Genomic DNA, 57,671 nt, shown 5'->3' on the forward strand with positions numbered 1-57,671 from the left:
GGAGGGGGTGAAGGAGGCGGTGGTGGTGGACCGGGAAGATGAGCAGGGCAATAAATATTTACAGGGATATGTGGTGATGGAAGAAAGGAATGGTGATGGGCGACGGGATTGGCGGGAACTGTTATCGGGCCGTCTGCCAGCGCAGATGATCCCGCGGGATGTGATGGAGATCGGGCGGATACCGCTGACGGAGAATGGGAAGATCGACAGGTGGCAGCTACCGGAGATAAAGAAAGGCGCCGGGCTGCCTGGAGGCGGGGAACATAGGGAGGCATCGAATGAAGTGGAGGAAGCGTTAGTGGAGATCTGGCGGGAGGTCCTGGGAGTAGATGTGTTTGGAGTGAGGGACAATTTTTTTGAATTGGGAGGGCACTCGCTGAAGGCGACGCAGGTGGCTTCGCGCATCAGGCGGCGGCTGGGGGTCACGCTGGAGATCCAGTCGATCTTCGAGTACCCTACCATTGAAACGCTGGGGTCCCTGATAGAAGACGCGTTGATGGTGATCAAATATAGCAATGAGAAAACCTCCGCCGGCGAATTAAAAGAAATAAGAATCTAGAAACTATTACCATGGAACTATTAGAAAAGATAAAGACTGTAAAAAGCCTCATCGGCAATACCCCCGTTGTGCAGCTTAGGAATGCACCCTGCCGCCTGTTTGCAAAACTGGAGTATATGAGCTTCTGGGGGAGCATTAAAGACAGGGCTGCTTATAATATCCTATACAATGCCATTGCGGAAGACCTGATCAATGAGGACACGGTGATAGTGGAATCTACCTCCGGCAATTTTGGCATTGCCCTGGGTGGAATATGTAAAATGTTATCCTTGAAATTTATTCCCGTGATCGACCCCAACATCGTATCAGAAAAGGAAAGCCTGCTGAGGCTACTGTCCCACGATGTAATAAAGGTTACGGAAAGGGACGCTACAGAGGGTTACCTGTTAACGAGGATTAAGGCTGTAGCAGCCTACAAAGCGGAAAATAAAAATGCTTATAATCCCAATCAATACGAGAACCGGCACAACTACCTGGCTTATTATTATACGCTGGCGGAAGAGATCGTAAATAGTTTTCCGAAACTGGATTACCTCTTCGTCAGCGTTAGTACGGGGGGGACGATAACGGGACTTTCATTGAAGCTAAAAGAGAAGTTCAAAGATATAAAGATCATTGCGGTGGATGTGCAGGGTTCCCTGATATTCAGTGATCAGGCCAAACCCAGGTCGATATCCGGCATTGGGGCGAGCATGCGGTCAGCGATCATTAACAAGGCGCTGATCGATGACGTGATCATATTATCCCAGCATGAAATCGTGAAGGGCTGCACGGACCTGCTGAACGGGCAGGGCATCTTCGTAGGGGCATCGGCCGGAGCGGCCTACTACGCTGCAAACTGTTATTTGCAGGAACGCGGTGAAAAGGATAAGACGGCTTTGTTTGTCTGCCCCGATAAGGGCACTGCCTACCTGGATAATATCTATAATAAGGAATGGGTTAAAAGCAATATCAATTAACGATTATGGAAAAAGCAGCGAGCAGCACGTTGGCGGACGTTCTTCAGAAGATCAGGAGGAAGGGGATTTCCATTGATTGCGATGGTGAGAGCCTGGTGATCAGGACCCCGGATAATGAAGCCATCGATGAAGATGTCCTTGCGGATCTCAGGAGCCATAAGACCGCTATCATTAATTTTTTAAAAGCTAACCGGCCCGTAAGCCCGGGTGCCGGCAATATAATTACCGCCAGGGAGGGAATGGATCAATTGCCGCTGTCATTCGCCCAGGAGCGGTTGTGGGCCATCGATCATTTATTCGGGAGCACGCAATATCACAACCCGGTGGTGCTCAGGTTCGAGGGCGGACTGGATGTTGCCGCGTTGAAATATACGTTCCGGGCACTTCTGCAAAGACATGAAGTGTTACGGACGGTGATAGGAACGGAAGATGACAAACCTCACCAGCAGATCCTGTCGCCGGATACATTACGTGACGAGCAGTATTTCAAGGAGCTTTCGGATCCGGCAGGCTTGCCGGAACCGGTGATCAAAGAATTTATTGCCGCCCCGTTCGATCTTTCGTCCGATGTGCCCTTGAGGGCTATGCTTATAAGAACGGCCGTCGATTCCTATTTACTGACCATTGTCATCCATCATATTGCTTCCGACGGATGGTCCATACCTTTATTGACAGCAGAATTTTTAGAGCTATACGGCAGCAGGTGCGAACAGCGGCCTTCGGGTTTAAAAGACCTTCCTGTGCAATATGCGGATTATGCCATCTGGCAGCGGAATGCGTTAAAGGGCCCATCTGCCGCCGGAGTACTTGAATACTGGCGAAAGAAACTGTCCGGCGCTCAGCGGCTGGATTTACCAACGGACTATCCGCGGCCTTCAACGTTAAGCACCAGCGGGAGCGAGATCCGTTTTGTTATTGATGCGGCAACAGCAGACGGCCTCATGAGGCTGGCACACAGGGAGAATGCCACCTTATACATGACCTTGCTGTCCGCGCTAAATGTGTTATTGCATAGGTACAGCGGCCAAAAAGATATTTCCATCGGAACGCCTGTTGCCGGCCGGACCCATCCTGACGTGGAAGGGTTGATAGGATTTTTTGTCAATACATTGGTCATTAGAACAGATCTGGACGATAACCCTTCATTTACCGTCTTGCTCCAAAGGGTAAAGGACGGCGTTCTGGAAGCTTTCAGCCACCAGGAAGCGCCTTTTGAAAAGGTTGTCGAGTCATTGAATATCGAAAAAACCCTTGATAGCAACCCTCTTTTTGATGTTCTGTTCAGCTTGCAGGATATGCCGCAGCTGCCGGATACCCTTCCCGGAGGTCTAAAGGCCACGCCGGTGGTGATCAAACAGTCAACGGCAAAGTTCGATATTATTTTCAATGTCTTCAGGACTAAGGAGGAGCTGCTGCTGAGCATTGAATATTGCACCGACCTTTTCAATGAAGATACCATCCGGAGGATGGGCGGTCATTTTTGTAATCTGCTCGGAAGCATCGTCGGACAGGATGATCAGCGGATCGGAGATATTTTTATTCTTTCGGAAGAAGAAACCAACAGGCTGTCGGAATTTGCCGGCGCCTCCGTTCCCGGGGGGGATGGCACGATCATAGACCTCATTGCTGCACAGTCTGCGCGGACGCCATCGGCCGAGGCGATGAGATTTGAGGATTTGTCACTGAGCTATGAGGAGCTGGAAGAACGGAGCAACCGATTGGGTCACTATCTGCGGGAACTAGGGGTGGGCCCTGAGCAGCTGGTAGGCATCTGCATAGAGCGATCGATGGAGATGGTGATAGGGATATTGGGGATCATGAAGGCTGGGGGTGCATATGTGCCGATAGACCCGGAATATCCTTTGGAGCGGATAGAATTTATGTTGGAAGATACAGGGGCGGCTGTAGTATTGAGCAGCCGGGAAAGCCGGGGTGCGCTGCCTAAAGGGTATGGCGGGCGCGTGGTGCTGGTGGGGGAAGTGGGGGAAGGATATGCGACGGAGCGTCCCCGGTCGGGACTGCGGCCGGAGCACCTGGCATATGTGATCTATACATCAGGGTCGACGGGCCGGCCGAAAGGAGTGATGGTGGAGCACCGCAACGTGGTGCAGTTGTTCGATGCGGCAAACCTATTGTATGATTTCAATAAAGAAGATGTATGGGCGCTGTTCCATTCTTTTTGTTTTGATTTTTCGGTTTGGGAGATGTATGGAGCGTTGTTGTATGGGGGTAGACTGGTGATCGTGGAGAAGGAGGTAACGCGGGATGCGGAGAGGTTCGGGGCACTACTGGCAAGAGAGGCGGTGACGGTGCTGAACCAGACGCCTTCGGCTTTTTATGCACTGCAGGAGCAGATGGCTTCCCACCCGCAGGCGCTGGCGGTAAGATATGTGATCTTTGGAGGCGAGGCGTTGGACCTGGGCAGGGTAACGCAGTGGAAAGGCTTGTATCCCGGGTGCAAGCTGATCAATATGTATGGCATTACGGAGACGACGGTGCACGTGACGTACCAGGAGATCGGGGAGGAGGAGATGAAAAGGGGCGGAAGTATCATCGGTCGTGCGATACCGACCTTGCGGGTATATCTGTTGGATGACAGCGGCCACCCGGCGCCTCTGGGTTTTGTGGGTGAGTTGTATATAGGCGGAGCGGGTGTGTCAAGAGGATACCTGAAGCGTCCGGAGCTGATGGCGGAGCGTTTTGTGGAGGACCGGTTCGGTGATGCAGGGGGGCGTCTCTACCGGAGCGGCGATCTTGGGAGGTGGTTGCCGGATGGAACTATCGAGTACCTGGGCCGGAAGGACGAGCAGGTAAAGATCCGTGGATTCCGCGTTGAGCTGGGGGAGGTCGAGCGGATGCTGGGTAGCTGCAAGGGGGTGTCGCAGTGTGCGGTGGTGTTGCGGGAGGAAGGCAATGGGAGCCATAAGACGCTGGCAGGCTATGTGGTGATGGAGGAAGACCTCGACAGGGAGGCGATCTCTGTTTATCTACGGAGGCGGTTGCCTGAGTATATGGTTCCCGGCATAGTGGTGCGATTGCCGGAGCTGCCGCTGACGGGCAGCGGGAAGGTGGATCGGAAGGCATTGAGCCGGCTGGAGGTTGGCCGTGTGGCGTCGTCTGAATATGCGGCGGCGGAAGGGGAGCTGGAGCTGTTGTTGTCGGGCGTATGGTCGGAAGTATTGGGCCGGAGCCCAATCGGACGGGAGGATAATTTTTTTGAACTGGGCGGAGACTCGATCATTACGATCCAGGTGGTGAGCCGTTGCCGGCGGCTGGGGTTGGAGCTTCATCCCCGTGACCTTTTCCTATATCAGACGATCCGGTCATTGGCTATGTATCTGCGGGAGCGGAAAGAGGTATACCGGGGGGAAGCAGGTTTGCTGGAAGGGGCCAGCGGTCTGCTGCCTATACAGGAAAGATTTTTCAGGAAGGGATATAAGGACCCGAATCATTATAACCAGGCGATATTGCTGGAGATCGTGAAGGGAGTGAAAGGAGAGTGGGTGGAGGAGAGCCTCCGGCTGCTGGCGATGCACCATGATGCGCTGCGATTCCGGTATGAGCAGCAGGCATCGGGGGGATGGGTGCAGCGATACGGGAAGGAAGCTGTATTCGGATGGAGAGAGGAGGATGTTCCAAAGGGTATGGGGTTACCGGAAGCGGGCGACTGGATCAGCGGGGCGTGTGATGCCTGCCAGCGGGGGCTCTCGCTGGAAGAGGGGCGGCTGTTACAGGGTTTGCTGCTAAGGACGGGTCCTGAGATGAGTCATGACCGGCTGCTGCTGGTGATCCATCACCTTGCCGTGGACGGCGTGTCGTGGCGGATATTGCTGGAGGACCTGGACCGGCTGCTGGAAGGGAGGAGCCGTGGTGAAGTGACGGACCTTGGGAGGAAGAGCAGTTCGTACCGTCAATGGTATAAGATGTTGGAGCAGTACGGTGAGGAGGTGGAAGCAGAGCGTAAATATTGGGAGGAGCAGGCCGCAGGCCCCCGGAGGATGAAGGTGGACAAGGAGGAGGAAGGATCGGTGCAGTCGGACGTACGGGTGGCGGTAATGCGATTGGATCGCAGGCAGACACGGCGGTTGCTGCAGGAGACGAACCAGGCGTATCATACAGAGATCAATGATATTTTATTGAGCGGTTTATGGGAGGCGTTGCAGGAATGGGGAGGAACCGGGGAGTGGCTCATCGGGCTGGAAGGACATGGTCGGGAGGATTGGCGCGGGGAAGTGGACCTGAGCCGGACGGTGGGATGGTTTACAACTTTGTATCCTGTGATACTCGGCGTGGAAGGGAGCGGACCGGGCGATGTCATCCGGTCCGTGAAGGAGCGATTGCGTCGTGTGCCGCACAAAGGATTGGGATATGGGGTGCTCAGGTACCTGCGGGACGGGAATAGGATGAATGCGGATGAATATGACGTGGTATTCAATTACCTGGGCCAGGTGGACAATGCGGTGAGCGGGAGTCGGTGGCTGCGGGGAGCCGGGGAGCATGTGGGTGCTGTGGAAAGAGCAGAAAACCCGTTTGAGGGGAAGTTTTCCATCACGGCGTCGGTGGTGGGGGAGGAACTGGTGGTATGGTGGAACTACAGCAGCCGGCAGTATGAGGAAGAGACGGTGAAGCAGTTGGCGGAGGGGTATATGGAAAAGTTACGGGTTTTGATCGACCATTGCGGACAGCAGCGGGAGACGGTGTATACGCCATCGGACTTTGGGTTGGGTCATGCGGTGGGGAACCACGAACTGAGCAGGTTCCTGGAAGGCCGGACATGGCGGGGAGAACTGCGGCGGGAGGTATTGAGGGAGCAATCGATCTATGGGTTAAGCGGTTTACAGGAAGGAATATTATTCCATGGGATCTACGACAAACATTCCAGCGCCTACGCGCTACAGTTCAGTTGTGCGCTGGGAGAGGTAGATGTGGATCTGTTCCGGCGGAGTTGGGAACTGCTGCTGGCGCGGCACAGCATTCTGCGGAGCGGCTTCCATTATGCGGAGCTGAGCGTTCCGGTGCAATGCGTGTACAGGGATGTGGAGCTGCCGTTCGAGGTGCTGGATTACAGAAAGCTAAGTGCAGCCGAGCAGGCGGCGGCTTTGGAATTGTTTATAAAGGAGGAATACGGACGCGGATTTGATTTTCACCGGCCGCCGCTGATGCGGGTGACGGTGATCCGCCTGGGGGGGAGCCGTCATCAGTTGGTGTGGTCGATCCATCATATCCTGGTAGATGGGTGGTCGATGCCTGTGTTGATGGGGGAACTACTGGATAATTATGAGCGTTTGTGGGAAGGCCGGGAGGTGAAAGGGGGAGCAGAAGACAATTATGGAGATTATATCCGATTTATACGAGGGCGGGACGAACGGGAGGAAAGGAAGTTCTGGCAAGGGTATTTAAAGGGGCTGGAGCAGGGTACGTTGCTGCCGTTTGCAGACGGGCGCGGGGAGCGGAATAAAGGGATAGGTGAGTATGGTTACCAGGAGCTGGTACTGGAGGAGGATCTGACGGACCGGATCAGGGAGTTCGGACAGCGTCACCATGTGACGGTGAACACGATCATGCAAGGCGTGTGGGCCTTCCTGTTAGGAAGGTACAGCGGCGACGAGGCTGTGGTGTATGGGGTGACAGTGTCGGGCCGTCCTGGAGAACTGGCGGGCTCCGAAAACCGTGTAGGGTTGTATATCAATACGATCCCGTTGTATGTGAGGCTGGAAGAAGAGATGACGGTGCTGGCATGGCTGCGCCGGCTGCAGGAAGAACATACTGCGGCACGGGAATACCAGTATACGCCGCTGGCTCGTATCCAGGGTTGGCAGGGGATAACGGGGGACCTGTTCGACAGCGTGCTGCTATTCGAGAACTACCCGATGGGAGAGGTGCTGGCCAGGAAGAACACGCTTGAGATCGAGGACCTGCGCTTAAAAGATCATTCCAACTACTTATTGACGCTGACCATCAGCAAGGATAAGCAATTTCGTATCGGATTCAACTATAACGGCAGCCTCCTGCCGGGAGCATACATCGGGTTGATAAAAGGACATTTTGACCACATCGTACACGCCTTTATCGATCACCCCGATATGCTGCTGGAAAAAATTTCGCTGATGACGGATGAAGAGAGGCTGCAAACGGAAGCTTTAACCAACCGATCCGTCTCCTCGCCTTGTCTGACAAAGACGATCCATGAGCTTTTCGACGAGCAGGCGGCAAGGACGCCCGCGGCGACGGCCATCGTCCATGAAACCTTTGCCATGTCCTATGAAAGGATGCATGCGAAGAGCCATTCTCTGGCCGGTTATCTAATGGACAGCTGCCAGGTGAGGAAAGGAGACATCATTGCGATTGCATTGGAATCGTCTCCGGCCTTACCCATCAGCATCATGGCTGTCCTGAAAGCCGGGGGGATCGTGCTCCCATTGGAGACCTCCTTGCCCGCCGGCCGTATATCCGCCCTGATTAGAGACAGTAAGGCAGGCCTATTGATCACGAACAATAAAGAATTTGCGACACTTACAGACAAGGTGGTCTTCTTCCGCCAGCAGGAGGAAGCTATAGATGAGCACAGGCAGAATGGTTCCTTGCCTGTATGCTCGCCGGCAGATGTGGCATACCTTATCTTCACGTCGGGGAGTACGGGAAAGCCGAAAGCTGTGAAATTGACGCATCTGAACCTGGTGAACCAGCTTCAATGGTTCAAGGAATATTTCAATATGGGGCCAAAGGATGTCTTTCCTCAAAAGACGGTGATCAATTTTGTGGATTCCATCTGCGAACTCCTATTCCCGGTCACGCTGGGTGCGTCTTCCATTTATTTAAGACCTTATAATGAAATAATAAATGACTCCCGGGCTTTGTCGGCCTGGCTCACCGGCATCGGAGCGACCATCCTTCAATTCGTCCCTTCGGTGTTTGAACATTTTGCAGAGACAACAGCTATTGATGCGCTTACGTCCTTGCGGTGTTTGATCCTGAGCGGTGAAGAGCTGAAACGCCATTATAAATACGATTTTGAGATCCATAATATCTACGGCTGCTCGGAATGCAGCGCTTCTTCAACTGTTTACCGGCTGGATCACCGTGACGATGGAAAGATACCCATCGGCAGGCCCATCGATCATACAAGCATCTATATCTACAACGAAAAAATGGAGCAGGTGCCTCCCTATATGAAAGGGGATATCTACATAGGGGGCCTGGGCGTATGTGCGGGTTACCTGAATGATGACGATCTTACACGACAAAAGCTGGTCCCCAGGAAAGACGGGAATGGAGAGCTGATCTACAAGACGGGGGACATCGGAAGCTGGCTTCCGGATGGAGCGGTATTATACTGGGGAAGGAAGGACCATATGGTGAAGATCAGGGGAGTCAGGGTCGAGCTCCAGGAGATCGAGGCATCTCTCACCCGTATCGAAGGCATCGATAAAGCCGTTGTGACCGGGCTTTACGGATCGGATACGCTTGCGTCCCAGGTGGAGATCCTTGCGGCGTTCACTGGCCCATCCTCCATTCCGTCAAAGGAGATATATGAAAAGTTGAAAACGACCTTACCTCCTTACATGATCCCCAACAGGCTGTTATATCTTGAGAAGATCCCCTTGAACAGTTCGGGGAAAGTGGATAAGAAAAAGATACTTGAGCTGGCTGCTGCTGCAGGCAATGACGCTGCCGGTATGGACCAGGGTCCTCAGAATCTCTTGCAGCAAAGGTTGGCGGAGATATGGAAAGCCATATTGAAGAAAAGCGAGATCGGCATTAACACCAATTTCTTTGAGGCGGGGGGGCATAGCCTTACGGCGACCAGGATGGTGCTGCGCCTGCAAAAAGACATGCAGGTGGAAGTGGAGCTGCAGGAGCTGTTTAACAACCCTACCATACGGGAATTGAGCGACCTGATAGAAAAGAAAGGAATGTCGGGGTTTGAGGGGATCCCCGTTGCGGAAAAACAGGAGGCTTATGCCTTATCACATGCCCAAAGGCGGCTGTGGATTATGGATCAACTGAGTGGGAATAATGCTGCTTATAACATGGCGGGCGGATACCGCCTGACAGGCCGTCTTGATAGCAAGGCTTTTGCGGCCGCTTATATGGAGCTGATAAGAAGACATGAGATACTCCGGACGAGCTTTTTGTACATGGACAATGGTCCCATGCAAAAGATACATCATCCCGACGACGCACTTTTTGCGCTGCGTTCCATCGATCTGCGGCAGGCCGAAGATGTCACATCGGCCGCGCGGACTGTTGCGGAGCAGGAGTTCAATTTCGTTTTCGATCTGCAGAAGGTACCCTTGATTAGGGCAACGCTGTTACATACCCGCGAGGATGAATATGTTTTTCTGTTTGTCACGCACCATATTATTTCGGACCGCTGGTCCCTCGATCTGCTGACACGCGAGATCGCAGCAATCTATGGCGCATTCGTTTCGGGCCGGCCTCACACGTTGCCGGAGCTGCGGATCCATTATAAGGATTTTAGCTTTTGGCAAAACGAAGAGCTCAGGAAGTCCAGGTATGATGATCACCGGGCATATTGGTTAGGTATGTTCCAGGGGCCCATACCCGAGTTGGACCTGCCGGTGGCGCGACAAAGGCCGGATAAAAAGAATTACAACGGTGACAGCGTAGGTTTCATTGTTGGAGGAGCGACGGGATACAGACTGGCCGAGGTCGGGAAACAACAGCAGGCGAGCCTTTTCATGACCTTGCTGGCTTCCGTCAATGCCTTTATCTATTGCTATACAGGGGAAAGAGATATTGTCATAGGTACGCCCGTTTCAGGCCGGACAGTAAAAGACCTGGAAGACCAGGTAGGGTTTTATGTCAATACCCTGGCCTTGCGGAATAAGTTCAATGGAGAGGACTCTTTTGAAAAATTATTGCAAACGGTGCGGCATACTACCCTGCTGGCTTACGAGCACCAGGATTATCCATACGATAAATTGGTAGAAGAGCTTAACTTAACCAGGAATCCCAGCCGGCAGGCCCTTTTTGATGTGCAGGTGACGTTGCAAAATGCAGGCTCCCTGTATGATATTCCGGAAATGCCGGGTGTCAGGCTCGATCGTTTCGGTGATCCTGCAAAGACCAGCAGATTTGACCTGGTGTTCAACTTCATTGAAACAATGGAAGGATTAAACCTTTCCATCGACTATGACTCGGACCTGTTCTTAAAGAAGGATGTGGAAAGGATGGGACTGCATTTGATCAGAATGCTGGAGATCATAGCGGGTGACAGCAACGTTGTTTTGAAAGATATAGAATATATACGCCCGGAAGAGAAGCTGTCTTTACTGGGATTGAACAAGGTCCGTCACTTTGGGCAGGGGGCTACGGTGCTGGACCTTTTCGCGGCCCAGGTGGCGCGTGATCCCGGTGCGGCGGCGGCGCGGTTTGAAGGCAAGGCGCTGAGCTATGGCGCTCTGGAGGAACAGAGCAACCGGCTGGGTCATTACCTGGTGGGTCGCGGTGTGCAGAAGGGCGAACTGGTGGGCTTGTGCGTGGAGCGGGGATTTGAGATGATCATCGGGATCCTGGGGATCATGAAGGCGGGAGGCGCGTATGTGCCGGTGGACCCATCGTACCCCGCGGAGCGTATCCGGTATATGTTGTCGGACAGTGGAGCACGGTATGTCCTGAGCCAGGGCATGCTTTGGTATGTACTGGATGGGATCAATTTTGCGGAGGTGATCTGGCTGAATGACACGGCGGACATGGAGGCATGTTCCGGTGCGCATGTACCCGTAGAGGTGAATGGAAGCGACCTGGCCTACGTGATCTATACGTCAGGCTCGACGGGCCATCCCAAGGGTGTGATGATAGAGCATGGGGGGCTGGTAAACCTGGTCCATAACCAGGTGGAGGATTTTCATCTGCGGCCCGGAACGAGGATGCTGCAGTTCGCATCGCCTTCCTTTGACGCTTCCTGTTCCGAGATCTTTACTGCTCTATCCAGCGGGAGCTGCCTGATCTTACCTGCAGCAGGGGACATCCTGTCCGCGGAGTCATTGAAGGCATGCATAGCGGAATATGGTATCGGGATAGCGACGCTTCCTCCTTCTTACCAGCAGGTGTTCAAAGAGGATACCCTCGCGCTTACCACTATTGTTTCCGCAGGCGAACCATTGAATGTCAAAATAGCAAACAATTTTCAGTCGAGGGGTATACATGTTATCAATGCCTACGGGCCAACTGAAAATACGGTGTGCATAAGTCTGTCGAAGACGCCTGTGTTACAGGACGGAACTGTGACGATCGGCAGGCCGTTGAACAATGTCAGCGTATATATTTTGGACCAGCGTGGTCAGCTGGCGCCGGAGGGAGTGGTTGGGGAATTGTGTGTGGGCGGGGTGCAGGTGGCGCGGGGATATTGGAATCGTCCGGACCTGACGGCGGCGCAGTTTGTGCCGGACCCATTTAGGGGTGGACGCATGTACCGGACGGGGGACCAGGCGCGATGGCTGGCAGGCGGGAACCTGGAATACCTGGGCCGTCGTGATGAGCAGGTGAAGATCCGTGGTCACCGGGTGGAGCTGGGAGAGATCGAGCGGGCGCTGGCGAACTGTGCGGGTGTGCTGCAGTGCGCGGTGGTGACGCGGGAGGACGAGGCGATGAACCATAAGGTGCTGGTGGGGTATGTGGTGTTGGAGGTGGAGCTGGAAGTGGAGGGGCTGCAGGAGATCCTGCGGCGCGAGCTGCCGGAGTACATGGTGCCGGGCATCCTGGTGCGGTTGGCGGAGCTGCCGTTGACAGGCAGCGGTAAGGTGGACCGGAAGGCGTTGAGCAGCCAGGATCTCGTGCGTTCGGAGAGAAAGGCATATGTGGGAGCGCAGGATGAACTGGAGGAGCTGCTGGTCGGCGTATGGGAGGAAATATTGGGAAGGAGCCCCATCGGACGCGAGGATAATTTTTTTGAACTGGGGGGAGATTCGATCATAACGATCCAGGTGGTGAGCCGTTGCCGGAGGGAGGGGATCGCGTTTCATCCGCAGGATATCTTCCGGTGGCAGACCATCGGAGCGTTGAGCGCCTACCTGCGTGAGCGGAAAGGAATGGAAGAAGGGGAGACGGGGCAGCTGGAGGGGATCAGTGGCTTGTTGCCGATCCAGGCGCGTTTTTTTAGGAAAGAGTATAAGTACCGGGGACATTATAACCAGGCGGTATTGCTGGACGTAGAAAAGGGGATAAGAGGAGAGTGGATAAGGGAGAGCCTGCTGGAGCTGGTGCTGCATCATGATGCGCTGCGATTCCGGTATGTGCAGGGTGCGTCGGGGGCATGGGAACAGCATTATGGCCGGGAAGCGGTGTTCGGATGGTGTGAGCAGGCTATTCCCGAAGGCATGGGGTCACGGGAGACGGGCGACTGGATCAGCGGGACGTGCGACGCCTATCAGCGGGAGTTGTCGCTGGAAGAGGGCCGGCTGTTGCAGGGCTTGCTGCTAAGAACGGGGCCGGGGATGAGCCATGACCGGCTGCTGCTGGTGATCCATCACCTGGCGGTGGATGGGGTGTCTTGGCGGATATTGTTGGAGGACCTGGACCGGCTGCTGGATGGGCGGAGCCGGGGAGAGAAAGTGGCGTTGGGGAAGAAGGGCAGTTCATACCGGCAATGGTATAATGTATTGGAAGAATATAAAGCTGAGGTGGAAATGGAGCGCGGATATTGGCAGGAGCAGGAGCGGGGCCGGCGTCAGCTGCAGGTGGACCAGGAGTGGGAGGGTTCGACGCTGGGGGATACGAAGGTGGTGACGCGCCATCTTGACCGGGAGCAGACGCGGCTGCTGCTCCAGGAGACGAACCAGGCATATCATACGGAGATCAATGATATATTGCTGAGCGGCTTGTGGGGTGCCTTGCGGACATGGGGAGGAGAGGAGGAGTGGCTGGTGGGGTTGGAAGGACATGGCCGTGAAGATTGGGGAGGTCAGGCGGACATCAGCCGGACGGTGGGATGGTTTACCAGCTTGTATCCTGTTCTGCTGGGCGTGGAGGGGAGTGGCGCGGGGGATGTGATACAGTCGGTGAAGGAGCGATTGCGGCGGGTGCCGCGCAAGGGGTTGGGATATGGCGTGCTGCGATATATGCTGGATGAGGGCAGGCAGGGGGTCGATGAATATGAGATCGTGTTCAACTACCTGGGTCAGCTGGACAATGCGGTGCGTGGCAGCCGGTGGTTTCGGGGAGCCTCGGAGTGGGCCGGGCGGCCACAGCGCGAGGAGGAGGGATATGAAGGAAAGCTCTCGATCACGGCATCAGTGGTAGGCGAAGAACTGGTGGTGTGGTGGAACTACAGCGGCCGCCAGTATGAGCAGCGGACGATCGAGGGATTGGCAGAGCTGTACATGGATCAGCTGCGGATGCTGATCGATCATTGTTGCCGCCGGAAGGGGGGCGTGCATACGCCGTCGGACTACGGGTTGGGTCATGCAGTGAGCCACCGGGAGCTCAGCCGGTTCCTGGAAGGAGAAGAGGAGGATATGGACGATATTTTAATTATATAGAGCCTGATCAGAAAGTTTAAACTATGAGATATTTAAATGAAGAAGATGTATTAAAGATCGGAATTGACTGGCCCTCGCTTTTTGAAGTTATAGAAAGCGCCACGGCTGTCATCAATGATCATGCGTTCAGCCAGCCCGTGAAACCGTATTTAAGATACAAGGACCCAAGGAACAGGATCATTGCCATGCCGGCCTATGTAGGAGGGGGATTCGATACGGCTGGAATAAAATGGATCGCCAGCTTTCCCGGAAACATTAAAAAAGGGATACCCAGGGCACATTCGGTGATGATATTAAATGAATCCGACACCGGCAAACCCTATTGTATATTCAACACCGGCTTGCTCAGCGGGATCAGGACGGCATCGGTCACCGGATCTGTGATAAACAAGTACCTGGCCGGCTCAGTACGGGGGAAGATCAATTTTGGCATGATCGGGTATGGTTTCATCGGCCGGCTGCATTTGTCCATGATCATGGAATGTTTTGAGCCCTTTATTGATAAGATCTACTTGTACGATCTAACAAAGATAAATGAGGAAGAAGTTCCTTCGGGATGGAAGGAGCGGGTAGTTCTCTGTCCGGGCTGGGAAGATGTATTCGATGCCGCAGATGTTTTCATTACTTGTACGGTATCTGAATCGCGGTACATCGATAGACCTCCGATCCGGCCTTCTTTACATTTGAATGTTTCTTTAAGGGATTATACTACGGCATTTATGCGAAAGGCAGACCTGATCATAGTGGATAACTGGGAAGAAGTTTGCAGGGAAAATACCGATATCGAGTGTATGCATAGGGAGGGGACTCTGGATGAAGGGCAAGTGCATACTATCATAGATGTATTTCAGGGCAATATACTGACAGGCGTGGAGGATAAAGTGGTTATGTTCAATCCTATGGGAATGGCGGTATACGATATGGCGATTGCAAGGCATTACTGGAATCTGGCAGACAAGAGCAACATAGGAGTTCAGTTGGCATAAGGAAATTCAGGTCGGGTTGCTTACTCGACCTTTAAATTCTTAGTAGGCTTCTCCCGGGAGGCTTTATAGGTTTGTGATATGATCGTGACCAGGCCTATGCCCAGCAATAGCACAAAGCATAACAAGGAGAAAGGAAACAAGAACCGGACGCGTGCCACAAAATTCTGCTGGAACAGGTAGCTCAGGGTGTATCCTATGGGCAGGCCGATGGCCCCGGCTATAACCAGCAGCTTAATAAATTTTGCAGACAGCAATGTAACCAGTTGTTTGTTGCTGGCGCCGATGACCTTGCGGATACTGATCTCTTTCCTTTTTACTTCCACGCTATAGATTACCAGGCCAAGCAACCCAAGTGTGGCAATGCTGATTGTCATAAAGGCCAGGTAACCCAGCAGGGAGAGAACAGCCCGTTGCGAATCCTTTCTTTCCAGGTCGTCGTCCAGCCAGGAGTAAGAAAAAGGACGGGATGCCGCAAATGTACTCCAGGTCTGGGAAATACGACGGACGACAGAGGTCTTATCACCCTTGTCAACGCTGATGAACAGGTAATTACTGGCGCCTTTTTTATTGCGGAAGGCCATTGGATCCACCGGCTTGCCTGCATTTTCGTAGGCGAAATCCTGCACGACGCCTATCACCTCCAATGCGGTGGAGTCATTAACCCAGAGTTTTTTTCCAAGGGCGTTCTCATAGTTTGCGTATCCCAGGCTCCTGGCGGCTTTGGTGTTTATGATGATATTCCGTTCTATTGCCGTGTCAACTCTTTCGCTGAAATTCCTTCCGGCGAGCAGCCTGATTTGCATGGCAGGTATGAACGTGGCGTCCGTAAAAAAATAATTGAGTGTCAATGAGCCTTTCTGAGCGTTGTCAATCCATCCAGGTCCCCGCATTCCGTTGTAATGCGGCCTGAAAGTCGTGGACAGGCTGGAAACGACCTGTACGCCTCCCGTACCGGAGATCGCATTGGAAGCGATCTTTTCATCCACGCCGTCGAGGGGTACCACCAATACATTATCCCGCTTGAATCCGGGATCTGCCGCCGCCATAAATGTGAATTGCCTGTAAAAGGAGAAGAGAAAAATAAAAATGATAAGGGATAAGCTGTATTGAAAAACGATCAGCACTTTTTGCAAACCTATTTTGCCGAAGACCTTTGCCGTGACAAGGTTTTTCAGGACCCTTAATGGATCAAAGGAAGACAGTATCCATGCTGGCGCAATACCTGCCAGGAAGCCTGTTAAAAGGGCGTAACCCAGGGTAAACAGGACGAAAGAAAGGCTGTACTTGAAGGCCGAAGGGATCATTTCATAATCATCGTTGAAGGGAGCCCAGTGTATAATGGCGATCAGCAGCATCCACGCGAATAACAAAGCCAGGAACGAATTCAGGCACGCTTCGATAATGTATTGCATGAATATCTGATAGCGTTTGGCGCCGGCTATTTTTCTAACTCCTACTTCCCGGGCCCTGGTAAGGGCTCTGGCTACACAAAGGTTTGTATAATTGAAACAGGCTGCCAGCAGGATAAGCAATGCGATCTCTATTTCTACCCATAATTTCGACCAGGAGGTACCTCCTCCGATGTCGTTGAACATAGCGCCTGTGGACGGTTTTATTTTTTCTATGGGCTGTGTGGCAAAAGACAATTTTCCTTGTTTGTCCTCTTTGTTGATCCTTTCGGCAACAGAGTTGAGCTGACCGTGGAGCGTGTTGGTTCCCGCGTCCTTTTTCATAAGCACATAGGTGTAGGCCGCCATACAATCTCCCCAATCCCCTGATTTGTCAGGCAACTGATTGTTTTGCACCAGCTGCGATATGGCCGAAGCGGGGGCATAGGCATCAAAATCGATATGGGACTTTCCCTGGTCTTTCGCCAATATTCCTGTAACGACAAAATTGCCCTTATTTTCCCAGCTGATGATCTTTCCCATGGGATCTTCCCTGCCGAAGAATTTTTCAGCCGCATTCGCCGTCAGGACGATGTCATTGGGCTTCATCAGTGCTGTTTCCGGATTGCCGGACGCCAGCTTGAACCCAAACACCGTGAAAAAGGAAGGTTCTGTGAAAGCTCCGTTCAGATCCAGTTCCTTCGTGCCGAAAGCGACTTTTCCATGGAGCTCAGGGTAAAGGTTGACGACGTCTTCAATTTCAGCAGTATCCTCCTTTAGCAACTGATACAGGGGGAGGGGGGTGCTTGCGACCGACCAGCGGGCGCCGTCATTTTTATGGTAAGTGCTGATGATGCGTGAGGTCCTGTCCGGGTAAGGGTGGAAATGATCATAGCTGAGCTCTGTCTCCAGGATCACCATTACCATCATTCCGACCGACATGCTTAATCCCAATCCGAAAATGTTGATGAATGAGACTAATTTGTTCTTCTTTAAAGTTCTACGGGCGATCTTTATATAGCTGCCGATCATAGGAAGGTTATTTGGCCAAAAGGTACAAAAAATGCATCATTTTTTGGGAAAGGCGGACTCCTCTTTCATTACTTTTTGCCTGAACGCGGAAAAATCGTGCAAATCATTATGGCCGCCTCCATCGATGGCGATGAATTCGTCTCCGGGTTTAAGAAGCGCCTTAAGGCGCGCGGCATTGCTATAGGCCACTACTCCGTCATTTGTGCCATGAAAGATGGTTATGGGCGCAGTGACCGCCGGGAGATACTCGTACGTGGGGAACCGGTAGTGCAGCATACTTCCCACCGGATACAGGAATAAATAGCGCCGGGCCATCGACGTCATGCTGTAATAGGGGCATTCCAGGATCAGCCGGCGGCAATCCCTTATGGATGCCAGCTGCGCGGCTATGCCTGTTCCCAGGCTTTTACCATATAGGATGATCTGGCTCGGAGGCCAGCGGCTGCGGGCCAACTTATATACGATAAGCGCGTGGGCATACAGGGCTTTCTCAGTGAGCTTTCCCGTGCTTTTGCCGAATCCGGGGTAATCGGGCATCCAGACCTCATAGCCCTTAGCCGTAAAGTCGGCGGCATAGGGGGCATAATGGGTTACGTTCTGCTGGTTGCCGTGGAAATACAGCACCACTCCTTTTGGGGTGTCGGCGCCTTCCGGCTTGAATTGAATGATGTTGAGGTTGGTCTCTTTATCATAGGCCAGGTTGACTTCCGAATAAGGCTGTGTGAAATGATAGTTCGTCTTCCTGTCCACCGGCTCGGGGTGAAAGAGGAGCTTGTCCTGGAGATAATAGGCGGCGATGCCGATGATGGAATACAGCAGGATCAGAACTTTTGCCCAGCGGAAGATCTTTTTCTTCGTCATTAGGGGGCAAGATAGCACATAAAACAGCTACAAGCTTCAAGCCACAAGTCGTTTGTTTACGCTCAGAAGGACTTATGCGGTCCAAGCTTGCAGCTTGTAGCTTGTCGCTTGTAGCCCTGAAAGAGTTGCGCAGCTACTCTTTCAGTATGTCCCTGATGAAATTGTGATACTCGGGGAAAGTGTTGAGGTTATTATGCCCGCCGCCATGGATACGGATGAGGGTGATCCTGGTGGGATTAAGCTGTTGGAGGCGCTCGCTATGTCGTATGGGGATGAGCCAGTCTCTGGTGCCGTGGAGGATATAGGTGTGGCACCGAACACGGGGGAGCCAGAGGTCGGTGCGCAGATGATACCTGAGCACATATCGCACGGGCAACAGGGGAATAAACCGTTCCACCACCTTCCTGAAATTGTAGTACGGGCTGTCCAGGATCAGGTAGCGGGGATCATTGTCCGCAGCGATCTTGGCGGCAAATCCGCTGCCTATGCTGCGGCCATAAAGCAGCAGGCAGTCGGCGGGGCATTGTTGCAGGAGGGTGTCGTAAACGAACTGAAGGTCGCCCAGGATGGCGGCCTCGCCCCGGCGGCCCGTGCTCTTGCCAAAGCCGCGGTAGTCCACCAGTACCACATCGTAGTTGAAGCGATAGAAGTCCCGGGCATATTTCGCCCAGCCTTTGATGCTTCTGCTGTTGCCGTGGAGGTAGAGGATCATTCCCGCCGGGCTGGGGCGGTGAAAATGCAGTCCGTTGATGCGTACGCCTTCGGAGACGTCGAAGAACAGTTCTTTAAAAGGGATGTCGTATTTATACACGAAATTGGCCGGCAGCTTTTCCGGCTTAAAGATAAGCTTGTCCTGGATGAAATAGGCGATGACAAGCAGGAGAGCGGCGCCGCCTATTACGTATAGTAGGTCGTGCAACATTTAAATAAGCTTCAAGCTGCAAGCTACAAGCTGCAAGCCGGATCTAATGAAGCCCCCTTGTAGCTAGAAGCTTGTAGCTTGCAGCTTTTTTTCGTGCTCGCAGCTATTCCGTCTCGATCCTCTTCAGGTTGAAATTCGGCACAGGCGATACCACCAGGGGGAATTTCTCGATCGTCACATTGGAGGGGTCCAGGCCGAATCCGCGTTCTTCCGAGAGGCTGATCTCTTTCAGCCAGAAATACAGCTTCATCACTACCCGTTCGAAAAAGGGTAGTTCATTGTCCTGGCTCAGGTACTTTTCCATGACGATGAACTGGAAATCGCCTACGACGTTGTTCCGTTCCAGCGATTCATAACGGCTGGTGATGTTCACTTCCTTGTTGTTCACCAGGTCTTCCACCACTTTGCGGAACATGAGGTTGATCTTAGGCTCTATGCGGAAACCCAGGCGGAACTCCACCCGTATGATGTCATTCGGAATGATATGGTCCACCGAATACTCTGCGGTATATGGATCGTCCAGGGTATCCACGTGGACGAACCAGTAGATGTCGCTGCGTTTGGGTTTCTTATTCAGGATGGAGTAAATGATCTTATGCTCTATTTCCTTGGGGTTGTTGGCGCTGGTCATGTACACGAGGTGTGTCGCGAATTTGGGAATGCTCCGGTCATTGCTCAGCTCCTGGATTTGGGGAATATAGTGTTCCATCCGTACAAACTCGACGTACCTGTTCTTGATCTTACGGGCCCTGAACCAGACATACATGACGGCGAAGAGGGCTCCGCCTACGATGAGCGTTACATAACCTCCGTGCTTGAACTTATCCAGGTTGGCAGCGAGAAAGCTCAGCTCGATGCTGAGGTATACCGCCAGGTAGAGATAGATGAATGGGCTGCTTGTTCGCCGGGAGACCAGGTAATTGGCAAAGAGGATGGAGGTGGCCAGCATACAAAGGGTGATGGCCAGGCCATAAGCGGCGTCCATATTCGAGGTAGTCCGGAAATATAAAGTGATGCCGCAGCACCCGATAAAAAGCATAAAGTTAATGGCGGGAATATAGGACTGCCCCCGTTCTTCCGTGGGATAGTTGATGCGCAGCTTTGGCCAGAGGTTCAGACGCATGCTCTCGCTGATCAGGGTGAAGGACCCCGTGATAAGCGCCTGGCTGGCGATGATGGCAGCAGCGGTGGCGATGATGATGCCCGGTACGACGAACCATCCCGGCATGGTGTTGTAAAAGGGGTTGCTCAGGTTGGTATCGAAGACTCTACCGTGGTAATTGGCCATCAGCCAGGCGCCCTGTCCCAGGTAGTTTAATATCAGACAGGTCTTTACATAGATCCAGGAGATCCGGATATTGCTTTTCCCGCAATGGCCCAGGTCGGAATACAGCGCTTCTGCCCCCGTGGTACAGAGGAAGACGGCGCCCAGGATCCAGAAGCCCTTGGGATAGGTGGTCAGCAATTCTATGGCGTAATAGGGGCTAAGGGCCTTGAAGATGCCCAGGTCATCCAGCAGGTGGCTGCAGCCCAGTACGGCCAGCATGCCGAACCAGATGGTCATGATCGGACCGAACAGCTTGCCGATGGACTCCGTACCAAATTGCTGCAGGAAAAAGAGGATCACCAGGATGCCGAGCACAATGCATACGATGGTCGTCTGTTCTATATACCGGAAAGTTTCCAGCTGCCGCAAACCTTCGATGGAGGCGGTGACGGAAATGGGCGGCGTGATCATCCCATCGGCCAGCAGGGCCGCACCCCCTATCATCGCCGGCAGCACAAGCCACCTTTTCTGACGGCGTACCAGCGCATACAGGGAGAAGATACCTCCTTCCCCATTGTTGTCCGCCTTAAGTGTCAGCCAGACATATTTTACAGTGGTCTGTAATGTAAGGGTCCAGATGATACACGAAAGAGCGCCCAGGATGAGCTTCTCTTCGATGATCCTTCCGTGGATAATAGCATTTAGAACGTAAAGGGGTGAAGTTCCGATGTCGCCGTAAATGATACCTAAAGCAATAACGAGGTTGGGAAAGCTGACTTTGTTAATCTGTTTGCTCACAACTGAGAGAGTCTGTTAATAAATATGGCCGGAATCTTCCGGCACAAGGGCAAAAGTACAGTGAAATAAACAAACCGTGCGTAGCATTTTTATCAGGCTCAGATTTTTATAAAATCTTAATATTTTTAATCCGGAATTAACCTTCCCGAAAGGCTTCGCTCAAGGTTTTAGTATGGTATAACATCTACCAAGCAAACTTTTGGCTATCTTACAAATGGTTTTAACATACCTTTTAAGAATAAGATCCGTATTATTTATCATGCGGAAACCATCAATTATGAACAGAATCCTGGCATCCTTAGTATTGCTTTCGACCCTGCTTGCCCCCCGCCTGACCTCGGCTCAACAGATCATCTATTCCGATCCCGAACGGGAGGACAACCGGCGCACGAACTTCGAGATCATTGGCAAGATCAATGGTAACTACCTGGTTTTCAAGAATAACAATTCAAATAATGCCATTTGCATCTACAACGGCGATATGAAGCTTGTCCAGAGGGTGCCCCTGGCCTTTATGCCGGATAAATATATCAATGTAGACTTTGTAGCCTACCCGGACTACTTTTACATGATCTACGAACACCAGCACAAGAGCATCGTACACTGCATGGCCGTCAAGATGGATGGAATGGCCAAGCCGATGGGGGAGCCCATGGAGCTGGATACTACCCAGATCGGCTTTGCGGCCAATAACAAGATCTACACGACCATTGCCAGCGAGAACAAGCAAAAGATCATGGTGTTCAAGATCAATAGCAAGAACAACAAGAATTTTCTTTTCACCACGCTGCTGTACGACGCCCAGCTGAATGTGCTGGACAAACACAGGATGTATCTGCCCATGGAAGAGCGTAACGAGCTGTTCACCGACTTCCTGCTGGACAATGAAGGCGAGCTGGTCTTCGGAAAATTCCTGCGCAGCGGCAGCAACGACTATATCTCCCGGGTAACGCTCGTCACCAAGGATGTCCAGGCGGACAGCTTTTCAGTGAAGGACATCGGTTCGGCCGACAGGATCCTGGATGAGATCAAGATGAAAGTGGACAATACCAATCGCAGATTTATCCTTACGGGCTTTTACTATAAGCAGAAGAGGGGCAATATCGAGGGGCTTTACACGGTGGTTTGGGACAAGGGGACCAATACCCGCCTGAAAGAGACGGTGGCCATCTTCAATGATGAGCTGCGGGCCCTGGCAAAAAGCTCGGATGCCAACCTGAAAATGGCCTTCAACGACTTTTTCATCAAGAACATCATCGTCAAAAGGGACGGCGGCTTTCTCCTGATCAGCGAATCGCTGTACACCACTTCCCGGGGCAATATGTTCAATCGCTGGGACTATATGTATAATCCGGCCTTTGGCCCCGGCTTTTACTCGCCTTATTATTACAGTCCTTACTATAATCCCTGGAACAGGAATTACGGCAACTATGCCACCCGTTTCCATGCGGAGAACATCATGATCATCGCTTTTGACAAGGATGGCAGCATTCAATGGAGCAATATCATTCCCAAGAGCCAGTTCGACGACGAGTCGGAGAACCTCATCTCCTATGAGATGATGAACACGGGCGGCGAGCTGCATTTCCTCTTCAACCAGTACGAGCGCCGGAATATGCTCTTAAATGACCAAAGTATTTCCCCGGAGGGCAAGATTACGCGTTATCCTACGTTAAAGAACCTGGATAAGGGATATGACTTCATGCCCCGGTATGGCAAACAAGTCAGCAGCTGGGAAACGATCATCCCCTGTCTTTACAGAAATTACCTGTGTTTCGCGAAAGTGAACTTTTAGCCCCTGGAAGGGGCTAGTCCGAAGGACAGACATAAGCGCTTTGTGAGAATTGGTCAATTTTTATTAGAAGACCAATTCGCACACTCTAAAAACGATAGCCGGTGATCGGAATATTCAGACAAAAGAACCCGGGCAATGCCCTGATATTATTGGTGTATGCCCTGGTGCTCAAATTCTCCCTCTTTATCCATCCGGTGGCGCCGGCCTTGCATCCCGAGGACAATTACCTGTACAGGGTTATTCTCCGGGGGTTGGATAAGGTATTCGGCCATACTCCCCTGGTATATTCGATCCTTTCTTTTCTCATCCTCTTCTCGCAGGCTACGTTGTTCAATCGCATATGCAACCACAATAAGCTATTGCCCAAGCCTAATTACCTCCCGGGCATGTCTTATATCATTATTACCTCCCTTTTGCCGGATTGGGGTCATTTTTCGGCTCCCCTGCTGATCAACTCGATCATGATCTGGATCTATTACAGGATGATCGATCTGTATAACAGTCAACGGCCCCTCTCCTCCATTTTTGGGATCGGCATCTGGACAGGCGTGGTATCGCTGTTATACATACCGGCCATGGCCTTTCTCCTGCTGGTGCTGTTCGGGCTGATCACGATGCGTCCTTTTCGTATCAGGGAATGGCTGGTGGGGCTGCTGGGGTTCACCTGTCCTTACTATTTCCTTTTCCTGGTGCTGTACCTCACCAGCCACTGGGAGTGGGATAAGGTGGTGCCCCATATCGTGCTTACCTTACCGGCCATGCCTACTTCCATCTGGACGACCCTGGGCATGTTCTGGCTGGTGCTCCCTTTCATCGCCGGCGGTTATTTCGCCCAGAATAACCTGAGCAAGATGCTGATCCAGATCCGGAAAAGCTGGAGCCTGCTGCTGCTGTACCTGGTGGTGGCTGTCGTCATTATCCTCATCAACCGGGCCGATTCTTACGAGAACTGGATCGTGATGGCTGTACCGTTTGCCGGCTTCCATGCAGCGGCCTATTACTACCCCCAACGCACGACGGGACCGCTGATACTGCATTGGTTGATAGTGGCTTATGTCATCGCTTTCAACTATTTTTTATAGCTACAAGCTTCAAGCTGCAAGCCACAAGTCGTTTGTTTAGACGTACAAGGCTTAAAAAGGGCCAGGCTTGCAGCTTGAGACTTGTAGCTTGAGGCTGTTTTCGTATCTTTGAGGGATCAAAAAATCATCCACTAATGAAGTTTGGCGTAGTCGTTTTCCCGGGTTCCAATTGCGATCGTGACATGCAGGATGCCCTGCAATATGACCTTGGGCAGGAAGTCATTATGCTGTGGCATAAGGACACCGATCTCAGCATGTTCAGCTCCGGGGACTGTATCGTGCTGCCCGGCGGATTCTCCTATGGCGATTACCTGCGCTGCGGGGCGATTGCCAGGTTCAGTCCCATCATGCAGAGCGTGATCCGCTTTGCGGGCGAAGGGGGAAAGGTGCTGGGTGTCTGCAACGGGTTCCAGATCCTCTGCGAGTCCCACCTGCTGCCGGGCGCCCTGCTGCGGAATGCCAACCAGCAATTCATCAGCAAGAATGTTTATCTCCGGGGCGAAGGCGACCAGGGTAAGCCGCTGATGGTCCCCATTGCTCATGGAGAGGGAAGGTACTATGCCGACGAAAAAACCCTGGACGAGCTGGAAGCGAATGGCCAGGTGATCTACCGGTATGCCGATGCCCACGGCGTGGTGAATGAAGCCGGAAACCCCAATGGCTCCCTGCGCAATATTGCTGGTATCCGTAATAAAGAAGGCAATGTGTTCGGAATGATGCCCCATCCTGAAAGAGCCTGCTCCGAGGCTTTGGGGAATACAGACGGCAAGTTGATCCTGCATGCGTTGTTCATTGATAAAAAGCAACCTTCCGTCCGCAAGCAGGCGAGGCTGGTCAATATTTAGCCTTTTTGTAACATTTTCAAACGGAACTTTGGGATATGATTAAAAATATAGCTTTATTCGGCCTGGCCCTTTTGATGGGTACGCTGGCAATGGCCCAATCCAGCAAGCAGGTGAACTGGGTATATTCTGCTAAGAAAATCGCCGATAAGACATATGAGGTCCATATGACTGCGACAGTGGGAGGGAATTATCACATTTACGCACAAAATGCGGGCGACGGACCGATATCCACGACTTTTAAGTTTGCGAAGAACCCGTTGGTTGTTCCGAATGGCAAAGTAAAAGAGGTGGGCAAGGTGGTGAAGAAATTTGAAAGCGCCTGGGGTCATGATGTACTGTATTATGAAAAGACGGTGGATTTCGTCGTGACGGTCAAGGTGAAAAGCAATGTGAAGACCAGCCTGGCAGGCACAGTGGAGTTCATGGTGTGTAATGACCATGAATGTTTGCCCCCGGCGGACGTGGATATAAAAGTTAATATTGGAGGATAGTCGGCTACACGACGAAAAAGATAATTAAAAAACGAGTTCTTTGAACTCGTTTCGTTTTTAAGGCTCTTTTTACCCCTATTTTGAAGATCATGCGATACAGATTTTTACTTTTTGTTCTTTTCAGTGTGGTGCTGCAGGTAGCCCGGGCGCAGGATACGAGCGCCATCGTGAAATGGGAGTTTTCGGCCGTGAAGGATGGAGGCGTCAGTACCCTTGTCCTGCATGGCAAGATAAAAGACGGCTGGCACCTGTATTCCACGACCATGAAGGATGACCTGCCTAATTCGAGGGTAACACTGGATAGCGCTGCCAGGGCGGCCATCGATAAAATTGAAGAGAAAGGGCAGCTGGATGTCAGAAAGGAGCCACTGTTTGAGAATGCGGAGACGCGGAGCTTTGAGAAGGATGTGCAGCTGCTGGTGCATCTCAAGCCGGGTGCATCGGACCTGAAAGGTATGGTGACCTACATGGCCATTTATAAAGATTCTGTGGTAGGGCCTGTAGAAGTGCCTTTCCGGTATGTCGCCACAGCTTCCGGGGAGCTGGTGGCCAAATCCACTGATCTCCAGGAATCAACGGCCGGCGCCAACGATCTGAAGAAAGGCTCTATCAAGCTGGATAATCCCGTGAATAAGTGTGGAGGGACGGAGGCCGATGATAGCAAGTCAAAAAGTCTGCTGGGAATATTTGTAATTGGTTTTTTAGGCGGACTGGTTGGTCTTATTATGCCTTGTACATTCCCGATGATACCTCTGACCGTATCGTTCTTCACTAAAAGATCGGCCAGCCGGAAGAAAGGTGTTGCCAATGCCTTCTTATATGGATTTTTTATATTTATTATTTATGTCCTGATCAGCGTGCCTTTTTATTTCCTGAAGGCGAACAATGCTAATATCTTAAACGATATTTCGACTAATATCTGGCTCAATATCATTTTTGCTGTTATATTCCTGGCCTTCGCTCTTTCTTTCTTTGGGCTTTTTGAGATCACCTTGCCCAGCAGTATCTCGAATTCAGTCGATTCGAAATCGAATATGAGCAGTCTGGGAGGTATTTTCTTTATGGCCCTGACACTGGCTATTGTTTCCTTCTCCTGTACGGGACCTATTCTCGGTACTTTACTGGTGGGGGCTTTGGGACAGCAGGGGGGGGCCGTGCAGCTGACTTTTGCCATGGCAGGTTTTGGCCTGGCGCTTGGGTTGCCTTTTGCTCTTTTTGCGCTTTTCCCCAACTGGCTGCAGTCATTGCCCCGCTCCGGAGGCTGGATGAATACAGTGAAGATCGTTTTTGGATTTGTCGAGCTGGCGCTGGCCCTGAAATATTTGTCCAACGCCGACCTGGTGTCTCACTGGGGACTCGTTAGAAGAGAGACTTTTTTCGGTATCTGGATCGTCATCGACTTTGCCCTGGTGCTGTATCTGCTGGGAGTTATCAAATTCAAGCATGATCCGCCGCCGGCGCAGCTGAGCAAGAGCAGGATAGGCATCGCGATCCTGTTCCTGGCGTTTGGCCTCTATCTGGTGCCGGGCCTTACCAATACCCGTTATGCCAATCTTTCGCTGGTGAGCGGCTTTCCTCCGCCATTGTCTTATAGTTTGTATAAACATAATCCATCCGATGGTAAGGGCGTGGAAGCATTAGTGATCAACGATTACGACAAAGCCCTTGAAATGGCCAAAGCGCAGCATAAACCTATATTGATCGATTTCACCGGCTGGGCCTGCGTGAATTGCCGGCGCATGGAAGAGAATGTATGGCCACAGACAGGCGTAAAAGACCTGATAAAGAATGATTATATTCTGGTATCCCTGTATGTTGACGATAAGAAGCAGCTGCCGGAAGATCAGCAATTTTTATTCACTACCAGTGACGGCAGCAAGAAAAAGATCGTCACCATCGGTGACAAATTTGCCACGTTGCAGTCCGAGAATTTCAGAAAGTCATCCCAGCCATTATATGTTGTCATCAGCCCTGATGAAAAATTATTAAATGTTCCTGTCGGGTACACGCCCAGCGTAAAAGAATATGCGGAATGGCTTCAGTGCGGACTGGATGCTTTTCATAAGAACTAGAAGATCTGTTTCAAAATAAAAGAGGCCCGTCATTCGACGGGCCTCTTCGTAATTAGGCGTCATTCTGTCCCAGCCTTCCGACAGGTACTAAGGGCAAGTGCTCATCTTCGTCAGATGGAGAGCCAGAATGACAATATCTTTTGCTGTGCTCTGCTACAAAAAAAGAGTCCCTGCTCTAACGAGCAGGAACTCAAATTATTTTTTTTAATTGATCTTTGCACACATTAAAGTTAGCGGTTCTTTCCGTTCCCCGTTGTCTTAAGTAGTTAAAGATTATTAAAAAATCGTCATCTCAAAATTATCCCGCACCGGAGGGAGATACTAACTTTTCCCGATGTTCCTCCTGATGCTGAATTCGTACATTTCCGAAATGACTACCATCTTTTTCATTCCAAATATACTTTTTAGTAAAATTGGATTTTATAATGCGATTTTTTTCTCAGTCATCATCTTGCGCAGGTTGATAAGACCATAACGCATGCGCCCAAGGGCGGTGTTGATGCTGCAGTTAGTGAGGGCGGCGATCTCCTTAAAGCTAAGGTCCGCATAGTGACGGAGGATAATAACCTCCCGTTGATCCTCGGGCAACAGATCCAGCATCTGCCTTACCCGGTCATGACTTTGGCGTTTCATCATCTTGGTGTCAGCACCTTCTTCCGTGAAGTGCAGCACCTCAAAGATATCACGGTCATCGCTGGTCTTGATGGCGGGCGTACGCTTTACCTTGCGGAAGTGATCCACGCAGAGGTTGTGCGCAATGCGCATTGCCCAGGGAAGGAACTTGCCTTCTTCTGTGTAGCGGCCACCACGAATTGTGTCGATGATCTTGATAAGAACGTCCTGGAAAATATCCTCGGCAAGATATTTGTCTTTAACCAGGAAAAGAATGGAAGTGTACAGCTTATCCTTATGCCTGACGATTAACGCCTCTAATGCATACAGGTCGCCATCACGAAATTGATGGATAAGCTCATGGTCGGTTTTTTTGCGTAGCAATGTCATAAACTTCTACGGGTTTTTGAAGGTGATAGGATATATATTTGGATTTTAAAGATGGTTCGGTTTTTCTATGTAGAAGTCTTCAATCTATAGGCGAGCGTTTTTTTAAAATTTAACTTAAACTATTTTTAAAGTAATTCACATTTTTTGTCCCGATGTGCACAAATTCTTATTGTGTGAATCGGGTTTAAAGATATACATTTTTTGGAAAAAACAACATTCCGGGAAATATTTTGTTAATTAATTCATTGTAACGCCCACAAAACAATAAGGTAAGTACCTATTTTGTCCTATAGGCCAGCGCGATTTCGGAAAATCGTTATTTTTTCCATCTTTTTTTTGGTTTTCGGTCGGATCGAAGCCTTCCCGGCGGAGGGACCGGCTGCAAACCCTTGCCTGCAGCGGGTGGCTCACCGTTGACAAATTTGGGGCCAGAGAAAATTTTTGGAGAAAGGATGGAATAAGTCGGACGGCGGAGAGTTGGACACTGGCTTTAAGGGATGGTGGTGATACGTCGCAAGGAGATCTTTGGCTCAAATTTTTAGTAACATTGATGTTTGTGCACAAAATTGTAGTAGGTTTGTTATTATAGTATATATGGGTATCACGGGTAAAGTACAACAACAGAAAAAAGAGAAATTGAGACATCAGCCTCCTCAGCCGTCGCAATCTGACGCAATATTTATAAAAGGGGCGAGGGTCCACAATCTTAAAAATATAGACGTTTCCATTCCCAGGGGTAAGCTGGTGGTAGTCACGGGTGTGTCCGGCTCGGGTAAATCTTCCCTCACCATCGACACTTTATTCGCGGAAGGGCAGCGTCGCTACGCGGAAAGCCTTAGCGCGTATGCCCGGCAGTTCATGGCCCGCATGAATAAGCCGGATGTGGACTATATTAAAGGACTATGCCCGGCCATCGCCATCGAACAAAAGGTGATCACCCGCACTCCCCGGTCCACGGTGGGCAGCATGACGGAAATATATGACTATCTCCGACTGCTCTTTGCCCGCGCAGGCAAGACCTATTCCCCTGTTTCCGGCGCCCTGGTGAAAAAAGATGACACGGCCGACGTGGTGGAAGCCATTGCTGCCTTGCCCCATAACGACAGGGTGCTGATCCTTACACCATTCCGGCAGAATAAGAATCGTAATTCCCGGGAAGAGCTGAATATCCTGCTGCAAAAAGGATTTTCCAGGATCTATCTTTCCTCCCTGCCTGTTCCCACCCTTTCGGATTCCACGGTGATCGCGGGCAGCGATCTGCCGCCTGGTGAGACCCTGCGGATCGAAGACCTGCTGGAACTGGATGAGAAGGCATTGAAGAACAGGCTTACTACCTTAAATACGGAGACCGTGCCCGCGGTGCCGGCCGCGCCGGTTGCCAAAGGCAAGGGGACGAAAGCCAAGCCTAAAAGCAAAGTGCCCGCCTCTGGAGGACCTGCTGCGCCGGGCATCTATGTGCTCATCGACCGGCTGGTGGTCAAAGATTTCGACGAGGACGACCGCCACCGGATTGCCGACTCCGTCGGAACGGCCTTTTACGAAGGAGAAGGCGAAATGCAGCTGGAGATCAATGGGCAGCGGAGAATGCTTTTTTCCAATCGCTTTGAAATGGATGGCATCCAGTTCGAAGAGCCTGTGCCTAATTTATTTTCCTTCAATAACCCGTTTGGCGCCTGCCCCACCTGTGAAGGATTCAGCCAGGTGCTGGGGATCGATGCCGACCTGGTCATCCCTGATCGACGGCTCAGCGTCTATGAAGGCGCCGTGGCGCCCTGGAAAGGGGAGAAACTTGTCTGGTGGAAGGACCAGTTTGTCAAAGCCGCCAAAAAATTCGATTTCCCCATTCATAAGCCTGTCATCGACCTGACCAAGGCGCAGTATAAGACATTGTGGGAAGGGAATGAGCATGTGCAAGGCATCAACGATTTCTTCGACGAAGTAGAGAAGAACTTATATAAGGTGCAGTACCGTGTACTGCTCTCCCGCTACCGCGGACGGACACTGTGTCCGGACTGCAACGGTTATCGCCTGCGCAAAGAGGCGCTGTACATAAAGGTCGGGGGCAAACATCTGGGTGAACTATGCGAGATGCCTGTGAAGGACCTGATCCAATGGTTCGATCAGCTGCAACTGGATATCCATGACCAGCAGATAGCCAAAAGAGTGCTGATCGAAATACGTCACAGACTGGATACCTTGCTGGACGTGGGTTTGGGCTATCTCACCCTGGACCGGCTGGCCAATTCCCTCAGCGGCGGCGAAAGCCAGCGCATACAGCTGACCCGCAGCCTGGGCAGCAACCTGACCAATTCCCTTTATATACTGGACGAGCCCTCCATCGGACTTCATTCCAGGGATACCCAGAAGCTCATACGCGTGCTGAAGGAGCTGCGCGACCTGGGTAATACGGTGGTAGTGGTGGAGCACGATGAGATGATGATGCGCGAAGCGGACTATATCATCGACATGGGGCCTCTGGCCAGTCACCTGGGCGGGGAAGTAGTGGCTTCCGGAAATTATGAGGAGCTGATCGCCGATGAAGACAGCCTGACCGGCAAATACCTGAAAGGGGAGCTGACCATCGCGCCTCCGGCAGATCTGCGGAAATGGAAAAGGTCCATCACCGTGGAAGGCGCCCGCCAGCATAATCTCCAGGACATCACCGTGGAATTCCCACTGGACACCCTGTGTGTCGTCAGCGGCGTCAGCGGCAGCGGCAAGACCACCCTGGTAAAGCAGATCCTGTATCCTGCCCTCCAGAAGATTAAGGGCGAGCCAGCCGACAAGGTAGGGCTGCACAAGGCGGTGAAGGGCGATATCGACTACCTGTCCCAGATAGAGCTGGTGGATCAGAACCCCATCGGCAAATCATCCCGGAGCAATCCTGTCACTTATATCAAGGCATATGACGAGATCCGCGACCTGTACGCCAGGCAACCCCTGAGTAAATTGCGGGGTTTCCAACCCAAACATTTTTCCTTCAACGTGGATGGCGGACGCTGCGACACCTGTAAAGGAGAAGGGGAGCAGATCGTAGAAATGCAGTTCCTGGCGGATGTGCACCTCACCTGCGAAGTATGCGGGGGCAAACGATTCAAGGAAGAAGTCCTGGAAGTCACTTATAAGGAAAAGAGTATCTACCAGGTGCTGGAGCTGAGCGTCGACGAGTCGCTGGAGTTTTTTAAAGATGAGAAGGATATCCTGCAGAAAATAAAACCCCTTAGCGATGTGGGGCTGGGCTATGTGAAATTAGGTCAGTCCTCCGATACCCTCTCCGGCGGGGAGGCGCAACGGGTGAAGCTGGCTTCCTTCCTCGGCAAGGGCCGGGCACAGGGGCATATCCTGTTCATTTTCGATGAGCCGACCACCGGCCTTCATTTTCATGACATCAAAAAATTACTGGCTTCTTTTAATGCGCTGATCGACCAGGGGCATTCCATCCTGGTGATCGAGCATAATACGGATGTGATCCGCAGCGCCGATTGGATCATCGACCTGGGACCTGAAGCCGGCGACGGCGGGGGGAGCCTTGTCTATGCAGGCGTGCCTGCGGGGTTGAAGAAAGTGAAGGAAAGCTATACGGGCAGATTCCTGTAAGGTACTCCAGGAAAAGCCTCGTCAATGCAATGGCCTTTTTTCATTAAAGATGATACGGTTGTAAAACGGATCGATCACCGTCATTTCCAGGGTGCCGGGGTCCCATTCCACGCGCTCCAGTCCGGGGCGGTTGTACGTATATTTTTTTTCCATCAGCTGTCGGTGATATGCTTCGAGCCCTTTGAAGCCCTCGATGGTGAAACGCCCTCCGGGCGAACATTCCCCATGATGTTCCGAAAGGTCGAATACGAGGTCCTGTATGGCCACGCGCATATAGAAGGGAGTATTGTCGGGCCGGTGTTCAAATACGACGGTGCATCCCAGCCAGTCAACATAGAATTGGATGGTCTTTGCATAGTCGAAGACGCGGAAGACGGGAATTGCCCATGCCATGGTGGTTGTATTTAGAGGATCAAAGGTCCGGGGTTATCGGTAGAAATAATTTTACAATCGTTAAATACGGCCTTTGGTATTGCGTGCCCTGATCCGGCTGAGGGACACCTGCGTGATGCCCAGGTACGAGGCAATATATTGCAGGGGAACGCGGCGGATGATCTCCGGCTTATTTTTCAGCAGGTCTTCATAGCGTTGCCGGGGACTGTCCTTGAGGAAGGTGAAAAAATGCCGCAGGAACTCCGACTGTCTTTCCACCACTTTATCCAGGATGAGATGGTATAAAGGCGCATCCTGCCGGATCTTTTCCAGGTCGGCGGCGCTCATCCAGTAGATCTGGCAGGCTTCCAGGGTTTCCGCGCTGAAGGGGGTGGGCGCTTTTTTCCGGATGCTTTCCGAAGCGTAGATCACGTCTCCCTCGAAGAAGAACTGGAAGCAAATGTCTTTGTCGCCATGGTTGAACCAGGCGCGTGCGGCGCCCTGTTTGATGAAGTATACCTTTTGGGGGATGTCGCCTTCGCGAAAAATAAGACAGCGGGCGGGGAGGTCGGCCCGTTGCCAGAGGTGCTTGTATTTTGCCCAGAGAGAGACCATGTGTTAATGGCCTTTAAGGTAACAAAAAAAAATCGGTCCGCCGGGCGTTCATTGGGGGAACGATACGCCCGGGGACCGAAAAGGGTAAATGCAAACTGATCCTTTCTTTACTTCAAATCCTTCCCCCTACAATTATATCCTGTCTTTTATTTATTTCCATCCGCCGCCGAGCGACTTATATAGTCCTACGACAGCATCCAACTGGTCTCTTTTCAGGCTGGCCAGCTCCAGCTCACTTTGCAGTACATTGCTTTGCGCAGTGATCACTTCCAGGTAGGTAGCCAGGCCGTTGCGGAAAAGCATGTTGGCATTGCTCGTTGCCTGCTGCAGCGTATTGACGCGGGAAGCGACGATGACCTGCTGCTCTTTCAGCTTCTCTATCCGTCCCAATGCATCGGATACTTCACCGACGGCGGTGAGCACCGACTGGCGGAACTGGATCACCGACTTTTCCCTGTCTATCTTTGCCAGCTCGTATTGGGTACGCAGCTCGCGGCGTTTGAACAGGGGTTGTGTAAGGCCTCCGCCTACAATGCCGAAAAGGCTGGCGGGGATGTTAAACCAGTTGCTGGCTTTGAAGCTGTTGAGGCCTCCCTGGGCCGTGATGGTTAGGGAGGGGTACATGCTGGCCTTGGTGATCCCTACATTCGCATTGGCGATGGTGAGGGCCAGCTCATTGCTCCTTACATCCGGACGGCGGTTGACCATGGCAGTGGGTACGCCCGCAGAGAGCTCATCCCGTACAGGGATCTGCGCCAGTGTCGTATTGCGCGCGATGCGTGCGGGGAGCTGACCGGCGATGATGCTGAGCGCGTTCTCCTGCAGGAGGATCTCCTGTTCCAGCTGGGGGACCAGGGCTGCTGCCACTTTCTCCTGTGCTTCTGCCTGCTGTACGGCAAGGGCTGTCACCTGCCCTGCATCGAATTGCAGGCGGATGATCTGCAGGGTGCTGTCGTTGAGCGACACGTTCCTGTGGGCGATGGCCAGCTGCTCGTCCAGCATCAGCAGGTTGTAATACCCCTGGGATACGCTGGCTACGATGTTGGTCTGTATGGCTTTGCGGGCTTCTTCCGTCTGGAGGTAGCCGGCGAGCGCCCTGGACTTCTGGCTACGGATCTTTCCCCAGATGTCGGCTTCCCAGGAGAGGCCCACATTGGCGGAATAGTCTTCGACATGTTTCGAGCCGATGAATGTGCTCAACGATTTACCGTTGAGACTATTGTCGGAAGGACGGCTGGTACTGGCTGTTACATTCAAGTTCACTTCCGGCAGGTAGCCCAGTTTGGATTGTCTCAATGTCAGTCTCGAAGATTCGATGTTCTTCAGGGCCAGCTGCATGTCGTAGTTCTTTGCGATGGCGCTGTCGATCAGCTGCTGTAAGGTGGCATCCGCAAAGAGGTCCTTCCAGGGCAATGCGGCGATGCCGGCGCTGTCCGCGGTAGCCGTACTGGTCGTACGGGCTGTCTGGCTAAAGTCGGCAGGCACTTCGGGCTGCGGCGTAGCCACGTCCTTCGATACCTTACAGGCACTGAAGGCCAGGGTGAGGATGAGGCCCAGGGCTACCAGCGGCGTGCCCATGCCTAAGGAAGGTATGGCTCCGCCGGAACCGCGTGGCGTCAGGGGAGACGGGGCAATGGGTGCGGCAGGTGCGGCAGGTGCAGTGGGTGCAGTAGGCTTGCGGCGGATCTTCTCCTGCAAATACTGGAAGATGACGAAGAGCACCGGCACGATGAACACGCCCAGGATCACACCTGTAAACATACCTCCGATGGCGCCTGTACCGATGCTACGGTTACCCAGGGCCGAAGCGCCTTTCGCAACCAGCAAGGGTCCCAACCCGGCAATGAAGGCAAAGGAGGTCATCAGGATAGGACGAAGGCGCAGCTTTGCGGCTTCCAGCGCGGAATCTATCAGCGACAATCCGTGACGGCGGCGCTGTACGGCGTATTCCACGATCAGGATACCATTCTTGGCCAGCAGGCCCACCAGCATGATGAGGCTCACCTGTACATATATATTATTATCTACGCCGAGGATCTTCAGGAAGGCAAATACCCCAAACACACCCACCGGGATCGAGAGAACGACGGCCAGTGGCAGGATATAGCTTTCGTATTGGGCGGCGAGCAGGAAGTAGACGAATATCAGGCTGAGGATGAAGATGAAGATCAGCTGACCGCCTGCCGACCGTTCCTCCCGGGTCATCCCCGTCCATTCTATACCATATCCCCTCGGCAGTGCCGTCTTTGCTGTCTCTTCGATGGCGCGGATGGCGTCGCCTGTGCTATAGCCGGGCTTGGGGATGCCGTTGATGGTAACGGCGTTGTATAAGTTGTTACGGGTGACGGTCTCGGGACCGTATACCCTTCTCAGGGTGATGAGCTGGTTAACGGGGACCAGTTGGCCTCCCTTGCTCTTGACATAGATACCGTCGAGCGAATTCTTGTTGGCGCGGTAGGGCACGTCAGCCTGGGCCATGACGCGATAGTATTTGCCAAAGCGGTTGAAGTCGCTGACAAAGCTACTACCGTAATACACCTGCATGGTCTTCATCAGATCGGTGACCGAGACGTCGAACTGTTTGGCCTTGTTATAGTCCACGTCCATCATGAACTGAGGGTTGCCGGAGGCAAAGGTCGTAAAGGCATAGGCGATCTCCGGACGCTGGAACAGCGCGCCGATGAATTCATTGGCGGTAGCGCCCAGCTTGTCCAACGAGCCATTGCGCTGATCCTGCAGCATGAACTCGAAACCGGCCACGTTACCAAAACCTTGTATGGTAGGGAAGGTGAAGAAGAAAGCATGCGCATCCTTCACCTGGGTGGCGATCTTGCCAGACAGGTAGTTGGAGATCTGCGTCGCATCCTTCATCGGGCCACGTTCGTCATAGGGTTTCATCCGGATGAAGCCGGCGCCATAAGGAGAGGCATTGGCATTGGAGATGAAGTTCAAGCCTTCCACGTTGTACCGCCTGTCGGAGAAGACTTCCTGTTTTACCAGGCTGTCGATCTCTTCCATGGCCTTGCGTGTTTTATCGAGAGAAGAACCAGGAGGGGTGTTGACTGCATAGAGTACGAATCCCTGGTCTTCCGTGGGAATAAATCCGGTGGGCGTTTGTTTCGCCATAAAGAAGGTGGCTCCGGCGATGATGATCAGTGCACCGATGGCGATCCATTTCCGACGGAAGAGGAAACGGAGGCTATTCAGGTACCGGTTGGTCATGCCCTGGAAACCTGCGTTGAATGCGTTGTAAAAACGGCCCAGGAAACCCTTTTTCTTTCCGTGTTCGCCTTCTGGGCTCTTCAGGAAGAGGGCGCAAAGCGCGGGGCTCAGCGTAAGGGCGTTGACGGCAGAGATAAGGATGGCGATGGCCAGGGTAAAGGCGAACTGGCGGTAGAACACGCCGGCCGGGCCTTGCATGAAGCCCACCGGAACGAACACCGCGGCCATCACCAGCGTAATGGATACGATGGCGCCGGAGATCTCGCTCATCGCGTTGACCGTGGCCTCGCGGGGGCCTTGCCCCGTCAGCTCCATCTTGGAGTGTACGGCTTCCACGACCACGATGGCGTCATCCACCACGATACCGATGGCCAGCACCAGCGCGAACAGCGTCAGCAGGTTGATGGTATAGCCGAAGAGCTGCAGGAAGAAGAAGGTACCGATGATCGCCACTGGTACGGCGATGGCCGGGATCAGGGTGCTCCGGAAGTCCTGTAAGAAGAGGAATACCACGATAAACACCAGGATAAAGGCTTCGATCAGGGTATGTTTCACCTGGTCGATGCTGCTGTCCAGGAAATCCTTGGAGTTGTACATGATGGTGGACTCAAGGCCCCTGGGCAGATCCTTGTCGAATTCTTTCAGCATCTTCTGTGCCTGGGTAAGGATCTCGTTGGCGTTGGAGCCGGCCGTCTGGAAGATGGCCAGACCGGAAGTAGGGTTGCCGTTGAGCTTGCTGTTGGAAGAGTAAGTATAGGAACCGAATTCTACGCGGGCGACGTCTTTCAACCGCACTACCGACCCATCCGCATTGGATTTGATGATGATGTTCTCATAGTCCTTATTCTGGTTGAGCTTACCCTTGTATTTGAGTACATATTCAAATACTTCCTGGCTGCTCTGCCCGAAGCGGCCGGGGGCTGCTTCCAGGCTCTGGTCCTTGATGGCATCCGTCACTTCCAGGGGGGAGAGGTTATTGGCTACCAGGCGGTCTGGCTTCAGCCATATACGCATGGAATAGTCCTTGGTGCCGAAAGGCTGTGCGTCACCTACGCCGGGGATACGCTGCAATTTTGGGATGAGGTTGATCCTCATGTAATTCTGCAAAAAAGTCTCATCATAAGTGCTGTCTTTGGAATAGAGGCCAATGAACATGATGATACTGTTCTGTTGTTTCTGGGTGGAGATCCCCGCCTGGATAACTTCCTGCGGGATCTGGCTGGTGGCCTTGGCCACACGGTTCTGCACGTTGACCGATGCGATGTCCGGGTTCGTACCCTGCTTGAAGTACACCGTGAGGCTCATACTGCCGTCATTGCTGGAGTTGGAGGTCATGTAGGTCATGTTCTCCACGCCGTTGATGGCTTCTTCCAGGGGAGTGGCTACCGAGCGCGCTACCACTTCCGCGTTAGCGCCCGGATAGGAGGCCGCCACCACCACGCTTGGAGGCGCGATGTCCGGGAAGAGGGTAATAGGCAGACTGAAAAGGGATAATCCGCCCAGTAAAAGTAAGATGATGGAAATAACCGTTGATAACACCGGCCTTTCGATAAATTTCTTAAGCATACAAATTCTCTTTGTTATAGTTAAAGGATGGCCCTACAGACCTCGACAAGTCCGTTTCAAGGGTGTAAAACTTCAATTCTGTGTACGGGTCCGGAAGTCTCTACGGTTCCAGCGGCATAGCGCGGCGCACGCTGTCTGCCGGCAACACCTGCGGCTGGATCACGGCGCCGTCTCTCAGGCGGTCCATACCGGCGAAGACGATCTTCTGTCCGGGCTGTACGCCTTTATTGACGAGATAGTACGAAGTGGTCTGCCCGGTGATGGTGATGGGTTGACTGACTACTTTATTGGAATCTCCCAGGACGAATACATAGACCTTATCCTGCAATTCATAGGTGGCTTGCTGGGGTACGGCCAGGGTATTACCTGTGGCTTTGGGGATTAGGATCTTGCCGGTGCTGCCGGTGCGCAGGAGCCCTTCTGCGTTGGGGAACACGGCGCGGAACTGGATGGTCCCGATGTTCTTGTCGAACTGGCCTTCCATCAACTCGATCCTGCCCTTAGCGGGATAGAGGGACTTATCGGCCAGCTGCAGCCCGACTGCCGGCATTCCTTTTATTTTTTCTGCGATGGTCTTACCCGTGGATTCGCCGGTGAACTGTAAGAAATCCTTTTCGCTCATGGAGAAGTAAGCATATACTTCTTTCACGTCGGAGAGGACGGTCAGTGCCTGCGTCTCACCTTTTCCTACGAGGCTGCCTGTTTTGAAAGGGATCCTGCCGATGAAACCGCTGACGGGCGCCTTCACCAAAGTGTAGCCGAGGTTGATGCCTGCGTTGTTGCCGGCGGCCTCTGCCTGTTTGACGGCGGCTTTGGCGGCTTCGTATTCGGCCTGTGCGGCTTTCAGCTGCACATCCGAGATCACTTTATTGTCTACCAGCGGCTGGAGCCTGCCTACTTCGATGGCTGCCTTTTCCATATTGGCTTTGGCTGCCAGGACATTGGCCTGTGCGTTGTTGACCTGCTCGCCATAGGGCCGGTCATTGATCTTAAACAGAGGCTGACCTGCGGATACGTAGGCGCCTTCTTCTACATAGATCTTGTCCAGGTAGCCGCTGACCTGGGGGCGGATCTCCACGTTGGTCTTCCCTTCCAGCGAAGCGGAAAACTCCGTAAAGGTAGTGGTTGAACTGTTATCCAGCTGCAGAACCGGCAGCGCAGGCGGCGGTGGAGGAGCCTGGTTGCCTTGTGCGGAAGAGCAGCCTGCAATGATGACAGCTGCGGCGACGACAAATGCGGGGAAGAAAATTAAACTTCTCATAACGTTATTAAATTGTTTAATGATGTTAACTTAGAATCATAAAAAAATTGACCGTCTCTAAATAATTTACCACTGTTAAATGGACAGGGTAAAAAAAAGCTCGAATTTTTTTCAAAATGAGCAAGCATTGCTGGTTCCGGCAGCAGGCCGATGGCCGGATCCTCCGGTTGGGTTTGATCTCTCACCGGCGTCAACAGACAAGAGATTGTTTTGTTTGCCGCCCGGGGTATTTTTTCACCGCCTGCGGCTGTGCTATTCTTAGTTTTTCAAGGTTCGGGTGATGCCTGTGATGGCATCTTTCAGGATCTGGCGATTTATCTCGTCCGATGCGCCTTTCCGGACGATGTTGATGGATACCAGGCCGTGAACGATAGACCAGTAGGTGTAGTATTTCGTACATACACGGTCGTCTTCCGCATCGCTGATACCCATCAGCTGCATGATCGGCTTTGTAGCGATGCCATAGGGGGTGGATTCCAGCGGGAGGAGGTCTTCCATTACGCAACAGTTGACCTGTACACCAAACATGAGCTGGTAATATTCTTTCTCTTCGAAGGCAAAGTTCCAGTAAGCGAGCCAGATGGCGTCCAGCTGTTCCTCCGGGGTTTCGTAGCTGTCCCGCGCTTCTTTCATCCGTTCGCCCAGCAGGAGGTAACCTTTTTTAGTCAGCTCCAGGAGAATGCCTTCTTTGTTGGCGTAGTACTCGTAGATCATGGGGGCCGTGTACTCGATCTTCTCAGCGATCTTGCGCATGCTCAGTGCCTGCCAGCCCTCTTCCTTCACGATCTCGTGGGCCGCGTTGATGATATTCACCTTTGTATTTTCTTTCAGCCTGTGTATGCGTTCCTTGCTCCCCATTTAGTGTGATGTTTTACTATCGTAAATAATTTAACACCGTTAGACAAAATTAAAACTAAATTACAATTCACCAAAAGAATTTTTTAGGATCTTGAGAGCACGATCTTTATAAGATTGATTATCAGCGTAATCTGTCGGCGCTTTTCACCAGCTTGTCGTCCTTCATGATACCCCGGACGGCGAGGATAAGGAAGATGGGGATGACGAATGACAGGACGGCTGTCAGGTCGTATTTCCCTTCTGTGAAGCTTTGGGTTTCTTTATTATAGAGAAAGATATTCAGGAGAGCGAGGACGGCGAGCCCGATGTTGATCCAGATCTGTCTCCTCCTGTTCTTATAGTTGAAGATGTTGATGAGGGCGCCGGCCGTGATGATGACGGTGATGAGGAGGATCAGCACACTGGTGGTAGCGGTGACGCTTGCGAATCTGTGGCCTGTGACGTCGACGGCCTTATTGCCGCTGTAAAAGGAAAATTTGAATGTCAGGGCAGCGCAGATGGCAGCCAGCAATATCCAGACCGATTGTATTCTTTGCAGCATAACAGCTTATTTAGCGTGATCTATCCTAACTCAGGGTACAGCGGGAATTGTTTCATAAAGCTGTTGACCTCGCCTTTCAGGCTTGCCAGGACGGCTTCATTGTCCGCATTCATCAGGGCCTTATCGATCATTTCCACTACGGTGGCCATATGGGATTCCTTCATACCGCGGCTGGTGATCGCGGGTACGCCTACACGGATGCCCGAAGTGACAAAGGCGCTCTTATCATCGAAAGGCACCATGTTCTTATTAACGGTGATCTCCGCCTTGCCCAGGGTGATCTCGCCTTTCTTGCCGCTGATGTTCTTGTTGCGCAGGTCGATCAGCAGGAGGTGGTTGTCGGTGCCGCCGCTGACGATGTCATATCCTTTTTCCACGAAGACTTTCGACATGGCCTGGGCGTTAGCGATGATCTGTTTGGCATAAGTGGTAAATCCGTCGGAGAGGATCTCGCCGAAGGCGACGGCCTTGGCAGCGATGACGTGTTCCAGCGGTCCGCCCTGTGTGCCGGGGAAGACTGCCATGTCGAGGAGGTTGCTCATGGGGCGGATATTGCCTTTTACATCCTTTAATCCGAATGGATTGTCGAAATCTTTTTTCATGAGGATGATGCCGCCGCGGGGACCTCTCAGTGTCTTATGAGTGGTGGAAGTAACGAAGTGGCAATGGTCGAAAGGACTGCTGAGCAGGCCTTTCGCGATGAGGCCGGCAGGGTGGGCCATGTCGCACATGACGAAAGCGCCCACTTCGTCGGCGATCTTCCGGATGCGCGCGTAATCCCAGTCACGGCTGTAAGCGGAAGCGCCGCAGATGATGACCTTGGGCTTTTCGGCGCGGGCTACTTTCTCCATTTGATCGTAATCAACGCGGCCATCTTCTTTCTTTACGCCATAGAATACGGGACGATATAATTTGCCGGAAAAATTCACGGGAGAGCCATGCGTGAGGTGACCGCCCATGCTGAGGTCCAGGCCCAGGATGGTGTCGCCGGGCTGCAGGATGGCCAGCAATAACGCGGCATTCGCCTGTGCGCCACTGTGTGGCTGTACATTGGCATATTCGCAATTAAAGATCTTTTTCAGTCTGTCGATCGCCTCCTGTTCCACCATGTCTACGATCTCGCAACCGCCATAGTACCTTCTGCCGGGATACCCCTCTGCATATTTATTGGTAAGCACTGTACCCATAGCCTGCATTACCTGCAGGGAGGTGAAGTTTTCCGAAGCGATCAATTCTATGCCATGACGTTGACGTTCCAGCTCTTTCTGAATGAGGTCGAAAATGAAGGTGTCTTTTTGCATGGCGCAAATTTATGCCAACTAACTGAAAATTCACTATTTTCACACGCGTTTACGAAGGAAATTCCGGCGGGCCGGTGTCGGTACGGCAATTGCTGAGGTTACCAAACGAACAGACAGAAGAAAACACAATTGATGAAAGCGATCATTCCAGTAGCCGGGGCGGGCACTAAATTACGACCGCATACTTATACACAACCTAAGGCGCTGATCCCTCTCGCAGGCAAGACCATCCTGTCCATTATCGTCGATCAGCTCCTGGAAGCGGGCATCAACGAATTCATCTTCATCGTAGGTTACCTGGGAGAGAAGATCCAGGACTATGTGAAGCAGAAATATCCCGATCTCAACGCGCATTTTGTACATCAGAACGAGCGCCATGGGATCGGACATGCTGTATTGCTCACCAGGAACATCGTTGGCGAAGACGAGGTTTTTATCGTACTGGGTGACACCATTTGTGAGTATGATGTAAAGGAGGTGCTGAATAAACCGGGCTCTTTGCTGGGTGTGAAGCGGGTGGACGACCCCCGCAATTTTGGGGTGGCCGAGCTGGAGGATGACGGCAGTATCGAGCGGGTGGTGGAGAAGCCGCAGATCCCCAAGTCCAATATGGCGCTGGTGGGCATTTATCGCATTCGGGAGTCGGCCAGCCTGTTCAACTGCCTGGAGAGCAATATACGCAACCAGCTTACGAGCTATGGGGAATACAATCTCACGGATGCCATCGAATGTATGATCCGCGGCGGTGTGCAGTTCCAGTCGTTTCGGGTGCAGAACTGGTTCGATTGCGGCAAAAAGGAGACGCTGCTGGAATCCAATGCCAAGCTGCTGAAGAAGTTCGGAGGGACCATTGCGCCCGACCACCAGTTTGAAAATACCATTATTATCCAGCCGGTCAGCATTGCTCCCGGCTGCGACATCCGCAACTCCATCGTAGGGCCCAATGTGGCCATCGGGGAGAAGACCCGCGTGAACTATTCCATTATTAAAGACTCCATCATCGGCAGCTTTGCCGACCTGTATGATATCGTGCTCACCCATTCCCTGATCGGCAGTGATACGGAGGTCAAAGGCGAGTCACGCAGCCTGAATATCGGGGATAATACGGAGATAGATCTGGGAGAGAGCTAACCCGGCACATAGCAAAAATAATCCTAATGTACCCGGAAATAGGTATAATCGACCGCGATTTGCTGAAATCCTGAAAATCATTTAAATTTAGGGAGGTCTGCCAAAAACTGATTCACTATGGGAAAACATAAAAAATGGCTGCTGTTGCTACTGCTCTTCCCGGTAGCTTTCTGCGTTAAGGCCAACACCGGTAATGGAAAGGTCGAAGGTGTGCTGCACGGCTATGTGACGGATGCCGTCACGAAGAAGCCATTGCCCGGGGTGATCGTCTCTGCGCTGGTGCCAGGCACCAATAGCTCCCGGGAAGTGACCACAGACGCGGATGGTTATTATCGTTTCGCCCAGTTGCCGGCGGCCCAGGTGACCGTACAGTTCGATAAAAAAGGGTATCAATCCTGCAAGCGCCCGAATATCACCGTAAAAGAAAAGACTTCCGTAAAATTAAGCGTTGAGTTCCTGCCCGAAGTGATGGGCTCCGACACAGATAATTCTGAATATCCGCTGCTACGCCTTATGCAGGCATCTTAGTAAGCCGCAAGCTGTTAGCTACAAGCTGCAAGCCAGACTTAAATATCCCCCTTGTAGCTTGAGGCTTGAAGCTTGCAGCTAAAAATGAAACAGGACTGTGAACAGTCCCGTTTTTTTCTACTACACATGAGGCTTAAGATCTATGTTGATGTTTAGCCTTCGTTTTATGAGCTACAAGCTACTAGCCACAAGCTGCAAGCTCGCATAATTAAGCCTCTTGTAGCTTGAGGCTTGTAGCTCGAAGCTTGCTACTGCCACTGCTTCCCCCCATCCCTGCAGGCCTCCATTGCTTTCTCCACTTCCCTCCGCACTCTGGGGATCTCGCTTTGTACCGCCTCCACTACCCTCCTCACCTCCTCTCTTATGCGGTAATCTTCTATTTTTCCGGAGACGTCTTCGTTGATCTCGTCCCTCAGGTAATCCATTTCTGATTTCAGCTCACGAAGCTCGTTCCATATATCCTCGTCGATGTTCATGTCCTTCAGCTCCTGTAGTGCGTTCTCGTCTATTTCCACGCTGTTGAGCTCCTCCAGCGCATCCGGCTCTTTCAGGAACTCCAGGCTTTTCCAGGCATCCACGTTCTTCAGCACATCGGCCTCTATCCTGGCATTCAGCCCTTTCAGGTCATCGAGGTTGAACCGGACGTCCATGTCGTCCAGGACTTCGGCGCCGGCCATCCATTCGTCCGGCTCTTCCGCATCGATCCGGAGGTCCAGCTCCCTGGCAACCCTGCCTTCTTCTGCCTTGCGGGCAGGCTTCGCCGCCTTTTTATCCTGCTTCGGATGCCTGGCCGGAATGGTGTCCAGGGCGGGGCGGGGCGTGGATGTATGACTGTTGTCACCGGACCAGGCCAGCGTGGAAAAAGCGACGCCGACAATGGCTATTACAAGTATGACGCGATAGGTGCGGGGAAGGTTAACAGACATGGTAATTTAATTTTTGGTGAGCCGTATCATGATTACGACAGTCTTCGTAATAAAAGTACGTAACCATTCGTAAAATGTTGCACCGGCGTCACGGTTTTTTTAACCATTCATCCTTATATCCCTGTGAGGGGCTGTCAGGGCGAGGTGCGCTTCCATGGCCTGTTCTCCTTTTGCCAGCATTTCCTGCATGACGGCCGGGTCGAAGCTGAGACCATCCGGCCCCCCTCCCAGGGGGAGGTCGGGGCGTATGATATGCAGTCTCACCGGGGGTTTGTTATAAAAGGGGTTATCTGTCATGCCTGTATCGAACCAGTCCTCAATCGTGGTAGCGGATACACCCTGGCGGCCCATTTTCTTTTTCACTGCCTCGATGTAGCGTAGTCCTTCATTGTACAGGTGGGGTAAAATGAGGCGATTGTCGGCCGCATCGGCGATAAAGATGTCCAGGGTCTCCTGCAGGATGGAGAAGAGGTCCTGGTATTCCTTATTTTCCTGGTTGGGTGCTTCAGGTGATTGCAGGAGCACATAGACGTCGGTGGCACCGCTGGCGATGGCCATTTCGATACCGGCATATTCGCGGTCGCCGGCATCGATATACTGTCTGATGGGCTCTTCCTGCGGCTGGATCCGGATGGGTGGCAGCAGTACAGGCTGACAGGTGGAAGCCAGCAGGGTCCGAAGGAACTGATCATAGTTCTCGAAGCACCGGTGTGCATAACGGGCAGCCACGGCGGGGTTATGCCGGGGGGAGAACACCGTCAGCGCATGCGTCTGCAGGCACATGGTGTTGAAATAAAGTTCCTTGTCCGTATGGCATAGCCTGTTGTACAGCCCGTGGGTATAATAATGGTCCAGCAGGCCCCACAGGGGACTGGCATCGAGGATGGATGTTTCCAGGATCCTTTCGGACAGGGAATATTTCCTGATGATGTCCTTATTATGCTTGGTTGTAAAGATCTCAACCAGCGGCTGCATGTCCTTCAGCGCGACAAAGGGAATGATCAGGGAGCCGGAACCTCCTCCTGAGAAGATATCGAAATCGAGATCGGGTCTGCATTCAAAGATCTTTTTTATAGCGCCCACTGCAAACGCTCCCCTGGAAATGCCTCCATTAATGACCAGTGCTTGTTTACTCATGTGAATCGTTTTAAAAACAATGCCTTCGGGATATTCCCGCTTACGATGTACATTGATTGCTGATAACTAAGGGCAGGTCAATTTAATGACTATGTTCCGGGGGAAAAATACCATTTTAGTGGTACTGGTCTGAAATAGGCATGGGGGTTGGATTTAAGCCTTGAACGCCCATTTCCACATCGTCTTCCAGGTGGGCTTTTTGCCATACATTAAGATCCCTGTGCGATAGATCTTGCCGGCCATCCAAACCGTGAAGATAAATCCGGCTACCAGCAAGGTCATGGAGAGGGCCAGCTGCCACCAGGGTACTGTGCCTGGTACGCCGAATGGTATACGCGCCATCATGACGATGGGCGAGCTGAAAGGGATAATGCTTGCCCAGACGGCGAGCTTGCCGCCGGGGTCCTGCACGGCAATGGTCATAATGAAAAAAGAGAATATGACGGGCATGGTGATGGGCAGCATCAGGGACTGTGCTTCCTGCACATCCTCATTGACGGCGCTGCCTACGGCGGCAAAGAGGGCGGAGTAAAAAAGGTAGCCGCCGATGAAATAGAAAAGAAAGCAGACGAGGATCAGCCCCCAGTTAGGCGCGCTGAGAAAGCCTGTGATCTGGGAGACTTTTTGTGCGGTCTGGCTCACGGGTGCGGCAGAAATATTGCCCATGGCATTGGCTTGTTGCAGCTGCTGGACCTCCCTCATGACGTCATGGGGTATCAGCAGCTGGGCTACGAGGGTGAGGCCGAAGAGGAAGATCACCCAGAGCAGGAATTGGGTGAGGCCGACGGCGCCGATGCCCATGATCTTTCCCATCATCAGTTGAAATGGCTTTACGGAGCTTACGATGACCTCGGCGATGCGATTGGTCTTTTCTTCCATGACGCCACGCATGACGGCTGCGCCATAAATAAAGGTCAGCATATAAATAAGTATGCCGCTGACATATCCGACAGCGGTAGAGGCGCCCTGGCTGGAGGCCTTTGCCACGGTGCCGCGATCTTCGAAGCTATGCATCTCGGCGATGTCGGCGTTTTTCCGGATGGAATCCAGTCTGCTCCGGCTGATGCTAGTCTTTTCATAGATCTGGTGATCCACGATGGCATTGCCGATCCTTTGTTCCAGATCGCTGGCGGCGGCCAGTCCCAATTGCTTTTTGTATTTCAGGCGATAGATGGTCTTCTGTCCTTCCGGCAGGAGGGGGATGATGAGTACTGCCGTGCATCCTTTGTCTGCATAATTCAGGGTATCGATGCCCGGGGAAAAGTCGAAGGCCAGGGCGCTATCTGTTTTGAGATAGTTCTTAAAATAGCCGTTTGCGTCTATTACGGCGATGCGGTACCGGCTCTTTCCCTGTGACGCGACGATGACGGATCCTGCAATAAAGAGGATGATCATGAGGGGCAGGAGGAAAGTGGAGAGGAGAAAGGTTTTATTGCGTACGCGGGTGAAGTATTCTCTTCTCGTGATCAGCCAGATCTTGTTATTATGGGTGTTCTTGCTCATAGCATTCGGTTAAGCCGTGACGGGTTGGAATTGGCGGGCGAGCGGCGTTCCTTCCACCAGCCGGATGAAAATATCGTTCAATGACGGAAGTATTTCCGTGAAGGCGTCGATATTCCGCCCTTCGTTGATGAAATGCGACAATACATCGTTGGATCTGTAACCTTCACGGATCTTTACGATGAGGTGGCCTTCTTTGCGGCCGACTATTTCGAAGGCGGTCGTCGTTGTGAGCGATGCTGCATCGGGGTCGTCGAGGCCGATGCTGAAAAGATTTTCCTTGAATTGCTGTTTGACGCCGGCTACGCTGCCGTCCAGGATCTTCCGGCCTTTGTTGACAAGGATGATGTGATCGCAGATCTCTTCCACTTGCTCCATGCGATGGGTGCTGAAGATAATGGTGCTGCCTTTGCGTGCCAGCGCGTAGATCTCGTCCTTTATGAGATTGGAGTTGACGGGATCCAGACCGCTGAAGGGCTCGTCCAGGATGATGAGCCGGGGTTCGTGCAATACGGTAGTGACGAACTGGAGCTTTTGTCCCATGCCTTTGCTGAGGTCCTCTACTTTTTTATTCCACCAGCTCTGCATTTCGAATTTGATGAACCACTCCCTGACTTTTTCGGTGGCTTCCTGTTTGCCAAGGCCTTTCAGCCGGGCCAGGTAAACGGCCTGCTCTCCGATCTTCATCTTTTTGTACAGGCCCCTTTCTTCCGGCATATAACCGATATGGACAATGTCCTTTGCGGGGTGGAAGGGTCTTCCTTCGAAGAGGATCTCTCCTTCATCGGGGTAAAAGATGCCGGTGATCATACGGATGAGGGTCGTCTTGCCGGCGCCGTTGGGCCCCAGCAGTCCGAAGATAGATCCCTTTTGCAGGCTGAAGCTGATGGCGTCCACTGCACGCTGCGAGGAGAAATATTTTTTCAGGTCTTTGACTTGCAGGATGTCCATGATGGTAAATTTATCGTTAGTCGCAAAATCTTCCCGGATTATTACAAAAAAATTAATTGGTGTCCCGGAAGTTGCGTGTACGGATGTTTTATTGGAATTTCGGGAAAATTTTATTTATGAGGGTTCGTCGGCAAAAGCTACCATTTTTTTCCGTAATCGCCGGTGCATTATTGATAATATCTTTCAGCAGCTGGGGTTTCCTGGTTCACCGGACAGTGGGGCAATTGGCCATTTACCAGCTGCCGGCGCCCATGAAAGTTTTTTTCTGGAAGAACAGGGATTCCATTGTCAGTCAGTCTGTTCGTCCGGATGTGCGGCGAAATACGGACAGAACGGAATTTCCCCGTCATTTCATCGACCTGGAGGCATATGGTGATTCGGCTGGCTGGAAGATGCCCCTTGACGAGCCGGCAGCTATTCAAAAATATTCGCTGGACACTTTACATAAATACGGCTATGTGCCATATGTGGTGATGGCTGTGCAAAAGCAGCTGACCGAAGCGTTCCGCAAGGGCGACCGGGACAGTATTCTTTTTTATGCCATCGATCTGAGCCACTACATCGGGGATGCCAATGTGCCCTTGCACACATCATGGAATTATGACGGGCAGCTAAGCGGTCAAAAAGGCATACATGCCTTATGGGAGAGCACCGTGCCGGATCAATTGATGGATGGCTATAGGTTGAGGGACGGGCACAAGGCGCAATATCTTTCCGATCCCGCTGCGGCGATCTGGGCGTCCGTGCGGCATGCGCATATGCAATTGCAGCAGCTGTTCGAGCAGGAGCGGGAGGCTTCAAAGGAGACGCCGGACACGGTGAAGTACCGGATGGTGCATCGCTATGGGAAGGATATGAAGGTTTATACGACGGCTTTTGCGAAGGTTTATGGAGCCAGACTGGGGACGATGGTCAACGATCAGCTGTTGCGTTCGGCGGATCAGATAGCGGATTTTTGGTATACGGCCTGGATGGATGCGGGCCGGCCTGACCTGGATGCGCTGTTGGCGGCGTCCTTTAGCAGGAAGGATAAGAAAAACTGCCGGATGGAGTCGAAGGCTTACCGTAAGAACAAACTGATTGAAAAGCAGCTGCTGCTGGCGCGGCGTTATGAGGGGTGGGAGTGAGCTTTAAGCTGCAAGCGACAAGCTTCAAGCTTCAAGCTAGGTCTATTTAGGCGTCAATGCTTATATATATCCGGCTTGTAGCTTGTAGCTATCAGCTTGAGGCTATATCCGGCTTGCAGCTATTATCGCTTGCGCCACGCGCTCACCATCCATCGCTGCGCTGACGATGCCGCCGGCATAACCGGCGCCTTCCCCACAGGGATAGAGGTTGCTTATCTGCGGGTGTTGGAGTGTGTTTGCGTCACGGGGGACCCTGACGGGAGAGGAGGTCCTGGATTCGGTGGCGACCAGGACGGCTTCGTTGGTAAAATAACCTTTCATTTTTTGTCCGAAGAGGGGGAAGGCTTTCCGGAGGCTGTCATATATAAAGGAGGGGAGCACCTGTCTCATGGATGCCGAATGGATACCCGGAACATAGGAGCAATCGGGGAGGCTCGCGGATAATTTTCCTGCCACAAAGTCGGCCATGCGTTGTGCCGGCGCTACGAATTTACCGCCTCCTTGCTGGAAGGCCTTACGTTCCACGCTTTGCTGAAAGTACATACCTGCCAGTGGGCCATGTTGCCGAAAGGGGGCGAGGTCTTTTTCTTCCACGCTGACGACAATACCGGAGTTGGCGTAGGGATTATTCCGTTTGGATGGGGACCACCCATTTACCACCAGTTCTTCTGCCGCTGTTGCGGCGGGCGCGATGATGCCTCCCGGGCACATGCAGAAGGAGAAGACGCCGCCATGATCCACCTGTTGAACGAGGTTGTAGCTGGCGGGCGGAAGGAAGGGGCTTTGGCTGTGGTATTGTATCCGGTCGATCAATTGTTGCGGGTGTTCGATGCGGACACCCAGGGCGAAAGGTTTGGCTTCGATGAGGATCTTCTTTTCATGAAGGAGTAAAAAGATATCCCGGGCCGAATGTCCTGTGGCGAGGATGAAGGCATCTGCGTCGAAGGAAGTGCCGTCGGAAGTAACAACGTGTTTTACACGATCTTTTTGTAGTACAAAATCTACAACTTTTTTTTCGAATAGGAATAGTCCTCCACAGTCGACAATTTGTTGTCGCATGGATTGGATGATCTGTGGAAGTTTATTGGTGCCAATATGGGGGTGTGCGTCGATCAGGATATTTTCTTCTGCGCCGAACTGGACAAGAAGGTTCAGGATGCGGTGAATGTCTCCACGTTTGTTGCTGCGGGTATATAATTTCCCATCGCTGTAGGTGCCAGCGCCGCCTTCGCCAAAACAATAGTTACTTTCAGGGTTGATAATTCCTTCTTTATTTAAAGATGCGAGGTCTCGTCTACGCGATCGGACATCTTTTCCTCTTTCCAGCAGGATGGGCTGGATACCTTTTTCGATGAGCCGGAATGCCGCGAATAATCCGGCGGGACCTGCGCCGATGATGACGACTTTTTTTTCTGCGTTGGATACATCGGGAAAGTGCAGGGGAATAAATGATCTCTTTTGGTAGGGCTCTTCGACAAATACATGGATCGTGAGGATAATATGAGGCTGCTTGCTTCGGGCGTCGATAGATCGTTTCACGAGATGGAAGCCGGAGATGGCCCCGATGGGACAACCGATGGCTTGCGCGGCATAATCCCGGATGGCTTCCTCGTTTGCGGCTTCCGAGGGAAGTAATTTTATCTGGAGGGTTTTTTGCATAGTGAGGCAGTGGCCTAAGTTGACAAAGGTAATGCAATTCACTCTGTCTGTTAGAGATACACAATACCCACTGGCCTCAGCGATAAAAAAGCCATCCCAACCGTTGGAAAAGTTTCGCAGCAAGTTTCGTAAATGCGGTGTAAAATGAGATGTTTATTTTTCAAAAAAAATTCCAGGATTGAAAAAGGCAATCAAATAATTTGTATCTTCAACTACTTCGTTCAAAATAAACTCTACGTATATGAAGAAAGGTTCGTCGCCATCGAAGCTCATTCTATCCTTCTTCATACAAAGTAAGTTTAATCAATTCCGGCAGGGTCTGCTGCTGTACGCTGAATCCCACTACTGTCGCCTGTTGCTTCTTAAACGAGGTATTGTGTCTTGATCCCTGTTGCAGGAGATGTGAATAAGTCTTATAAAGGGGGTGTTGTTAAGATTAAGAGGTTCTCAAAAATGTATGGATATTATCTTTAATCGGAAGTAATCATAGTTAGGCTGGACATGAGTTTTGTTGAAAATCAAACGTAAAGTTCCTGTTAAGTTCAAACTGTATTCGAACCAAAAAAAAGAAGTGAATAAAAAATTTTTTATTTCATGAAAAGTTTTGATATTCGCCGCCCTGCGCAACTTTTTAAAATCCGGTTCCAATAAAATTTTTTCAAATTACAATTCTTAAATCGGCATAAAAATTGGTTACTGTACAAATGGCAAAGTCGTTCGAAAAAGTATGGAGCAATTGCTTGGAGATTATCAAGGACATTGTAGAGTGGCAGCATTATAAAACATGGTTTGAGCCGATCAAGCCCGTGGAGTTGAAGAGCAACATTTTGGTGATCCAGGTGCCGAGTCAGTTTTTTTACGAATATTTAGAAGAACACTATGTAAATTTATTAGCAAAGACTTTACGGCGCATTTTAGGGAAGGACGCGATGTTGGAATATCGGATCATGGTAGACAGTGGAAATCATCAGAACAAACCCCTCACGATGGATGTGCCGGCACATGGCTACAAAACTTTTTCCAACAACGAAATGGATTTTCCTCTTATCATAAATAATCCCGTCAAGAATCCCTTCGTCATCCCCGGGCTGAAGAAGATGCAGATCGATGCACAGTTGAACCCTGTGTATACCTTTGATTCTTTCATCGAAGGAGATTGCAACCGGGTCGCCCGCCGGGCCGGCAAGACAGTGGCGGAAAAACCCGGGGCCAATTCTTTCAATCCCTTGGTTATATATGGTGGGGTTGGTTTGGGTAAGACGCACCTTGCACAGGCCATCGGCAACGAGGTGAAGCGTCTCCACCAGAATAAGGTGGTCCTTTATGTCAGCAGCGAGAAGTTCATCAATCAATTCATGGATCATAGCCGCAACAATGCGATCAATGATTTCATACATTTCTATCAGTTGGTGGATGTCCTTATTATAGATGATGTCCAGTTCTTCAACCGGGCAGAGAAATCGCAGGATGCCTTCTTTGCCATCTTCAATCATTTGCATCAGTCGGGCAAGCAGCTGATCCTTTCTTCGGACAAGCCGCCGAAGGACCTGGACGGCCTGCAGGAGAGACTGCTTAGCCGATTCCGCTGGGGCTTGAGCGCAGATCTGCAGGTGCCTGATTATGAGACGCGTATCGATATCCTGGAAAGGAAGATGAAGAATGACGGCCTGGACATGCCGAAAGAGGTAGTAAAGTACTTAGCATACAATATCAATAGTAATGTACGTGAGCTGGAGGGCGCACTTATATCACTTTTGGCACAATCTTCGCTCAATAAGAGGGAAATCGACCTTGAATTGGCCAAAAAAGTGCTCCGTAATTTCGTGAAAACTAGCAGTAAAGAGATCACTATCGAAACTATACAGCGTATGGTATGCGAATACTTCGATGTGTCGTACGATAAACTGCTGCAGAAGACCCGTAAGCGCGAGATCGTGCAGGCGAGACAGATCACTATGTACCTCGCGAAAGCTTTCACGAAGAACTCCCTCAAGACGATTGGCGAACATTTTGGCGGTCGCGATCACACCACGGTGATCCATTCCTGTCAGACCGTAAAGGATCTGATGGATACCGACAGCCTGTTCCGCGAGAATGTGATGGAGTTGCAGCAGAAGGTGCAGTTAGCTGCCATGTAACCTGTCACGGTTCCACCCCATCTGACCAGTTTTGCCGTAATAATTTATTGTTCTATACCAACATGAGCCCGTCTTGGATTTCCAGGCGGGTTTTTTGCTTTGGGACGTCTTTTGGGAGGGAGTTGTCCGGATATGGGAATGGGGGTGTCCGTCTTCGGGACGCTATGCGGATCGACCGCCGGCCAGATGGCCTGACCGGGCTGCCGGTATGGAGGTGGTTTTGGGCTGGGGCGGCCTGACCGGATGGATATGGGTGATTAACTGGCTTTGAGGGGTTTGTATACGGTGAGGAGCGAGGGGATTATAAAAAAGTGAGTGTCAATTTGGGTGCATAGCGAATTAATCTTTATTTTTGCCTCCCCTTCAAAGGAAGGTGGATAAAGTCCCGGAGAGGTGCCTGAGTGGCCGAAAGGGCCGGTTTGCTAAACCGTTATACGAGCTTAAACTTGTATCGAGGGTTCGAATCCCTCCCTCTCCGCCAGCCCGATATGAATAGTGCCCTCGTCAAAGACGAGGGCATTTTTTATTCCCGGACGCGGGGCGAGCGGACTTTCAGGAATTGTTTATGTCCGAATGAAGTTTGAATGTTTAGAGGGCAAGCTCGTCCAAGCGGGAGGGGATGAAAAATGGCGCACGCAGTGCGGCACTATTCATATCGGGCTGAAGCCCTCCACTTAAGGGATCACCGAGCGGAGCGAGGTAATCCCCCCTGTCTGCACAAATTCACAAAAGCAATCAATTCATTAGTTGAATGAGCTTACCACTGCCCCAAACCTGAATGTCAGCACCCTCCGGATTCTTAAGATTTTCGATATGCCGGATACAATTTTGTTTACTTCAAAAAACCATCCAGGTAACCTAAGATTGTTTTCGTCTGCATCATCAGGCTGACATGCCCCTGCGAAGGAACAATGGCCAATTGCGATTTTGGCATTGCTCCAAAATCAGCGCATACAGCTCCTCCCAATAGTTGATACGTTTTTATCAACTCCACTTTATCCAGGCCGTCATTGTCGCCCGAGATCAGTAATACAGGCGAAGTGATTTTAGCAATATTGGTTTCGCCCATGTTGAAGGGTACCCCGGCAAAAGCAATCATCTGTTCTAAGAACTTCGTCCATTTTGTTTTGTCAGGCGCTACTGCATCGTATGCCGCCTTCATAGGCGTATTCGTTAAAAATTCAGGCTTCAAATTTTTAAACGCATTCGTTACTTCGGGCATCCAACCACTACTTTTGTAAGTAGAAGAAATGATCACTAATTTTGTTACGCGTTTGGGGCTTTTAATGGCCAGCTGGTAAGCCACGGAGCCACCCATGCTATATCCTGCAACATCCGCACTGTCAATTTTTAAATGATCCATTACTCCTTCCACATCACTTGCCAGGGTAGCAAAGTCTAATTTTCTGTCTGATAACGGAGTATGCCCATGCCCCTGCAATTCAATGGCAATTACCTTCCTTGTTTTTGACAGCTCGGGTATTAATTTCCCCCAGTTCATCTCAATGGTGTAAAAAGCCCCATGCAGCAGAACGATGGGCCTTCCCTCACCATATACTTCGTAATAGACTTTAATGCCATTGACAGGTACGTAGCCGCTGCCGGAAGGGTTACTTTGTTGCCCCCTGGACTGAAATACGGCGAAAAAAAGCATGGCAATTATTAACACCGGCTTGGAAACATTAGATCCTTTCAATACTCTTTTCATAAAACGTTATTGAATTATTTTTTAATTTTATCTTCAATACGAAAATAGAGTGCATTTCAGGATTTTACGCGGTGCGAAAACGACAACTTGGGGGTGGATCGCGACAAAATATTGCCATTATATAGACATCGGCTCTTCCCGCTTTATTTTATCTTACCCGCCCGGACGTGCAGGCTGATGTCAACGCCGGGATAGATGTAGAGTGCCTGTGACGGATCAGTATAGATATTCATTCCCCATTTGGTACGGTCCAGTTTAAATACAGCTTCTGTCATTATGCTGTCACCGGTGACAGTGATCATAGCAGGGAAGGATTGCGAATGCGTCTCCCCGATCATGGTGAAATCGCCTGTCACCAGATAATTAGCGCCAGGGATGGCAATGGTGTCGCCACCCGTATAGGGTACAACGGCTGTAATATGAAATTTACTCTGGGGGTACACGACAAGGTTAAAGAAATTCGCGCTTTTAAGATCGTCCAATAATTTTTGCTTTGCAGGCTCTGGAAGATCGTCATCCGCTATTGATGAAATTGGAATGGTAAAGTCCCCACCTGAAACAGTCGTCCCCACGGCTGTCAGATTTCCGGTAAGGTCGAATGACCCCACATGGAAATGGTCCGTGGCCGACCCTTTCCACTGAATACTTGAAGTGGCACTGTTAACTTCGTAATTGTCGGGTTGGGAATGGTTCTTTTTGCAGGCTGACATGGATGCGACCAGCAGAGCGATGGACATTATTTTCTTCATTGTTGGTGTATTGATAGACCAAAATTACAGGCAGTATCCCTCCGGCAACTCCACCAAATGGTGGATTTTAATCGATCAATCCGTATGCCTTTGCTTTCACGATAGCCGCTGTCCGATTACCCACTTCCAACTTATGATAGATATTCAGGGTATGTGTCTTTACGGTGCTGGGAGAAATAAAAAGCCGGTCCGATATGGCCCGGTTAGGCCAACCTTTTGCTAACAAAGCCAGGACTTCAAGCTCCCTGGCCGAAATCGGATCTAACAGATAACGTGCGGGTAGCCTTTGGACGGTTTTATTCGTGCCGCTTCGGGCCCGGACATTTTCTAAGGCCTTGGCGATAAATACGGCAAGCGTTTTCAAAATCTCCAAAGATTGTGGCCCATAGGCATTCTTTCTCCCGGTTCTTACGGAAAGCAGGCCGACTATGTCATTATTGATCAGTAGGGGCACATACATCAACGAAGCCGGGTTGATCCCATGCATTGGCGTAATAGTATGGGGCAGGTACAAGGGATATTCCTTTTCATAGTCGTTGATCAGCAGTTCTGATCTATGAGAAAATACCCAGGACGAAAATCGTTCAGGGCTATGGGCGTAGATAGAAAAGTCGGGCAATTTCCGGTTATCTTCCCGCACACCGGAATATTCGATATGTTCTGTCAGGGGATTGTATATGCCTATTGCAAAAGAGTAAGCATCCATCAGCTTATTCACATGCTCGTAAACAGTATCGATCATTTGTTCAATCGTAAATTCGGAAAGTATCGATGCACCTATTTGGTTAAGTATCCTAAGGCTTACTACCAGGGTATGCTCATTCCGCTCGTTACGCGCCATGGATCAGATTTTGCTATAAGTTACGAATCTATCGCCTGACCTGCCGGGCCGATGGCTCAATAGATCCCGCCAACGGCTCAGTCTTTCATCTTGATCCTGCAAGCCTCTTATTCAGGTCAGGATTTGTCATCGCCGGGATCGAAGATATTTCTTCGCGCAGTTGTTGAAAGCCAGGCTTTTTGATCAGGAAATAAGCGGCTCCCTGCTCTATAATGTACTGTATCTCTGTTTTATTTGAAGTAGTGGAATAGATGATGACGGGAATATGCTGAAAGAAGGGAGATTTTTTTAATGCAGCGAGACATTCCCTGCCGTTCATAAGCGGCATATTCAGGTCTAAAAAGATCACGTCAGGAATGGGGGTAATCGCGGATCTTAAATGAGTAATCGCCTCTTGTCCATCAGAAGCGGTAAAACATCGGCACGATGGATCGTTCTTCACCAGCGCTTCGATCAGAAATTGCTGATCATCGGCGTCATCATCGACAATGAAATATGTTTTGGGATGTATCAAAGGTTAAATCCTTAAGCCAATTAGGCTAAGAGAGGTATGTAAGGTAACCTTTTAAGGCGACTTCGCCGATTTTTGTTTATCTTACGTATCGTCTGGAATAAACAAGGACGTTTTCACTTCTTCACTATCTGGTCTCTTCTACTGATAATTGTTTTTCCATTGGCCTGGTTTGACAGCACTTATTTCCTTACCCGAAGATCTGGATAGTTGTAGTACTAAGAATTTATTGTTATGACCAAATCAAATAAAGACAAGGTAAAGATCCTTTCCTCCAACCTCTTTCCGGTGGTGGGCATCGGCGCTTCAGCCGGCGGGTTGGAAGCCTTCAAAAAATTATTGAAGGCGATCCCGGAAGATTCAGGTATGGCCTACATCCTGGTGCAACATTTGGATCCCGCCCATGAAAGTATTTTAGCCGACCTGCTGCAGAGGGTTACTAAAATACCGGTGCAGGAAATAACGGACAATATACACGTAGTGCCGGACCATATATATATCATTCCATCCAATAAGTTATTGACTGCCACGGACGGGGTTCTCCAGCTTAGCGCCCGCCTTCCGAAAGGCCATAGGAACCTGCCCATCGATGTCTTCTTCACCTCGTTAGCCGAGGTTCACCAAAGCCACGCCATTGGCGTTGTGCTGTCAGGAACCGCAACAGACGGCACCCTGGGGCTTAAAGCAATTAAGGACCACGGGGGCATTACTTTCGCGCAGGAACAGCAATCCGCAGGCTATGACGGAATGCCCCAAAGCGCCATTGACGCAGGAGTAGTAGATTTCATATTGCCGCCTGAAAAGATCCCAGGCCAATTACTACTATTAAATGATAGTTTCAAGGCCAACCCCATTGGCACGGATGGAAAT

The 57,671-nt window shown here is 51.5% G+C and carries 36 protein-coding genes and 1 tRNA gene (1 of these 37 running past the window's edge); 16 read left to right on the forward strand and 21 right to left on the reverse strand.

The window, feature by feature from the left end; genetic code table 11:
* The 4 genes from Q4E93_RS00005 to Q4E93_RS00020 form a co-directional block, all read left to right on the forward strand.
* Positions 1-559 (forward strand): phosphopantetheine-binding protein (locus tag Q4E93_RS00005; RefSeq protein ID WP_303581888.1); only part of this gene is annotated, 559 nt, incomplete at its 5' end.
* 11 nt (positions 560-570) lie between these two features.
* The gene (locus Q4E93_RS00010) at positions 571-1,518 is read left to right on the forward strand and encodes a pyridoxal-phosphate dependent enzyme (protein ID WP_303581890.1); all 948 of its coding nucleotides are present in this window, start codon (positions 571-573) and stop codon (positions 1,516-1,518) included.
* Positions 1,519-1,523: 5 nt separating this feature from the next.
* Positions 1,524-14,021: a non-ribosomal peptide synthetase gene (locus Q4E93_RS00015; RefSeq protein ID WP_303581892.1), complete on the forward strand. Its 12,498-nt coding sequence runs from the start codon at positions 1,524-1,526 to the stop codon at positions 14,019-14,021.
* A 23-nt stretch (positions 14,022-14,044) separates the two neighbouring features.
* Entirely contained in the window at positions 14,045-15,007 is a 963-nt protein-coding gene (locus Q4E93_RS00020; RefSeq protein ID WP_303581894.1) for a 2,3-diaminopropionate biosynthesis protein SbnB, read from the forward strand.
* A gap of 20 nt (positions 15,008-15,027) precedes the next feature.
* Here Q4E93_RS00020 and Q4E93_RS00025 read toward each other — a convergent pair whose 3' ends face one another.
* From Q4E93_RS00025 to Q4E93_RS00040, 4 genes are all read right to left on the reverse strand, one after another.
* Positions 15,028-17,427 carry an ABC transporter permease gene (locus Q4E93_RS00025; RefSeq protein WP_303581896.1) on the reverse strand — a complete coding sequence of 800 codons (2,400 nt, stop codon included), beginning with the start codon at positions 17,425-17,427 and terminating at the stop codon, positions 15,028-15,030.
* A 36-nt stretch (positions 17,428-17,463) separates the two neighbouring features.
* Entirely contained in the window at positions 17,464-18,288 is an 825-nt protein-coding gene (locus tag Q4E93_RS00030) for an alpha/beta hydrolase (protein ID WP_303581899.1), read from the reverse strand.
* 133 nt (positions 18,289-18,421) lie between these two features.
* Positions 18,422-19,210, reverse strand: a complete 789-nt coding sequence (locus Q4E93_RS00035) for an alpha/beta hydrolase (RefSeq protein WP_303581901.1) — start codon at positions 19,208-19,210, stop codon at positions 18,422-18,424.
* A 103-nt stretch (positions 19,211-19,313) separates the two neighbouring features.
* On the reverse strand, positions 19,314-21,275 hold the full coding sequence (locus Q4E93_RS00040) for a KUP/HAK/KT family potassium transporter (protein WP_303581903.1): 1,962 nt from the start codon (positions 21,273-21,275) through the stop codon (positions 19,314-19,316).
* Between the two features lie 277 nt (positions 21,276-21,552).
* On the opposite strand from Q4E93_RS00040, the gene Q4E93_RS00045 reads away from it, so the two are divergent.
* From Q4E93_RS00045 to Q4E93_RS00065, 5 genes are all read left to right on the forward strand, one after another.
* On the forward strand, positions 21,553-23,070 hold the full coding sequence (locus tag Q4E93_RS00045; protein ID WP_303581905.1) for a hypothetical protein: 1,518 nt from the start codon (positions 21,553-21,555) through the stop codon (positions 23,068-23,070).
* Between the two features lie 101 nt (positions 23,071-23,171).
* Complete coding sequence (locus Q4E93_RS00050; protein ID WP_303581907.1) at positions 23,172-24,152, forward strand: DUF6427 family protein; 981 nt, start codon at positions 23,172-23,174, stop codon at positions 24,150-24,152.
* Between the two features lie 134 nt (positions 24,153-24,286).
* Entirely contained in the window at positions 24,287-24,997 is a 711-nt protein-coding gene (gene purQ / locus Q4E93_RS00055; protein WP_303581910.1) for a phosphoribosylformylglycinamidine synthase subunit PurQ, read from the forward strand.
* 35 nt (positions 24,998-25,032) lie between these two features.
* Positions 25,033-25,488, forward strand: a complete 456-nt coding sequence (locus tag Q4E93_RS00060) for a protein-disulfide reductase DsbD domain-containing protein (RefSeq protein WP_303581912.1) — start codon at positions 25,033-25,035, stop codon at positions 25,486-25,488.
* Between the two features lie 89 nt (positions 25,489-25,577).
* A complete protein-coding gene (locus Q4E93_RS00065; RefSeq protein WP_303581914.1) occupies positions 25,578-27,560 on the forward strand; it encodes a protein-disulfide reductase DsbD family protein in 1,983 nt (660 codons plus the stop codon).
* 420 nt (positions 27,561-27,980) lie between these two features.
* On the opposite strand, the gene Q4E93_RS00070 is transcribed toward Q4E93_RS00065, so the two are convergent.
* On the reverse strand, positions 27,981-28,562 hold the full coding sequence (locus tag Q4E93_RS00070; RefSeq protein WP_303581917.1) for an RNA polymerase sigma factor: 582 nt from the start codon (positions 28,560-28,562) through the stop codon (positions 27,981-27,983).
* A gap of 594 nt (positions 28,563-29,156) precedes the next feature.
* Here Q4E93_RS00070 and uvrA point away from each other — a divergent pair.
* Positions 29,157-32,159, forward strand: coding sequence for an excinuclease ABC subunit UvrA (gene uvrA / locus Q4E93_RS00075; protein ID WP_303581918.1), 3,003 nt, complete (start codon positions 29,157-29,159; stop codon positions 32,157-32,159).
* A gap of 21 nt (positions 32,160-32,180) precedes the next feature.
* Here uvrA and Q4E93_RS00080 read toward each other — a convergent pair whose 3' ends face one another.
* From Q4E93_RS00080 to glyA, 7 genes are all read right to left on the reverse strand, one after another.
* The gene (locus Q4E93_RS00080) at positions 32,181-32,552 is read right to left on the reverse strand and encodes a glyoxalase superfamily protein (protein ID WP_303581920.1); all 372 of its coding nucleotides are present in this window, start codon (positions 32,550-32,552) and stop codon (positions 32,181-32,183) included.
* Positions 32,553-32,612: 60 nt separating this feature from the next.
* Positions 32,613-33,146, reverse strand: a complete 534-nt coding sequence (locus tag Q4E93_RS00085; RefSeq protein WP_303581923.1) for a Crp/Fnr family transcriptional regulator — start codon at positions 33,144-33,146, stop codon at positions 32,613-32,615.
* Positions 33,147-33,296: 150 nt separating this feature from the next.
* Positions 33,297-37,934, reverse strand: coding sequence for an efflux RND transporter permease subunit (locus Q4E93_RS00090; protein WP_303581925.1), 4,638 nt, complete (start codon positions 37,932-37,934; stop codon positions 33,297-33,299).
* A 100-nt stretch (positions 37,935-38,034) separates the two neighbouring features.
* Complete coding sequence (locus tag Q4E93_RS00095; RefSeq protein ID WP_303581927.1) at positions 38,035-39,195, reverse strand: efflux RND transporter periplasmic adaptor subunit; 1,161 nt, start codon at positions 39,193-39,195, stop codon at positions 38,035-38,037.
* Between the two features lie 258 nt (positions 39,196-39,453).
* A complete protein-coding gene (locus Q4E93_RS00100; protein ID WP_303581929.1) occupies positions 39,454-40,053 on the reverse strand; it encodes a TetR/AcrR family transcriptional regulator in 600 nt (199 codons plus the stop codon).
* A gap of 121 nt (positions 40,054-40,174) precedes the next feature.
* Positions 40,175-40,594: a DUF4293 domain-containing protein gene (locus Q4E93_RS00105; protein ID WP_303581931.1), complete on the reverse strand. Its 420-nt coding sequence runs from the start codon at positions 40,592-40,594 to the stop codon at positions 40,175-40,177.
* A gap of 20 nt (positions 40,595-40,614) precedes the next feature.
* The gene (gene glyA, locus Q4E93_RS00110; protein ID WP_303581932.1) at positions 40,615-41,895 is read right to left on the reverse strand and encodes a serine hydroxymethyltransferase; all 1,281 of its coding nucleotides are present in this window, start codon (positions 41,893-41,895) and stop codon (positions 40,615-40,617) included.
* Between the two features lie 132 nt (positions 41,896-42,027).
* On the opposite strand from glyA, the gene Q4E93_RS00115 reads away from it, so the two are divergent.
* The gene (locus Q4E93_RS00115) at positions 42,028-43,026 is read left to right on the forward strand and encodes a sugar phosphate nucleotidyltransferase (protein WP_303581934.1); all 999 of its coding nucleotides are present in this window, start codon (positions 42,028-42,030) and stop codon (positions 43,024-43,026) included.
* A gap of 117 nt (positions 43,027-43,143) precedes the next feature.
* Complete coding sequence (locus tag Q4E93_RS00120; RefSeq protein WP_303581936.1) at positions 43,144-43,554, forward strand: carboxypeptidase-like regulatory domain-containing protein; 411 nt, start codon at positions 43,144-43,146, stop codon at positions 43,552-43,554.
* A 248-nt stretch (positions 43,555-43,802) separates the two neighbouring features.
* Here Q4E93_RS00120 and Q4E93_RS00125 read toward each other — a convergent pair whose 3' ends face one another.
* The 4 genes from Q4E93_RS00125 to Q4E93_RS00140 form a co-directional block, all read right to left on the reverse strand.
* Positions 43,803-44,480, reverse strand: a complete 678-nt coding sequence (locus tag Q4E93_RS00125; RefSeq protein WP_303581938.1) for a hypothetical protein — start codon at positions 44,478-44,480, stop codon at positions 43,803-43,805.
* A gap of 99 nt (positions 44,481-44,579) precedes the next feature.
* Complete coding sequence (locus Q4E93_RS00130; RefSeq protein ID WP_303581940.1) at positions 44,580-45,617, reverse strand: patatin-like phospholipase family protein; 1,038 nt, start codon at positions 45,615-45,617, stop codon at positions 44,580-44,582.
* 153 nt (positions 45,618-45,770) lie between these two features.
* On the reverse strand, positions 45,771-47,120 hold the full coding sequence (locus Q4E93_RS00135; protein ID WP_303581942.1) for an ABC transporter permease: 1,350 nt from the start codon (positions 47,118-47,120) through the stop codon (positions 45,771-45,773).
* A 9-nt stretch (positions 47,121-47,129) separates the two neighbouring features.
* Positions 47,130-48,068 (reverse strand): ABC transporter ATP-binding protein, encoded by a 939-nt coding sequence (locus tag Q4E93_RS00140; protein WP_303581944.1) that lies wholly within the window; start codon positions 48,066-48,068, stop codon positions 47,130-47,132.
* Between the two features lie 116 nt (positions 48,069-48,184).
* Here Q4E93_RS00140 and Q4E93_RS00145 point away from each other — a divergent pair, with 116 nt between their 5' ends.
* Positions 48,185-49,195 carry a zinc dependent phospholipase C family protein gene (locus Q4E93_RS00145; RefSeq protein WP_303581946.1) on the forward strand — a complete coding sequence of 337 codons (1,011 nt, stop codon included), beginning with the start codon at positions 48,185-48,187 and terminating at the stop codon, positions 49,193-49,195.
* A 102-nt stretch (positions 49,196-49,297) separates the two neighbouring features.
* Here Q4E93_RS00145 and Q4E93_RS00150 read toward each other — a convergent pair whose 3' ends face one another.
* Positions 49,298-50,854 carry an NAD(P)/FAD-dependent oxidoreductase gene (locus Q4E93_RS00150; RefSeq protein WP_303581947.1) on the reverse strand — a complete coding sequence of 519 codons (1,557 nt, stop codon included), beginning with the start codon at positions 50,852-50,854 and terminating at the stop codon, positions 49,298-49,300.
* Between the two features lie 704 nt (positions 50,855-51,558).
* Here Q4E93_RS00150 and dnaA point away from each other — a divergent pair.
* Both dnaA and Q4E93_RS00160 read left to right on the forward strand, forming a co-directional pair.
* Positions 51,559-52,992 carry a chromosomal replication initiator protein DnaA gene (gene dnaA / locus Q4E93_RS00155; protein ID WP_303581949.1) on the forward strand — a complete coding sequence of 478 codons (1,434 nt, stop codon included), beginning with the start codon at positions 51,559-51,561 and terminating at the stop codon, positions 52,990-52,992.
* A gap of 387 nt (positions 52,993-53,379) precedes the next feature.
* Positions 53,380-53,473 (forward strand) — tRNA-Ser (locus Q4E93_RS00160).
* A gap of 351 nt (positions 53,474-53,824) precedes the next feature.
* On the opposite strand, the gene Q4E93_RS00165 is transcribed toward Q4E93_RS00160, so the two are convergent.
* The 4 genes from Q4E93_RS00165 to Q4E93_RS00180 form a co-directional block, all read right to left on the reverse strand.
* Entirely contained in the window at positions 53,825-54,700 is an 876-nt protein-coding gene (locus Q4E93_RS00165) for an alpha/beta fold hydrolase (protein WP_303581951.1), read from the reverse strand.
* Positions 54,701-54,843: 143 nt separating this feature from the next.
* Entirely contained in the window at positions 54,844-55,449 is a 606-nt protein-coding gene (locus tag Q4E93_RS00170; RefSeq protein WP_303581953.1) for a YceI family protein, read from the reverse strand.
* A gap of 67 nt (positions 55,450-55,516) precedes the next feature.
* Positions 55,517-56,290: a LuxR C-terminal-related transcriptional regulator gene (locus Q4E93_RS00175; protein WP_303581955.1), complete on the reverse strand. Its 774-nt coding sequence runs from the start codon at positions 56,288-56,290 to the stop codon at positions 55,517-55,519.
* Between the two features lie 85 nt (positions 56,291-56,375).
* Positions 56,376-56,804, reverse strand: a complete 429-nt coding sequence (locus Q4E93_RS00180) for a response regulator (RefSeq protein WP_303581957.1) — start codon at positions 56,802-56,804, stop codon at positions 56,376-56,378.
* A 231-nt stretch (positions 56,805-57,035) separates the two neighbouring features.
* Between Q4E93_RS00180 and Q4E93_RS00185 the strand changes: the two genes are divergently transcribed.
* Positions 57,036-57,671 carry the start of a chemotaxis protein CheB gene (locus Q4E93_RS00185; protein ID WP_303581959.1) on the forward strand. The gene runs 2,754 nt beyond the window's last position, so only the first 636 of its 3,390 coding nucleotides appear in the window; it begins with the start codon at positions 57,036-57,038; the stop codon falls past the right edge of the window.

It is taken from the genome of Flavitalea plasmicola (assembly GCF_030546645.1).
Classification (GTDB): domain Bacteria; phylum Bacteroidota; class Bacteroidia; order Chitinophagales; family Chitinophagaceae; genus Puia.

Excerpts from the sequence above, each read along its gene's own strand:
- Q4E93_RS00010 (WP_303581890.1), top strand. The coding sequence starts at position 571 with ATGGAACTATTAGAAAAGATAAAGACTGTAAAAAGCCTCATCGGCAAT.
- Q4E93_RS00015 (WP_303581892.1), top strand. The coding sequence starts at position 1,524 with ATGGAAAAAGCAGCGAGCAGCACGTTGGCGGACGTTCTTCAGAAGATC.
- Q4E93_RS00020 (WP_303581894.1), top strand. The coding sequence starts at position 14,045 with ATGAGATATTTAAATGAAGAAGATGTATTAAAGATCGGAATTGACTGG.
- Q4E93_RS00025 (WP_303581896.1), bottom strand. The coding sequence starts at position 17,427 with ATGATCGGCAGCTATATAAAGATCGCCCGTAGAACTTTAAAGAAGAAC.
- Q4E93_RS00030 (WP_303581899.1), bottom strand. The coding sequence starts at position 18,288 with ATGACGAAGAAAAAGATCTTCCGCTGGGCAAAAGTTCTGATCCTGCTG.
- Q4E93_RS00035 (WP_303581901.1), bottom strand. The coding sequence starts at position 19,210 with ATGTTGCACGACCTACTATACGTAATAGGCGGCGCCGCTCTCCTGCTT.
- Q4E93_RS00045 (WP_303581905.1), top strand. The coding sequence starts at position 21,553 with ATGAACAGAATCCTGGCATCCTTAGTATTGCTTTCGACCCTGCTTGCC.
- purQ (WP_303581910.1), top strand. The coding sequence starts at position 24,287 with ATGAAGTTTGGCGTAGTCGTTTTCCCGGGTTCCAATTGCGATCGTGAC.
- Q4E93_RS00060 (WP_303581912.1), top strand. The coding sequence starts at position 25,033 with ATGATTAAAAATATAGCTTTATTCGGCCTGGCCCTTTTGATGGGTACG.
- Q4E93_RS00065 (WP_303581914.1), top strand. The coding sequence starts at position 25,578 with ATGCGATACAGATTTTTACTTTTTGTTCTTTTCAGTGTGGTGCTGCAG.
- Q4E93_RS00070 (WP_303581917.1), bottom strand. The coding sequence starts at position 28,562 with ATGACATTGCTACGCAAAAAAACCGACCATGAGCTTATCCATCAATTT.
- uvrA (WP_303581918.1), top strand. The coding sequence starts at position 29,157 with ATGGGTATCACGGGTAAAGTACAACAACAGAAAAAAGAGAAATTGAGA.
- Q4E93_RS00080 (WP_303581920.1), bottom strand. The coding sequence starts at position 32,552 with ATGGCATGGGCAATTCCCGTCTTCCGCGTCTTCGACTATGCAAAGACC.
- Q4E93_RS00085 (WP_303581923.1), bottom strand. The coding sequence starts at position 33,146 with ATGGTCTCTCTCTGGGCAAAATACAAGCACCTCTGGCAACGGGCCGAC.
- Q4E93_RS00090 (WP_303581925.1), bottom strand. The coding sequence starts at position 37,934 with ATGCTTAAGAAATTTATCGAAAGGCCGGTGTTATCAACGGTTATTTCC.
- Q4E93_RS00095 (WP_303581927.1), bottom strand. The coding sequence starts at position 39,195 with ATGAGAAGTTTAATTTTCTTCCCCGCATTTGTCGTCGCCGCAGCTGTC.
- Q4E93_RS00100 (WP_303581929.1), bottom strand. The coding sequence starts at position 40,053 with ATGGGGAGCAAGGAACGCATACACAGGCTGAAAGAAAATACAAAGGTG.
- Q4E93_RS00105 (WP_303581931.1), bottom strand. The coding sequence starts at position 40,594 with ATGCTGCAAAGAATACAATCGGTCTGGATATTGCTGGCTGCCATCTGC.
- glyA (WP_303581932.1), bottom strand. The coding sequence starts at position 41,895 with ATGCAAAAAGACACCTTCATTTTCGACCTCATTCAGAAAGAGCTGGAA.
- Q4E93_RS00115 (WP_303581934.1), top strand. The coding sequence starts at position 42,028 with ATGAAAGCGATCATTCCAGTAGCCGGGGCGGGCACTAAATTACGACCG.
- Q4E93_RS00120 (WP_303581936.1), top strand. The coding sequence starts at position 43,144 with ATGGGAAAACATAAAAAATGGCTGCTGTTGCTACTGCTCTTCCCGGTA.
- Q4E93_RS00125 (WP_303581938.1), bottom strand. The coding sequence starts at position 44,480 with ATGTCTGTTAACCTTCCCCGCACCTATCGCGTCATACTTGTAATAGCC.
- Q4E93_RS00130 (WP_303581940.1), bottom strand. The coding sequence starts at position 45,617 with ATGAGTAAACAAGCACTGGTCATTAATGGAGGCATTTCCAGGGGAGCG.
- Q4E93_RS00135 (WP_303581942.1), bottom strand. The coding sequence starts at position 47,120 with ATGAGCAAGAACACCCATAATAACAAGATCTGGCTGATCACGAGAAGA.
- Q4E93_RS00140 (WP_303581944.1), bottom strand. The coding sequence starts at position 48,068 with ATGGACATCCTGCAAGTCAAAGACCTGAAAAAATATTTCTCCTCGCAG.
- Q4E93_RS00145 (WP_303581946.1), top strand. The coding sequence starts at position 48,185 with ATGAGGGTTCGTCGGCAAAAGCTACCATTTTTTTCCGTAATCGCCGGT.
- Q4E93_RS00150 (WP_303581947.1), bottom strand. The coding sequence starts at position 50,854 with ATGCAAAAAACCCTCCAGATAAAATTACTTCCCTCGGAAGCCGCAAAC.
- dnaA (WP_303581949.1), top strand. The coding sequence starts at position 51,559 with ATGGCAAAGTCGTTCGAAAAAGTATGGAGCAATTGCTTGGAGATTATC.
- Q4E93_RS00165 (WP_303581951.1), bottom strand. The coding sequence starts at position 54,700 with ATGAAAAGAGTATTGAAAGGATCTAATGTTTCCAAGCCGGTGTTAATA.
- Q4E93_RS00170 (WP_303581953.1), bottom strand. The coding sequence starts at position 55,449 with ATGAAGAAAATAATGTCCATCGCTCTGCTGGTCGCATCCATGTCAGCC.
- Q4E93_RS00175 (WP_303581955.1), bottom strand. The coding sequence starts at position 56,290 with ATGGCGCGTAACGAGCGGAATGAGCATACCCTGGTAGTAAGCCTTAGG.